General features: G+C 73.8%; 55 protein-coding genes, 1 tRNA gene and 1 pseudogene (1 of these 57 running past the window's edge). 39 read left to right on the top strand and 18 right to left on the bottom strand.

The window, feature by feature from the left end; genetic code table 11:
- From KPF47_RS26240 to KPF47_RS26225, 4 genes are all read right to left on the bottom strand, one after another.
- A protein-coding gene (locus KPF47_RS26240; protein WP_308015495.1) for an SCO1664 family protein crosses the window boundary here: on the bottom strand, positions 1-254 show its 5' end (the start). 631 nt of this gene lie to the left of the window's left edge; the window shows 254 of its 885 coding nt (coding positions 1-254); it begins with the start codon at positions 252-254; the stop codon falls past the left edge of the window.
- Complete coding sequence (locus KPF47_RS26235) at positions 251-835, bottom strand: DUF3090 domain-containing protein (protein ID WP_060710949.1); 585 nt, start codon at positions 833-835, stop codon at positions 251-253. Before KPF47_RS26235 ends, KPF47_RS26240 begins: the two co-directional genes overlap by 4 nt.
- A gap of 96 nt (positions 836-931) precedes the next feature.
- Positions 932-1,639: a histidine phosphatase family protein gene (locus tag KPF47_RS26230; RefSeq protein ID WP_224391487.1), complete on the bottom strand. Its 708-nt coding sequence runs from the start codon at positions 1,637-1,639 to the stop codon at positions 932-934.
- A 30-nt stretch (positions 1,640-1,669) separates the two neighbouring features.
- Positions 1,670-2,491: an undecaprenyl-diphosphate phosphatase gene (locus tag KPF47_RS26225; RefSeq protein ID WP_224391486.1), complete on the bottom strand. Its 822-nt coding sequence runs from the start codon at positions 2,489-2,491 to the stop codon at positions 1,670-1,672.
- Between the two features lie 168 nt (positions 2,492-2,659).
- Here KPF47_RS26225 and KPF47_RS26220 point away from each other — a divergent pair, with 168 nt between their 5' ends.
- Positions 2,660-3,604: an aldo/keto reductase gene (locus KPF47_RS26220; protein ID WP_224391485.1), complete on the top strand. Its 945-nt coding sequence runs from the start codon at positions 2,660-2,662 to the stop codon at positions 3,602-3,604.
- Between the two features lie 105 nt (positions 3,605-3,709).
- On the top strand, positions 3,710-3,994 hold the full coding sequence (locus KPF47_RS26215) for a DUF5703 family protein (protein WP_255660500.1): 285 nt from the start codon (positions 3,710-3,712) through the stop codon (positions 3,992-3,994).
- Between the two features lie 10 nt (positions 3,995-4,004).
- Here KPF47_RS26215 and KPF47_RS26210 read toward each other — a convergent pair whose 3' ends face one another.
- From KPF47_RS26210 to KPF47_RS26200, 3 genes are read right to left on the bottom strand one after another with little or no spacing between them, the layout of a single operon-like run.
- On the bottom strand, positions 4,005-4,382 hold the full coding sequence (locus KPF47_RS26210; RefSeq protein ID WP_224391484.1) for a VOC family protein: 378 nt from the start codon (positions 4,380-4,382) through the stop codon (positions 4,005-4,007).
- Positions 4,383-4,430: 48 nt separating this feature from the next.
- Entirely contained in the window at positions 4,431-5,201 is a 771-nt protein-coding gene (locus KPF47_RS26205) for an SDR family oxidoreductase (protein ID WP_224391483.1), read from the bottom strand.
- 51 nt (positions 5,202-5,252) lie between these two features.
- Positions 5,253-6,584, bottom strand: coding sequence for a M20/M25/M40 family metallo-hydrolase (locus KPF47_RS26200; protein ID WP_224391482.1), 1,332 nt, complete (start codon positions 6,582-6,584; stop codon positions 5,253-5,255).
- A gap of 99 nt (positions 6,585-6,683) precedes the next feature.
- Here KPF47_RS26200 and KPF47_RS26195 point away from each other — a divergent pair.
- From KPF47_RS26195 to KPF47_RS26180, 4 genes are all read left to right on the top strand, one after another.
- Positions 6,684-6,768: transfer RNA gene (locus KPF47_RS26195), tRNA-Leu, on the top strand.
- 308 nt (positions 6,769-7,076) lie between these two features.
- Positions 7,077-7,697, top strand: a complete 621-nt coding sequence (locus KPF47_RS26190) for a TetR/AcrR family transcriptional regulator (protein ID WP_224391480.1) — start codon at positions 7,077-7,079, stop codon at positions 7,695-7,697.
- Between the two features lie 61 nt (positions 7,698-7,758).
- Positions 7,759-8,550, top strand: a complete 792-nt coding sequence (locus tag KPF47_RS26185) for an alpha/beta fold hydrolase (protein WP_224391478.1) — start codon at positions 7,759-7,761, stop codon at positions 8,548-8,550.
- Positions 8,547-9,626, top strand: a complete 1,080-nt coding sequence (locus tag KPF47_RS26180; RefSeq protein ID WP_224391476.1) for a DUF2855 family protein — start codon at positions 8,547-8,549, stop codon at positions 9,624-9,626. The genes KPF47_RS26185 and KPF47_RS26180 overlap by 4 nt, the downstream gene beginning before the upstream one ends.
- A gap of 113 nt (positions 9,627-9,739) precedes the next feature.
- On the opposite strand, the gene KPF47_RS26175 is transcribed toward KPF47_RS26180, so the two are convergent.
- Entirely contained in the window at positions 9,740-10,000 is a 261-nt protein-coding gene (locus tag KPF47_RS26175; protein ID WP_224391475.1) for a hypothetical protein, read from the bottom strand.
- A gap of 163 nt (positions 10,001-10,163) precedes the next feature.
- Between KPF47_RS26175 and KPF47_RS26170 the strand changes: the two genes are divergently transcribed.
- Positions 10,164-10,826: a response regulator transcription factor gene (locus KPF47_RS26170; RefSeq protein ID WP_224391473.1), complete on the top strand. Its 663-nt coding sequence runs from the start codon at positions 10,164-10,166 to the stop codon at positions 10,824-10,826.
- Positions 10,823-12,133: a HAMP domain-containing sensor histidine kinase gene (locus KPF47_RS26165; protein WP_224391471.1), complete on the top strand. Its 1,311-nt coding sequence runs from the start codon at positions 10,823-10,825 to the stop codon at positions 12,131-12,133. Before KPF47_RS26170 ends, KPF47_RS26165 begins: the two co-directional genes overlap by 4 nt.
- Here the strand turns inward: KPF47_RS26165 and KPF47_RS26160 are convergent.
- Positions 12,081-13,325, bottom strand: a complete 1,245-nt coding sequence (locus KPF47_RS26160; RefSeq protein ID WP_224391469.1) for an MFS transporter — start codon at positions 13,323-13,325, stop codon at positions 12,081-12,083. The genes KPF47_RS26165 and KPF47_RS26160 overlap by 53 nt on opposite strands.
- Before the next feature lie 239 nt (positions 13,326-13,564).
- Between KPF47_RS26160 and KPF47_RS26155 the strand changes: the two genes are divergently transcribed.
- Genes KPF47_RS26155 through KPF47_RS26145 form a run of 3 tightly spaced genes read left to right on the top strand, consistent with a single transcriptional unit; the run spans position 13,565 to position 17,396 of the window.
- Complete coding sequence (locus KPF47_RS26155) at positions 13,565-15,019, top strand: aldehyde dehydrogenase family protein (protein WP_224391467.1); 1,455 nt, start codon at positions 13,565-13,567, stop codon at positions 15,017-15,019.
- The gene (locus tag KPF47_RS26150) at positions 15,016-16,269 is read left to right on the top strand and encodes an aminotransferase class V-fold PLP-dependent enzyme (protein ID WP_224391466.1); all 1,254 of its coding nucleotides are present in this window, start codon (positions 15,016-15,018) and stop codon (positions 16,267-16,269) included. Before KPF47_RS26155 ends, KPF47_RS26150 begins: the two co-directional genes overlap by 4 nt.
- Positions 16,266-17,396 (top strand): FAD-dependent oxidoreductase, encoded by a 1,131-nt coding sequence (locus KPF47_RS26145; protein WP_224391464.1) that lies wholly within the window; start codon positions 16,266-16,268, stop codon positions 17,394-17,396. Before KPF47_RS26150 ends, KPF47_RS26145 begins: the two co-directional genes overlap by 4 nt.
- A 23-nt stretch (positions 17,397-17,419) precedes the next feature.
- Here the strand turns inward: KPF47_RS26145 and KPF47_RS26140 are convergent, their stop codons facing one another.
- Entirely contained in the window at positions 17,420-18,154 is a 735-nt protein-coding gene (locus tag KPF47_RS26140; RefSeq protein ID WP_224391462.1) for a GntR family transcriptional regulator, read from the bottom strand.
- Positions 18,155-18,414: 260 nt separating this feature from the next.
- Here KPF47_RS26140 and KPF47_RS26135 point away from each other — a divergent pair, with 260 nt between their 5' ends.
- From KPF47_RS26135 to KPF47_RS26045, 20 genes and pseudogenes are all read left to right on the top strand, one after another.
- The gene (locus KPF47_RS26135) at positions 18,415-20,415 is read left to right on the top strand and encodes a primary-amine oxidase (RefSeq protein ID WP_224391460.1); all 2,001 of its coding nucleotides are present in this window, start codon (positions 18,415-18,417) and stop codon (positions 20,413-20,415) included.
- A 79-nt stretch (positions 20,416-20,494) separates the two neighbouring features.
- Positions 20,495-21,925, top strand: coding sequence for a Rieske 2Fe-2S domain-containing protein (locus tag KPF47_RS26130; protein ID WP_224391459.1), 1,431 nt, complete (start codon positions 20,495-20,497; stop codon positions 21,923-21,925).
- Entirely contained in the window at positions 21,918-23,441 is a 1,524-nt protein-coding gene (locus KPF47_RS26125; protein ID WP_224391458.1) for a glutamine synthetase family protein, read from the top strand. Before KPF47_RS26130 ends, KPF47_RS26125 begins: the two co-directional genes overlap by 8 nt.
- A gap of 20 nt (positions 23,442-23,461) precedes the next feature.
- Entirely contained in the window at positions 23,462-23,755 is a 294-nt protein-coding gene (locus tag KPF47_RS26120; protein WP_224391457.1) for a hypothetical protein, read from the top strand.
- Positions 23,730-25,325, top strand: coding sequence for an amidohydrolase (locus KPF47_RS26115; RefSeq protein ID WP_224391456.1), 1,596 nt, complete (start codon positions 23,730-23,732; stop codon positions 25,323-25,325). The genes KPF47_RS26120 and KPF47_RS26115 overlap by 26 nt, the downstream gene beginning before the upstream one ends.
- A gap of 168 nt (positions 25,326-25,493) precedes the next feature.
- Positions 25,494-27,140, top strand: a complete 1,647-nt coding sequence (locus tag KPF47_RS26110) for an ABC transporter substrate-binding protein (protein WP_224391455.1) — start codon at positions 25,494-25,496, stop codon at positions 27,138-27,140.
- Positions 27,137-28,003, top strand: coding sequence for an ABC transporter permease (locus KPF47_RS26105; protein ID WP_224391454.1), 867 nt, complete (start codon positions 27,137-27,139; stop codon positions 28,001-28,003). The genes KPF47_RS26110 and KPF47_RS26105 overlap by 4 nt, the downstream gene beginning before the upstream one ends.
- Positions 28,000-29,088, top strand: a complete 1,089-nt coding sequence (locus KPF47_RS26100) for an ABC transporter permease (protein ID WP_224391453.1) — start codon at positions 28,000-28,002, stop codon at positions 29,086-29,088. The genes KPF47_RS26105 and KPF47_RS26100 overlap by 4 nt, the downstream gene beginning before the upstream one ends.
- Before the next feature lie 7 nt (positions 29,089-29,095).
- The gene (locus KPF47_RS26095) at positions 29,096-29,794 is read left to right on the top strand and encodes an alpha/beta fold hydrolase (RefSeq protein ID WP_178373346.1); all 699 of its coding nucleotides are present in this window, start codon (positions 29,096-29,098) and stop codon (positions 29,792-29,794) included.
- The gene (locus KPF47_RS26090) at positions 29,791-30,798 is read left to right on the top strand and encodes an ABC transporter ATP-binding protein (protein WP_224391451.1); all 1,008 of its coding nucleotides are present in this window, start codon (positions 29,791-29,793) and stop codon (positions 30,796-30,798) included. The genes KPF47_RS26095 and KPF47_RS26090 overlap by 4 nt, the downstream gene beginning before the upstream one ends.
- An 11-nt stretch (positions 30,799-30,809) precedes the next feature.
- Positions 30,810-31,811, top strand: a complete 1,002-nt coding sequence (locus KPF47_RS26085; RefSeq protein ID WP_224391450.1) for an ABC transporter ATP-binding protein — start codon at positions 30,810-30,812, stop codon at positions 31,809-31,811.
- On the top strand, positions 31,808-32,572 hold the full coding sequence (locus tag KPF47_RS26080; protein ID WP_224391449.1) for an amidohydrolase family protein: 765 nt from the start codon (positions 31,808-31,810) through the stop codon (positions 32,570-32,572). The genes KPF47_RS26085 and KPF47_RS26080 overlap by 4 nt, the downstream gene beginning before the upstream one ends.
- The gene (locus KPF47_RS26075) at positions 32,569-33,030 is read left to right on the top strand and encodes a hypothetical protein (protein WP_224391448.1); all 462 of its coding nucleotides are present in this window, start codon (positions 32,569-32,571) and stop codon (positions 33,028-33,030) included. Before KPF47_RS26080 ends, KPF47_RS26075 begins: the two co-directional genes overlap by 4 nt.
- A gap of 26 nt (positions 33,031-33,056) precedes the next feature.
- Entirely contained in the window at positions 33,057-33,869 is an 813-nt protein-coding gene (locus KPF47_RS26070; protein ID WP_224391447.1) for a creatininase family protein, read from the top strand.
- Positions 33,870-33,891: 22 nt separating this feature from the next.
- Positions 33,892-34,530, top strand: coding sequence for a cyclase family protein (locus KPF47_RS26065; protein WP_224391446.1), 639 nt, complete (start codon positions 33,892-33,894; stop codon positions 34,528-34,530).
- Positions 34,527-36,023 (top strand): gamma-glutamyltransferase, encoded by a 1,497-nt coding sequence (locus KPF47_RS26060; protein ID WP_224391445.1) that lies wholly within the window; start codon positions 34,527-34,529, stop codon positions 36,021-36,023. Before KPF47_RS26065 ends, KPF47_RS26060 begins: the two co-directional genes overlap by 4 nt.
- Before the next feature lie 46 nt (positions 36,024-36,069).
- Positions 36,070-36,702 (top strand): annotated as a pseudogene (locus tag KPF47_RS41135) (aminotransferase class I/II-fold pyridoxal phosphate-dependent enzyme); the annotation flags it as partial.
- Between the two features lie 67 nt (positions 36,703-36,769).
- On the top strand, positions 36,770-37,426 hold the full coding sequence (locus KPF47_RS39180; RefSeq protein WP_308015493.1) for an aminotransferase class I/II-fold pyridoxal phosphate-dependent enzyme: 657 nt from the start codon (positions 36,770-36,772) through the stop codon (positions 37,424-37,426).
- Positions 37,427-37,475: 49 nt separating this feature from the next.
- Positions 37,476-38,912, top strand: coding sequence for an MFS transporter (locus tag KPF47_RS26050; RefSeq protein WP_224391444.1), 1,437 nt, complete (start codon positions 37,476-37,478; stop codon positions 38,910-38,912).
- A gap of 56 nt (positions 38,913-38,968) precedes the next feature.
- Positions 38,969-40,096 (top strand): GGDEF domain-containing protein, encoded by a 1,128-nt coding sequence (locus tag KPF47_RS26045; protein ID WP_224391443.1) that lies wholly within the window; start codon positions 38,969-38,971, stop codon positions 40,094-40,096.
- Between the two features lie 11 nt (positions 40,097-40,107).
- Here the strand turns inward: KPF47_RS26045 and KPF47_RS26040 are convergent, their stop codons facing one another.
- Positions 40,108-41,763, bottom strand: a complete 1,656-nt coding sequence (locus KPF47_RS26040) for an FAD-dependent oxidoreductase (protein WP_224391442.1) — start codon at positions 41,761-41,763, stop codon at positions 40,108-40,110.
- Between the two features lie 165 nt (positions 41,764-41,928).
- Here KPF47_RS26040 and KPF47_RS26035 point away from each other — a divergent pair, with 165 nt between their 5' ends.
- Positions 41,929-43,083: a DegT/DnrJ/EryC1/StrS aminotransferase family protein gene (locus KPF47_RS26035; RefSeq protein ID WP_224391441.1), complete on the top strand. Its 1,155-nt coding sequence runs from the start codon at positions 41,929-41,931 to the stop codon at positions 43,081-43,083.
- A gap of 258 nt (positions 43,084-43,341) precedes the next feature.
- Here KPF47_RS26035 and KPF47_RS26030 read toward each other — a convergent pair whose 3' ends face one another.
- Positions 43,342-44,001 carry an ATP-binding protein gene (locus tag KPF47_RS26030; RefSeq protein ID WP_224391936.1) on the bottom strand — a complete coding sequence of 220 codons (660 nt, stop codon included), beginning with the start codon at positions 43,999-44,001 and terminating at the stop codon, positions 43,342-43,344.
- A 123-nt stretch (positions 44,002-44,124) separates the two neighbouring features.
- Between KPF47_RS26030 and KPF47_RS26025 the strand changes: the two genes are divergently transcribed.
- The 4 genes from KPF47_RS26025 to KPF47_RS26010 all read left to right on the top strand — a co-directional run bounded on the left by KPF47_RS26025 (position 44,125) and on the right by KPF47_RS26010 (position 48,227).
- Entirely contained in the window at positions 44,125-44,724 is a 600-nt protein-coding gene (locus tag KPF47_RS26025) for a sigma-70 family RNA polymerase sigma factor (RefSeq protein WP_224391440.1), read from the top strand.
- A gap of 303 nt (positions 44,725-45,027) precedes the next feature.
- Positions 45,028-45,843: a DUF5134 domain-containing protein gene (locus KPF47_RS26020; RefSeq protein ID WP_224391439.1), complete on the top strand. Its 816-nt coding sequence runs from the start codon at positions 45,028-45,030 to the stop codon at positions 45,841-45,843.
- Complete coding sequence (locus tag KPF47_RS26015; protein WP_224391438.1) at positions 45,840-47,246, top strand: PepSY domain-containing protein; 1,407 nt, start codon at positions 45,840-45,842, stop codon at positions 47,244-47,246. The genes KPF47_RS26020 and KPF47_RS26015 overlap by 4 nt, the downstream gene beginning before the upstream one ends.
- A gap of 87 nt (positions 47,247-47,333) precedes the next feature.
- The gene (locus KPF47_RS26010) at positions 47,334-48,227 is read left to right on the top strand and encodes an oxidoreductase (protein WP_224391437.1); all 894 of its coding nucleotides are present in this window, start codon (positions 47,334-47,336) and stop codon (positions 48,225-48,227) included.
- Between the two features lie 54 nt (positions 48,228-48,281).
- On the opposite strand, the gene mftD is transcribed toward KPF47_RS26010, so the two are convergent.
- Complete coding sequence (mftD, locus tag KPF47_RS26005) at positions 48,282-49,499, bottom strand: pre-mycofactocin synthase MftD (protein WP_224391435.1); 1,218 nt, start codon at positions 49,497-49,499, stop codon at positions 48,282-48,284.
- A gap of 603 nt (positions 49,500-50,102) precedes the next feature.
- On the opposite strand from mftD, the gene KPF47_RS26000 reads away from it, so the two are divergent.
- Complete coding sequence (locus KPF47_RS26000; protein ID WP_224391432.1) at positions 50,103-50,984, top strand: LytTR family DNA-binding domain-containing protein; 882 nt, start codon at positions 50,103-50,105, stop codon at positions 50,982-50,984.
- 103 nt (positions 50,985-51,087) lie between these two features.
- Positions 51,088-51,540, top strand: a complete 453-nt coding sequence (locus tag KPF47_RS25995; protein WP_224391430.1) for an IS5 family transposase — start codon at positions 51,088-51,090, stop codon at positions 51,538-51,540.
- 187 nt (positions 51,541-51,727) lie between these two features.
- On the opposite strand, the gene istB is transcribed toward KPF47_RS25995, so the two are convergent.
- Together istB and istA are read right to left on the bottom strand one after the other, a co-directional pair.
- Positions 51,728-52,531, bottom strand: coding sequence for an IS21-like element helper ATPase IstB (gene istB / locus KPF47_RS25990; protein ID WP_224388405.1), 804 nt, complete (start codon positions 52,529-52,531; stop codon positions 51,728-51,730).
- A complete protein-coding gene (istA, locus tag KPF47_RS25985; protein ID WP_224391363.1) occupies positions 52,528-53,829 on the bottom strand; it encodes an IS21 family transposase in 1,302 nt (433 codons plus the stop codon). Before istA ends, istB begins: the two co-directional genes overlap by 4 nt.
- A gap of 165 nt (positions 53,830-53,994) precedes the next feature.
- On the opposite strand from istA, the gene KPF47_RS25980 reads away from it, so the two are divergent.
- Positions 53,995-54,840, top strand: coding sequence for an IS5 family transposase (locus KPF47_RS25980; RefSeq protein ID WP_224386179.1), 846 nt, complete (start codon positions 53,995-53,997; stop codon positions 54,838-54,840).
- Between the two features lie 31 nt (positions 54,841-54,871).
- On the opposite strand, the gene KPF47_RS25975 is transcribed toward KPF47_RS25980, so the two are convergent.
- The 3 genes from KPF47_RS25975 to KPF47_RS25965 form a co-directional block, all read right to left on the bottom strand.
- On the bottom strand, positions 54,872-55,465 hold the full coding sequence (locus tag KPF47_RS25975) for a plasmid pRiA4b ORF-3 family protein (RefSeq protein ID WP_224386178.1): 594 nt from the start codon (positions 55,463-55,465) through the stop codon (positions 54,872-54,874).
- Positions 55,466-55,556: 91 nt separating this feature from the next.
- A complete protein-coding gene (locus KPF47_RS25970) occupies positions 55,557-56,399 on the bottom strand; it encodes an IS5 family transposase (protein ID WP_224386276.1) in 843 nt (280 codons plus the stop codon).
- Between the two features lie 140 nt (positions 56,400-56,539).
- Positions 56,540-57,242, bottom strand: a 703-nt coding sequence (locus tag KPF47_RS25965) for an IS5 family transposase (protein ID WP_224391433.1), incomplete at its 5' end; no start/stop codon positions are given.

Here is a 57,242-nt window from a genome sequence, read left to right as displayed (position 1 = left end):
GGCACCACGTCCAGCCCCGAGACCTGCGAGACGAGGAAGGCGCCGACCTCGCGCCCGGCGAGGGTGCCGTCCGGGAAGTCCCACAACGGCCGCTCCCCGCGGACCGGCTTGTACACGCAGCGCAGGTCGACGCCGTCGAGCGAGACGGTGCCGAACAGGGTCGCGTTGGACGCGTCGACCATCCGGCCGGTGATGTCCATGCGACCGGTGCGCAGGACCTCGAACACGGCCGGGTCGCGCAGGTCGAGGGTCACTCCGTCCCGGCCACGGGGTTGCGGTCGTGGTAGCCGTTGAGGCGCACGCAGACGTGGCCCTCCGGGTCGAGCGGCTCGGCACACAGCGGGCACGGCGCGCGGCCGGCGTCGACGACCTTCTCGGCGCGCTCGGCGAAGGACTTCGCCGCCGTCGGGGACAGGAACACGCGCAGCGCGTCCGGTCCCTCCTCGGTGTCGTCGAGCACGACCGACTCGTCGATCTCCTCCTCGGTGACCGCGAGCAGCTCGACGACGATCGAGCTCGAGTCCGCGTCCCAGCCCAGGCCCATGGTCCCGACCCGGAACTCCTCCTCCAGCGGGACCGCGAGCGGGTCGTTGTCCGACGAGCCGGTGGCCACCGTGGTGCCCAGCAGGTTGTCCTCGCCGAAGCGTTTGGACACCTCGCCGAGCAGCGCCGTGATGCGTTCGGCCAGCACCGACACCTGCTGTTTCTCCAGCAGGACGCTGATGGTGCGGCTGCTCTCGATCGCCTGCAGGTAGAAGGCTCGATCGCCGGGCTCGCCGACGGTCCCGGCCACGAAGCGGTCGGGTCGGCGGAAGACGTGGATGACGCGAGCCATGACCTTTCCCAGGGTAGGCGTATCCGGCTCCGGGGGCATCCCCGCGGGCGCCCGTGGGTGCGGCCGTCGCGGCGATGCGAGGTGGATCACCCCGCGTCAGGCGTTGGTGGATCCCCCCACCACAGCGTCGGAGGCGTTCACCGGCGGCTCCGCGCCCTCGGCGGGCTTCGGCTTCGGGACCAGGCTCGCGACGTCGCCGGACTGCTCGTTCATCCGCGCGACGAACGGGCGCAGCTCGGTGTAGGTGACGACGCTCACCGAGCAGGTGTCGACCACGATCCGCTGGAAGTTGTCGAGGTGGCTGGCCAGCGCGTCGGCCAGGATCGCCTTGATCACGTCGCCGTGGCTGCAGGCCAGCAGGATCGCGTCGTCACCGTGCTCGGCCCGGACCCGGGTGACGTGGCGGCGGATCGCCGCGACCGAGCGGGCCTGCATCCCGGCCAGGGACTCACCGTCCGGGAAGGTCGCGGCCGACGGGTGCGCCTGGACGACCTTCCACAGGTCCTCCTTGAGCAGGTCGGTGATCTTCCGCCCGGTCCACGCGCCGTAGTCGACCTCGGCGAGGTCGTCCTCGACCACCGGCTCCAGGCCGCGGGCCGCCACGAGCGGCGCGACGGTCTGGCGGCACCGCTCCATCGGGGAGGTCACGACCGAGGCGATCGGCAGGGCGGCGAGGCGGTCGACGACGGCCGCCGCCTGCTCCCGGCCGCGGTCGTCGAGCTCCACACCGGGGGTGCGACCGGCCAGCACGCCCGCCGTGTTCGCGGTGGACCGGCCGTGCCGCAGGAGGATCAAGGTCGTCACGTCGCACGAGGCTACGCGGCGCGCCGCCGATCAGTACGCGCTGACCGCGCCGAGCGAGAGCGCGGCGAGCAGGGCGGCGCCCAGCGCGATCCGGTAGGCCACGAAGACGTAGACGGTGTTGTTCTCCACGAACCGCAGCAACCAGGCGATCACCGCGTAGCCGACGACGAACGCGATGACCACCGCGACCAGCATCTGCGGCCCGGACGGGCCGTCGCCGGCGAACACGTCGGGCAGGGTGAACAGGCCCGCCCCGAACACGGCCGGGATGGCCAGCAGGAAGGAGTACCGCGCGACCGCGGGCCGGGTCAGACCCAGGAACAGGCCCGCGGTGATCGTGCCGCCGGACCGGGAGACGCCCGGGATCAGTGCCATCGCCTGGGCGAAGCCGAGCAGGACACCGTCCTTCCAGGTGATCTTCTCCATGGGCTTGGTCTGCGTCCCGAACCGCTCGGCCAGCCCGAGCAGGACACCGAACACGATCAGCATCACGGCGACCAGCCACAGGTTCCGCGCGACGCCCTCGATCTGGTCCTTGAGCAGCACCCCGAGCACCGCGATCGGGACCGACCCGATGATGACCAGCCAGGCCAGCCGGTAGTCGTCGGTCGCGCGCACCCCGGCGTCGCGGAACCCGCGCACCCAGGTCGTGAACAGGTGCCAGATGTCCTTGGCGAAGTAGACGATCACCGCGGCCTCGGTGCCGATCTGGGTGACGGCGGTGAACGCGGCCCCCGGGTCGCCGCCGAACCCGACCGCCGAGACGATCCGCAGGTGCGCCGAGGACGACACCGGCAGGAACTCGGTCAGCCCCTGGACGATCCCGAGGACCACGACCTCCAGCCAGCTCACGAACGGCTCCCGTCACGGCCGCGGTCCCGGGTGCTCCGGTCCGGTGTCGCCCGGTCCTGACGGCTCGGCTCCTGGATGATCACGGGCCGTCACCGTACTCGCCGAGACGGGCGTCACTCTGCGCGCCCTCACCGGTCCCGGCGGCCCGCGCGCCTAGGCTCGGCGACCGTGCAACGCAGACCGGTGGGCGGCAGCGGCCTCGAGGTGTCGCGGGTCGGCCTGGGCACCATGACCTGGGGCGAGGACACCTCCCCGGCTGACGCGGCGGACCAGCTCAAGGCGTTCGCCGACGTCGGCGGGACCCTGGTCGAGACCGCCGAGGACTACGGCGCCGGCGCCGCCCAGCAGGTGCTCGGCGGGCTGCTGCGGGGCACCGTCCGTCGCGACGACCTCGTCCTCGCGGGGCGCGGCACGACCGTCGGCGCCGCCGAGCCCGCCTCGCGTTCGGCCCTTCTCCGGTCGCTCGACGACACCCTGCGGCGGCTCGGCACCGAACACCTGGACCTGTGGCAGTTCCCCGGCTGGGACCCCCGGGTGCCGCTGGACGAGACGCTGTCCGCGGTGCAGGTCGCCGTCTACTCCGGACGGGTGCGCTACGCCGGCCTGGTGGCCCCGGCCGGCTGGCAGCTGGCGACGGTCGCGGGCAGCGCCGCGGCCGGGCCCGACCCCGCGGTCTGCCGTCCGGTGTCGGCGCAGGTGGAGTACTCCCTGCTCGCCCGGGAGCCGGAGGCCGAGCTGCTCCCCGCCGCCCGGCACCACGGCCTCGGGCTGCTGGCCTGGGCCCCGCTGGGGCGAGGGGTGCTGACCGGCAAGTACACCGACGGGACCCCGGCCGACTCGCGGGGCGCGAGCGCGCTGCTGGCGTCCTACGTGGAGGCGCGCCGCACCGAGCACTCGGCACGGATCGTGCAGTCGGTGCTCACCGCCGCCGACGGTCTCGGCACCTCGCCGCTGTCGGTGGCGCTGACCTGGGTGCGGGACCGTCCGGGGGTGGCCTCGGCCGTCGTCGGGGCGCGGGACGCCGCCCAGCTGCGGGCCTCGCTCGCGGCCGAGGACCTCGTGCTGCCCGCCGAGATCCGCACCGCGCTCGATGATGTGAGCGACCCCGTCTGAGCCTCCCCCGCCGGCCGGGGCGCCCCTTACAGTGGGAATGCCCGACGCGACACCCACCGTTCATCCGGTGGGCACCGACGAGCACGGCACGACCGGGAGGCACGCATGACCGAGGGCACGGGGAACGGGTCGGAGGACTCCGCCGCCGGGAATCGGGTGGCCGGGACTCGGGACGGCGACGGCTGGACCGACGACCGGTACGAGTACCGCCCGGTCCGCATCGAGGGCGACGTCTCCCGGCTCACGGCGTCGGTGCGGCTGGCGATTCAGGCCGAGTTCTCCGGCTGGGAGCTGTCCCGGCTGCGGCTCTACCCCGGCGGCGTGCGCAAGATCGTGCTCCGGCGACGGCTGGACGACCGGCAGGGCCTGCTGCCGGAGCCCACCTTCTGACCGGCGGCGCTCAACCGCCGTAGGGCACCGTGATGATCTCCATCCGGTGCCCGGACGGGTCGTCGAAGTAGACACCCCGGCCGCCGTCATCGGTGTTGAGCTCGCCGGGACGGCTCTTGCCGGGGTCCGCCCAGTACTGCTGCCCGCGTCCGGTGATCCGGGCGAACGCGGCGTCGAACTCCTCATCGGAGACGAGGAACGCGTAGTGCTGCGGGACGATCGCGGCGGGGTCGGCGTCCATGAAGTCCAGGTCGACACCGTTCGCGACGCGCACGACCCGGAACGGCCCGAACGACGTCGGCTCGGGCAGCCCCAGGATCTCCGCCAGGTAGGCGGCCCCGGCGCGACTGTCGCGGGAGTGGACGATGGTGTGGTTCAGCTCGGCCATGCCCTCCAGGATGTGACCTGCACCGCGGTCCAGGTCAAGCCCGGTTCCTCAGGCGTCCTTCCACCCGACCTCCGGCGGCGCACCCGCCCCGCGCGGGCTGGGCACCCCGCGGACGCCGTAGGGGGCGGGCTCGCGGCCGGGCTGGACGTACCAGCACTCGCCGGGCTCGCCCCGCTGCAGGATCTGCTCGATCCCGGCGGCGACGTCGTCGGCCCCCAGCAGCGGGAAGTCGCCGAACTGGGCACGCACGTTGCCGATCAGCGGGGTGTCGGCGAACCCGGGGCAGACCGCCGTGACCCGGATGCCCTCCCCCGCCAGCGCCGGGCCCGCGGCCCGGACGTAGCCGACGACGGCGTGCTTGGTCGCGGTGTAGAGCGCGTCGCCGGGCAGACCGATCAGCCCGGCCAGCGAGGCGGTCGCCACCACGTGTCCGCCGCCGGCGCGGCGCAGCGCCGGCACGGCGGCGTTCAGCCCGAACACCACGTGGTCCAGGTTCACCCCGACGATGCGCCGGTACCCCTCCAGGTCGAGGTCCTCGACGCCGGACTGCCCGGCGGTCGTGCCGGCGTTGAGCAGCACGACGTCGAGCCGCCCGAAGCGCTCCTCCGCCGCGGCCACCGCGCCGGCCATCGCCGCCGGGTCGGTGACGTCGGCCGGGTGGGCGAGCCCACCCACCCGCTCCGCGACGGCCGCGGCGCCGTCGGCGTCCCGGTCGACGACCACGATCCGTGCACCCGCCGCCGCCAGCCGGTCCACCGCGGCCGCGCCGATGCCCGACGCGCCCCCGGTGACCAGGGCGACCTTGCCCGAGAGATCCATACCGTCACCCTGCCACCCGCGGGCCGGTCCGTCACGGCGCCGGAGCGGAGGTCAGACCGTGCGCAGGAAGCGGTCCAGCACCCGGGTGCCGAACCGCAGCGCGTCCACCGGGACCCGCTCGTCGATGCCGTGGAACAGCGACGCGAAGTCCAGCTCCGGGGGCAGCCGCAGCGGCGCGAAGCCGTAGCACTTCATGCCCAGGGTCGAGAACGCCTTCGCGTCGGTCCCCCCGGACAGCATGTAGGGGACGATCTCGGCGGTCGGGTCCTCGGTGCGCAGCGCGGCCTGCATCGCGTCGGTCAGCGCGCCCTCGAAGGGTGTCTCCACCGCGGGCAGGTCGGTGACCCACTCACGCTCGACGTCCGGGCCGAGCAGCTCGTCGACCTCGCGCAGGAACGCCTCCTCGCGGCCCGGCAGCACCCGGCAGTCGACGACCGCCTCCGCCGTCGACGGGATGACGTTGGCCCTGTACCCGGCCTGGAGCATCGTCGGGTTCGCGGTGTCCCGGACGGTGGCACCGATGATCCGCGAGATCGGTCCGAGCTTGGCCAGGGCGCCCTCGAGGTCGTCCTCCGGGTACTCGACACCGGTCAGCTCGGTCATCCGGTCCAGGAACGCCTGCACCGTGTCGGTGATCGTCAGCGGGAACGTGTGGTTCCCGAGCCGCGCGACGGCCTCGGCCAGGATGGTGACGGCGTTGTCGTCGTGCAGGAACGAACCGTGGCCGGGCTTGCCCTTGGCCCGCAGCCGCATCCAGGCGATGCCCTTCTCCGCGGCCTCAACCAGGTAGGCCCGCTGGTCCTCGCCGAGGGTCAGCGAGAACCCGCCGACCTCGCCGACGGCCTCGGTGCACCCCTCGAAGAGGTCCGGCCGGTGCTCGACGAGCCACTGCGCGCCCCACCTGCCGCCGGCCTCCTCGTCGGCGACGAAGGCCCACACGATGTCCCGCGGCGGGACGACGCCCTCACGCTTGAACCGGCGGGCTACCGCCAGCATCATCGCGTCCATGTCCTTCATGTCGACGGCGCCGCGGCCCCACACGTAGCCGTCCTGCACCGCCCCGGAGAACGGGTGCACCGACCACTCGCCCGCGTCCGCGGGGACGACGTCGAGGTGGCCGTGCATCAGCAGCGCGCCGCGGCTGCGGTCGGCGCCCTCCAGCCGGGCGATCACGTTCATCCGCTTCGGCATGCCGGACTCGACGAGCTCGACCTCGTAGCCGACCTCACGCAGCTTGTCCGCCACGTAGTCGGCGGCCTCGGCCTCCCCGGCGAGGGTCTCGGGGTCGGCGGTGTTGGTCGTGTCGATCCGGATCAGCTCCGAACACAGCTGCACGACCTCGGCCTCGGCGCTGCTCGGATCGTCGTTCGCTGGAGCGGTCATGGACGTCGTTCTACCACCGGCGACGCGTGCCGACCCCGCCGCAGCCCGGCCGCAGGGCTGGGCTACGCTTCCCCCACGACGCGATCGAGAGATCGCGACGTCCGAGTGGCGGAATGGCAGACGCGCTAGCTTGAGGTGCTAGTCCCCGTATAAGGGGGTGGGGGTTCAAGTCCCCCCTCGGACACCGACCGGTTCTCCCGGCACGTGATGGAGAACGAGTCCACGTCGGTACTCGGTGGAGGACGACCGGCGGGTGGCGCTCACCGTCACCGGTCGGTCGACATCCTCGTGCCCCTGCGGCCACGATCCGGTCCGACTGCGCGCGTCCGGTTCCCCGGCGTTGCCCGCAACGGTCCGGTCCGGTCCTGTCGGCCCGCGCCCGCCGGCCGTCGGGGTCACCGGCAGGGACTCCGCGGCGCGGAGTCCGGGGTGACACCGTAGCGACGTCCGCCGGGCCACCGGCGACGCGGCGACCTCGGACAGGGGGCAGGGTTGGGCACCTCCGGCGGCCGGCGGACGCAGGATCAACGACGCGCCGAGACCGAGCGACGGGTCGTCGACGCCGCGATCGACCTGATCGCCGGCGCGGGGTCCCGCCGGCTCACCCTGGCCCGGGTGGGAGAGGTCGCCGGCTACAGCCGCGGCATCGTCTACCACCACTTCGGCGGACGCGAACAGCTGGTCAGGGCGGTACTCGAACGGGTGCGGACCATGGACCTGCCCGGGTACGACGGCGACGGCCTCCGGCAGGTCACCCGCGTCGTCCACACCTATCTGACGACGGCCGCCGGGCACTCCCCCTCCAGCCGCGCCTTCCACCAGCTGTGGATGGAGGCGCTGGCAGCGGATCCGGTGGTGCAGCCGATGTTCGGTGAGCACGACGACGACTTCCAGCAGTTCCTGTCCGCGGCCATCGAGCGGGGGCGCTCCGACGGGTCGATACGTCCCGACCTCGACGTCGCCGCCGCCGGGGCCGTCGTGATGGCCCTCCTCCGGGGAACCTCCGTCCAGCTCGCCGCGCTTCCACCGGGCGTCGGACGGGACGCCGTCATCACCGAGGCCGTGCGGTTCGCGGGTGCGGCGTTCGAGCCCGTCGCGCCCGGGCGCCACTGACCCCGTCCGTCCGACCCCCACCCGGGATGACAGGGACCACATCGGTGTCTATGTTACTTGCATGCATGCACACAACTCATCGTCGCACAGCGGTCCGCCCGTCGTCCTCGTGCACGGCAACCCCGAGACCGCGGAGGTCTGGAACCCGCTCCTCGCCCAGCTCGGCCGGACGGACGTCCTCACCCTGTCCCCACCCGGATTCGGGCAACCCGCGCCGTCCGGGTTCGCCGCGACCGTCGACGGCTACCAGCAGTGGCTGATCGCGATGCTGGAGCGGTTCCGGGAGCCGGTCGACCTGGTGGGCCACTCACTCGGTGGCATGCACGTGGCCCAGGTGGCCATGAGCCGGCCGGACCTGATCCGCAGCTGGGCCTCCGCCGCACTGGGGCTCTTCGCGCCCGACTACCAGTGGCACGACCGGGCGAGGACGTGGCAGCAGGAGGGCGCGGGCGAGGAGTCCGTCCGGCAGATCTTCGGCGGGACGCTGGACCACCGCCTGGCCGTGGCCACCGGTATCGGCATGACGGGTCCCACCGCCGAACGCGTCGCCGCGGGCTTCGACGACGGCATGGGGCGCGCGGTCCTCACCCTCCTGCGGTCCGCGGCGCAGCCCGTCATGGCGGACGCCGGGCGACGCCTGGCCGCGGCGCGACGACGGCCCGGTCTCGCGCTGCTGGCCATGGCGGACACCGGCGCCTCGGCGGGGACGCTCGACCAGCACCGACGCATGGCAGAACTCAGCGGCGCGACGATCGCGGAGCTGGCGGGGGTCGGTCACTGGTGGCCCCTCGAGGATCCCCGCCCGGCCGCCGCGGCCCTGTCCGCGTTCTGGGACGAGCTGAACGGCCGATGACCACGACGTCCCGGCCCCCGGCGCGGGCCGGCCGTGGCCACTCGCGCGTCCTGGAGGTGTCGACCGCCGCCGGACCCGGGACGACCCGCGTCGTCGACGAGCCGCTCGCACCGACGGACCGGGGGACCTCCGTCCTGCGGATCCACCGGTTCGCCGTGACCTCGAACAACGTCTCCTACTTCCGTACCCGGGACCAGCTGGGTCACGGACGGGCCTTCCCCGCGGCGTCCGGCTGGATGCGCGTACCCGTGTGGGGGGACGCGACCGTGGTCGACGGGGCGAGCGGGGGTCCGCGGGAAGGTACCCGGGTCATCGGCTACCTGCCGATGGCGACCACCGTGGCCATGTCGCTGGAACCGCGTACGGACGGCACGCTCGTCGAGACCTCCGCCGGCCGCTCCCACCTGCCGCCGATCTACCAGCAGTACCGGGTCGTCGAGTCCCCCGCCGACGGTCTCGAGCTCGCGACGCTCCACATCGAGGCGCTCGCCAGCGCCCTCGTACCCGACCTCGTCGGCGCCGGGGTCGAGCACGTACTGATCTCCAGCGCCGGGAGCAAGACGGGGCAGGCACTCGCCTTCCTGCTCGCCGAGGCCGGAGTGGCCTGCACGGGTCTGACCGGGGACCGGTCCGCCCCGGGCGGGAACGCCGCGGCCCTGGTCGGCTACGACGACCTGTCCTCGCTGTCGGTGCCTCCCGGATCGGTGTTCCTCGACATCGCCGGCGACCCACGGCTGCGGGGCCGGATCGTGGCGCAGTGCGGAGGCGCCCTGGCCCGCACGCTGGGGATCGGCGGCACCCGTCTCGCCGGCCCGATCCCCGCGGAGTACGCGGGACCGGCGTCGCCGGTGGTGGAGCGCTACGGCGCCGGTCCACGGCTGGCCGAGATGGAGCGCGAGCAGGGCACCGATGCCGTACGGCTCCTGCGGGAGCGGACCCGGCTCCGGCTTCTCGCGTGGGCCCGCGAGACGGTCACCGTCCGTCGCCTCGACGGTCTCGGTGCGGCCGCCGCCGTCTGGCCGGGAATCGTGCGCGGAGGACACGGGGCCACGGAGATCCACCTCGTGGCGCCGTAGCCCGGTCCGCGGTCCGGACCCGGCAGGATCGATCGACGCCTCCGGGCACGGGGCCCCGGTCCGGTCGGCCCGGCACCCCGCGGGCCGGGCCGACCGTGGTCACGCCGGTGGGGTCACCCGCCGGCGGGCACGCCCGGGGTCGGCAGCGAGTCCGGGGTGCAGTCCGGGACCCCGGGGTACTCCGGCAGCACCGGCACCGTCGCGGCGCCGGGGGCGGCCGGGCCCGGCTCGACGGGCACACCCGGCGCACCGGCCGGGACGCAGGTCGGGGGCGGGACGCTGCTCCCGGCGTCGGCCAGTGCGGTCCCGCCGAGCGCGAGCAGGCCGAACGCCGCCATGACCACGGCGCCGCCGAGGGACTTCGAGATCGACATGGGTGGACTCCGTTCGTCGTCGGTGTCCGTGACGGGCGTCCCGGACACCCCGGAGTCGATCCCATCGAGCCTGTCGGCAGCGTCTGTCGATCTCGATACACTCGCCATAACCGATCACCGCGATGCTGGGCGCCCGGGCGGGACCGCAGACGGTAGGGGCGACGTGCGAGTACTGGTGGTGGAGGACGAGGCCCTTCTCGCGGAGTCCCTGGTCCTGGGCCTGCGCCGGGAGGGGATGGCGGTCGACCTCGCCACGGACGGGCACGGCGCGCTGGAGCTGGTGGACCTGCACGACTACGACGTCGTCGTGCTCGACCGCGACATACCCGGGGTGCACGGCGACGAGGTCTGCCGCACCGTCGTCACCGACCGGCCGGACTGCCGGGTGCTGATGGTGACCGCGGCGGGCCGGCTCGCGGACCGGGTCGAGGGCCTGCGCATCGGCTCCGACGACTACCTGGTCAAGCCGTTCGACTTCCCCGAGCTGGTGGCCCGGCTGCACGCCCTGTTCCGGCGCTCGGTGCGCGCCCATCCCCCGGTCCTCGCCCACGGCGACCTGCGGGTCGATCCCCGGTTCCGGGACGTGCGACGCGGTGAGATCCCGATCCGGCTGACCCGCAAGGAGTTCGCCGTGCTCGAGCTGCTCGTGCGGGCCGGTGGTGGTGTGGTCAGCGCCGAGGAGCTGCTGGAGAAGGCCTGGGACGCCCACGCCGACCCGTTCACCAACGCCGTGCGCATCACGGTGTCGACGCTGCGCCGCAAGCTCGGTGAGCCGACGGTCCTGGAGACCGTCACCGGCGTCGGCTACCGGCTGACGGGCTCGTGAGCGGCCGCGGGGTGCTCCCCGGGCAGCTGCTCGGCCGGTTCTCGGTACGACTGCGTCTCACCCTCCTCATCGCCGCCGGGGCCCTCGCCTGCGGCGTGGTCATGGTCGCCGCGCTCTACCTCCTGATGCGCTACGTCCCGACCTACGACCTCGCCGGCACACCGGGCGTTCCGGTGATCGAGGATCCGGTCGGTGGGGCCCCCGTGGCTCCGCCCGGTCCGGGGCCGGCGGGCCCGTCCGGCGGGGGCACGGATCCGGCCGGGACGGTGGTCCCGGGGATCGAGGTGCCTCCCGGTCTGCCCGAGATCGCCGTCGACCCCGCCCTCCTGCGGAGTCCCGACGGCGCCGTCCGGAGCACCGCCGACGTCCTGCACGCCCTGGTCCGCTACTCGGGTGTGGCGGTGCCGGCCCTGGTCCTGCTCGGCGCGCTGCTGGGCTGGGTGGTCGCGGGGCGGGTACTCGCCCCGGTGCACCGCATCACGGCGACCGCGCGCGACATCGCCGACGGGAACCCGCACGAGCGGATCCGGATGGGGCCGCGCGACGGGCGCGACGACGAGTTCACCCGGCTGTCGGCGTCCGTCGACGCGATGCTCGACCGACTCCAGGCGGGCCTCGACGCGCAGCGCCAGTTCACCGCGAACGCCTCGCACGAGCTGCGCACCCCGCTGGCGGCGACGCGCACCGCGCGGCAGGTCGCGCTGGCCCATCCCGGTGCCCACGACCCCACCGACCTGCTCCGGAAACTGCTGGCCGCCAACGAGCACAGCATCGCCACGGTGGAGGCCCTGCTCACCCTCGCAAGGGCCGAGCACGCGCTCGAGCCCGTCGAGCCGGTCGACCTCGCCGACACCGCGGCGCAGGCTCTCGCCGAGGTCGCGCCCGAGGCCGCCGGACGGTCGGTCACGATGCACCGGGATCTCGGGTCCGCCGTCGTCCTCGCCGACGCCGACCTCCTCCGCCTGCTGGTGGTGAACCTGCTGCACAACGCGATCCGCCACAACCACCGTGGCGGATCGGTGGCCCTGACGGTCCGTGGCCGGGACGGCGCCGCCGAGCTGGTCGTCGAGAACACCGGAGACGTGCCGGCCGTCGACGAGGTCGAGCGGCTGTTCGAGCGGTTCCGGCGGAACGGGACGCGCTCGGCTCCGCGCGGACACGGACTCGGACTGTCGATCGTGCGCGCGATCGCGGACGGGCACGGGGGTGCCGCACGCGCCGTCCCGCGCGAGCGGGGCGGGCTCGCCGTCACCGTCACCCTGCCCGCCGCCGGTCACGGGGACCTCGACCGCCCCGTGCCGGGCTGACCGCGACCCGGGTGCCCACCGCCAGCACCGCTCCGAGGGCCGCGGCCCCGGCCAGCACCGCGAACAGCTGCGGGTAGCCGCCGAGCGGCCCGGCCAGGGCCGCACCCGCCCACGGGGAGAGGGCGACCGCCACCGTCGCGGGCGCCGACAGGAGCCCGCCGAGCCGGCCGTAGAACCGCGACGGCCAGCGGTCCGACACCGCCGTCGCCTGCACCAGTGTCATGAGGCCACGGGCGGCGCCGGTCAGCACCGCCGCCCCGACCAGCAGCCACGCCGGGCCGGGCAGCAGCCCCAGCAGGGCGGTCGACACGGCCAGCGCGGCCAGGACGAGCACCGCCCGTCCCGGCGGGGCCAGCCTGCCCACGGCCCGGGTGTAGAGCGCCCGGCCGGCGACCTGCCCGACCCCGCCGAGCCCGAGCGCCCAGGCCGCGGTCTGCACGTCGAGTCCCCGCTCGATCAGCAGCGGCACCTGGTTCACCGCGACCGCGAACCCGCAGAACGCACCGAGGCAGACCGCGGCCACGGTCAGCCGGAACGCACCGCTGCGCGCGATCGCGCCCGGGTCCGCGGGCCCGGGTGGCGTGGGTGCCGCAGGCCACCGGCCGCGCAGGCCGAACAGGTGCGCCGGGACCGTCACCACCAGCAGGACGACGGCGAGCACCAGGTAGGTCCCGCGCCAGCCGAACCCGCCCAGCAGCGCCGCCGAGAGCGGCGCGAACACCGTGCTCGCCAGCCCCCCGACCAGGGTGAGCGCGGTCAGCGCGCGCACCCGGTCCTCGCCCCACCAGCGGGTCAGCGCCGCGAACGCGGGCGGGTACAGCGTCGCGGACTGCGCGAGGCCCGCGACCAGCCAGGCGGCGAGAAACCAGGGCCAGGTCGGGGCGACCGCGATCGCGGCGACGGCGGGCACGCCCAGCACCGACCCGGCGGTCATGACCCAGCGCGGGCCCCACCGGTCCAGCAGCCGCCCCACGACGATCCCGGCCAGCGCGGACACCCCGAGGCCCGCGGAGAACGCGCCGGTCACCGCGCTCACCGACCAGCCGGTGTCGGCCGAGATCGACGGCGCGAGCACCGGGAACGCGTAGTAGAGCACGCCCCAGCTGGTGATCTCGGTCAGGCACAGGACGAGCAGGACCCGGCGACGGAACCCCGAGGAGCCACCGCTCACGTCACCGGTTGGGTCGATCATCGTGCACACCCTGGCCCGGTCGGGTTCCGTGCCGCAACACGCCCGAACTGCACCGTGCCGCCGCCGCCCGATCGCGCGTTCCGTGCGGCACGTCGGAGTCGTCCGGCGCCGGATGCGGCTCGCGCTCGGCGGTTCGGTCTCGTTCGCGACTCGCACCTGCATGTGTGTGGAATCTCTTGTATATCGGATCCAACTAACCGTACTGTTGGATCCAATAATCGTCTGGCCAGGGAGAGTTCGTGCGTTCTTCGTTGCCCTCGCTCGCGCCGTCGACCGAGCTGTACATCGACGGGGTCCGGATACCGGCCGGCGACCGGGCGACCTTCCCCGTCGTCGACCCGGCCACCGAGGAGGTTCTGACCCACGCCGTGCAGGCCGGCGACACCGATGTCGACGCGGCCGTCGCCGCCGCGGGGACCGCGCTGCGGGACCACCGGTGGTCCGGGCTCGCCCCGCTGGAGCGGGCGGCCGTGCTGCACCGGGTCGCCGACCTGATCGAGCGGGACCTCGAGGACCTCGCGATCCTCGAGACCCGCGACAACGGCAAGCCGATCGAGCGCTCGCGGGCCGACACCGGCCAGGCGGCGCGCACGTTCCGGCATTTCGCCGGTGCCCCGAGCCGGTTGACCGGCAGTACGGTCCCGATCGACGGCGGGGGCCACCACGTCTACACGACGGTGCGGCCGGTCGGGGTGGCCGCGCTGATCCTGCCGTGGAACTTCCCGATCATGACCGCCGCGTTCAAGCTCGCCCCGGCCCTCGCGGCCGGCTGCCCGGTGGTGGTCAAGCCCGCCGAGCAGACACCGCTGACGATGCTGCGGCTGGCCGGGCTGCTGACCGAGGCGGGCGTCCCGCCGGGCGTGGTGAACGTGCTGACCGGCGACGGCCGGGTCGGCGCCGCGCTGACCGCCCATCCCGGTGTCGCGGCGGTGTCGTTCACCGGCAGCACCGCCGTCGGCCGGGAGGTCGGCGTCACCGCGGCCGGCCGGCTCGCGCACTCGACGCTGGAGCTGGGCGGCAAGAGCGCCAACATCGTCTTCGACGACGCCGACCTCGACGCCGTCGTCACCACCGCGATGCGCGCCTCGTTCGGGCACTCCGGCCAGATGTGCACCGCGGGCAGCAGGCTGCTCGTGCAGCGCTCGACCCTGCCCGAGCTCACCGAGCGGCTGCAGGTCGCCGTCGGCCGGGTCCCGATGGGCGACGGGCTGGCCGGTGGGATCTCGGTCGGCCCGCTGGTCTCCGAGGAGCAACGCAGCCAGGTGCTCGGCTACATCGACACCGGCCGGGTCGAGGGCGCCGAGCTCGTCGTCGGCGGTGGCTCGCCGGACGGACCGGGCTACTACGTCGAGCCCACCCTGTTCACCGGCGTCACGAACGACATGGTGATCGCCCGCGAGGAGATCTTCGGACCGGTCCTCGGCGTGCTCGCCTTCGACGACGAGGACGACGCCGTCGGTCTCGCGAACGACTCCGGCTACGGGCTCGCCGCCGGGATCTGGACCCGCGACCTCGGCCGCGCACACCGCACCGCCGCGCGTCTCGACGTCGGAACCGTGTGGGTCAACACCTACAACGTGTTCGATCCGGCCCTGTCGTTCGGCGGGGTCAAGGGCAGCGGTCTCGGCCGCGACCTCGGTGACGAGGCACTGCTGGGCTTCGTCGAGTCCCGGGCCGTCGTGGTGGCGCTGTGAGCCCCGAGTCGATCACCGGACCGCTCACCCGGCCGATCGTCGAGGCGGCGCCCGCACCGGCGATCGACGTCGCCGCCGAGCGGGCCCGCACCCCCGGCGTCACCGAGTCGCACCACCTCAACGCGGCCGGCGCGGCACTGCCGACCGCCGCCGTCGTCGACACCGTGGTCGAGCACCTCCGTCGCGAGGAGCGCGACGGCGGCTACGAGGCCGCCGCCGCGGTGAGCGACCGGACCGAGGCCGTCTACGACGACATCGCCGAGCTCGTCGGCGCCCGCTCGGCGGAGATCGCGTTGTTCGACACCGCCACCACCGGGCTGCGCGTGCTGGTCGACGCGCTCCTCGGCGCCGGGACACCACGGCTGCTGGTGAGCCGCTCGGCCTACGTGAGCCACGCGCTGCACCTCATGGCCCACGCCCGGCGCACCGGGGCCGGGCTCGAGATCCTGCCCCTCGATCCCGCGACCGGCGCCGTCGATCTCGGCGCGCTCGAGGCGACCCTGCGGGACGGCGGACCGGCGATCGTGTTCGTGGCGCACCTGCCGACGTCGTGCGGGCTCGTCGAGCCGGTCGCCGCGCTCGGCGCGCTGACCCGCCGGCACGGGGCCCGCCTCGTCGTCGACGCCACCCAGTCGGTCGGCCACCTACCCGTCGACGTCGGCGAGATCGGGTGCGACGTCCTGGTCACCACCGGGCGCAAGTTCCTGCGGGCCCCGCGGGGTACCGCCTTCGCCTGGGTGCACCCGGACGTCCTGCCGGCGCTCGAGCCGCGCGCACCGGACGTGCGAGGTGCCGCGTGGACCGCGGAGCGCGAGTGGACCCTGTCCGGGACCGCACGCCGTTTCGAGACCTGGGAGCACTCGGTCGCCTGCCGGCTCGGGCTGGGGGTCGCGGTCCGGGAGACGATCGAGCGGGGTCTCGGCGTCACCGCGGCACACCTGGTCGCGCTCGGCGCGAGCCTGCGCGAGCAGCTGCGTTCGCGGCCCGGCGTGACCGTGCGCGACCCGGCCGCGAGCAGCTCGGGGATGGTCACCTTCACCGTCGACGGCGTCGAGCCCGCCGAGGTCAAGAACCACCTCGCCGCGGCGCGGATCCGGGTCGTGACCGTCCCGGCGAGCCACGGCCAGTGGGATCTCGGCGCGCGCGAGGTGCCCGCGATCGTGCGCGCCTCGATGCACGTCTACAACGACGCCGACGACCTCGACGCCCTGCTGTCGGTCGTGGACACGATCACCGCGGGGCCCCGGTGACCCGCGGTGATCTCGACGCCGACGTCGTCGTCGCCGGGCTGGGCGTGCACGGCACCGCCACCGCGTACGAGCTGGCGGCACGCGGCCGGCGGGTGATCGGGTTCGACCGGTTCGGCGAGGGACACCTGCGCGGCTCCTCGCACGGGCGGACCCGCATGATCCGCCGCGCCTACCCGAACCCGGTGTGGAATCCGCTGGTCGAGCGGGCCTACGCCGGGTGGCGGCGCTGGGAGCGGCGCAGCGGCGTGCCGTTGCTGCACCGCACCGGCGGGCTCTACGCCCATCCCGAGCCCGGGCAGCTGCAGGGCCCGGGCTGCGAGACCGTCTCCGATCCCGGCCGGCTGCGCGAGCTCGCCCCGGGACTGTCGCTGCCGGATGGCTGGCACGCCGTCGCCGACCCGGCCGCCGGGGTACTGGAGGCCGGGACCGCGTTGCACACGGCCCGCGCGGCCGCCCGCGCGGACGGCGCCGAGCTGATGTTCGACGAGCCCGTGCTGCGCTGGACGACCACCGGCTCCGGGCCGGACACGGGCGTCGTGGTCCACACCGGACGACGCAGCGTGCGGGCCCGGCGCCTGGTCGTCGCCACCGCCGGCTGGGTACCCGAGCTGGCACCCGAGCTCGGCGGGCTGTTCACGACCTGGCGGATCCTCACCGTCACGCTGCGCCCGGGAGACCGGATCGCCGCTCCCCCGTCGCTCCCCGCGTTCTCGGTGCACCGGCCACAGGGACTCATGTTCGGACTGCCCGACGTGGCCGGCAGCGGGTTCAAGGCCGGCACCGACACCGAACGGCAGTGGGACCCCGAGCGCCCGGTCGACCCGGCCGGCGCGGACGAGATCGCCGAGCTGTGCGCGCTGATGACCCGGCACGTGCCGGGGGTGTCGGCCGACCCGCGCACCGACGTCGCCGAGGCGACCGCCTGCCTCTACACGATGACCGCGGACCGCCGCTTCGTGATCGGGGCGCTACCGGGCACCCCGCAGGTGGTGGTCGCCGCGGCATGCTCGGGCCACGGATTCAAGTTCGGGCCCGCTGTCGGGGAGGCGGCGGCCGACCTGTGCGACGGGATCGATCGCCCCGACCTGGACTTCGTCGACGTCACCCGACGCCTGTCCGCGCCATGACCCGGACGACCGGCGGGCCCGGTTCAGCCGAAGAAGACCGTGGACGAGCGCTGCTCGTACCAGCGGGCCAGCGCATCACCGGCCGCGATCACGTGCGCCCGCATCTCGGCGGCCGCGGTGTCGGCGTCACCCGAGCGCAGCGCGGCGACGATCCGCTCGTGCTCGGCGAAATTCTCGTCGCGGTGCCGGCTGTCGTTGACGATCAGCTGGGAGGACACGTTGCGCGGGAACGCGCCGTTGATCTCCTCGATGGAGCGGGTCAGCCGGGCGTTGCCCGCGACCCCGGCGATCAGGGTGTGGAACGCGTCGTTGGCCGCCCGGTGCACCGGTGTGCGGCCCTCTCCCTGGGCGGCGGACTGCTCGTACATCTCCCGGTTGTCGCTCGCCAGCTCGTCGAGCTGCTCGCGGGTGATCCGGGCGACCGCGCGGCGGGCGGCGAGCGCCTCGAGCTCGGCGCGCACCTCGTAGGCCTCCCGGACCTCCCACGGCGCGGGAACCCGCACGACGGCGCCGCGGTGCGGGTGCACCGCGATCAGCCCGCCGTTCTGCAGCTGGCGGATCGCCTCGCGGATCGGGGTGCGGCTGACCCCGAACAGGGTGGCGAGCTCGGCCTGGCGCAACTGGCCACCGATCGGGATGTCCCCACCCATGATCATGTCCCGGATGCGGGCGGCGAGATCGTCGACCAGCGTGGCCCCGGCCCCGGCAGGCACCGGCCCGCCCTCGGTCCTGTCGGTCTCCGGTGTGCGCCGGACCATGTCCGTTCCCCCGTCCTCAGCGCCGTCGTGTGTCGGCGATACCGCACCGGTGGACCCGAAACGATAGCCGACGGGTGCGCGCCGGGCCGGGATGGATCCCGATCCGTGAGTGGTGGATCAGGTCCTCGCGCGTCCAGCCGCAGTCGATCTCGGGCCACAGCCTTCACTTTCGGATCCATGTTAAGCCATTATGGATACCAAACGTCGACCCGTGGTCGCGCCGGCCTCGTCCGGGCACCCGGTGGAGGAGGACCCACCCGATGAGCGTGATCGAGGGCGCTGCCGCGTCCGGACCGGAGCGGACACCGGGAGCCGGCAGCGGCCCGCGGTTCGGCCGGCAGACCCCGCCGTCGCCCACCGAGCGGCACTGGACCGAACCCCTGGCCGAGTCGGAGATCACCGAGGTCGTCGCCCTGGTGAAGGCCGACCCGCGGATCGGCGAGCACCCCCGGTTCTGGGGGGTGTCGGTCGACGAGCACCGTGCCCGGGACCTACCGGCGGGCGTCGGTCGGCCGGTCCGGTCGATCGTCATGAACCCCGACGCGCACGCCGCGTGGGAGGTCACCGGCTGGACGTCGGGGACCGACCGATCGGCGTCGTTGCAGACCTGGACCCCGGTGGACGCCCGCCGGCCCGGGATCTCCAGCGAGGAGGCCCGGATGATGGCCCAGGCCTGCCGGGACGATCCCGGGATGCGCGCGGCACTGGCCCGCCGCGGGATCACCGACCCGTCGCTGGTCTGGGTCGACCCGGAGTCGATCACCGGCTTCGAGCCCCCGGAGTTCGCCGGGCGGCGGCTGTCCTGGGGGGCGGTCTGGCACCGCGAGCACCGCGAGGACAACGGCTACGCGCGCCCGGTCCCCGGACTGGTCCCGATCGTCGACATGGAGACCTTCGAGATCCTGCGGATCGAGGACCACGACTCCGGCCCGCCCACCGCCGAGGCCGGGAACTACCGATCCGGTGACTGGGGCCCGGACCGCGTCGTCGCCCCGCTGGAGATCGTCCAGCCCGACGGGCCGGGCTTCACCGTCGACGGGCACCTGGTGCGCTGGCAGAACTGGTCGTTCCGGGTGGGCTTCACCCACCGCGAGGGCATGGTGCTGCACGACGTGCGCTACCTCGACGGCGACCGCGAGCGCACGGTGCTGCGCCGGGCCGCGGTCAACGAGATGTACGTGCCCTACCTCGACCCGGACCCGACCGCGTACCGGAAGAACTTCTTCGACTGGGGCGAGTACGGCGCCGGCCCGCTGACCGCGTCACTGGCACTGGGCTGCGACTGCCTCGGCGAGATCCGCTACCTCGACGCCGCCGTACTGGGCGGGCACCGCGAGCCGCGCACCGTCCGGAACGCGGTGTGCCTGCACGAGGAGGACGCCTCGATCCTCTGGAAGCACGTCAACACCCGCACCGGCCACGCCGAGGTCCGCCGCAGCCGGAAGATGGTCGTCTCCTCCTTCGCCACCGTCGCCAACTACGACTACGGCTTCTACTGGTCGCTGCACCAGGACGGCACGATCGACCTGGAGATCAAGCTGACCGGCATCATGTCGGTCACCGGGCTCGGCCCGGACCGGACCGCGCGGCACGGCCGCCGGGTCGGGGCCGACGTGCAGGCGTCGAACCACCAGCACTACTTCGGGCTGCGCCTGGACACCGCCGTCGACGGGCCCCGCAACCGGCTCAGCGAGATCCACGCCGAGATCGAGCCCGATCCGGAGCTCGACCCGTACGGCAACGCCTGCCGGATGGTCCGCACCCCGATCATCAGCGAGGCCCACGGTGCCCGCAGCTCCGACGCGTCCCGGGCGGTGCACTGGCTGGTGGAGAACACCGAGCGGACCAACCGGTTCGGCGAGCCCACCGGTTACCGGCTCGTGCTGCCGAACACGACCCGGCTGTTCGCCCGGCCCGGCAGCGTCGTGGAACGCAAGGCGCCGTTCGTGTCCCGCCAGCTCTGGGCCAGCGCCTACGCCGCCGACGAGCGCTTCATCGCAGGCGAGTACCCGAACCAGGGCCCGCTCGGCGAGGACGGCGTGCACGTGTGGCAGCGGGCCGATCGCCCGCTCGACGACGCCGAGCTGGTGCTCTGGCCGGTCGTCGGCGTGCACCACGACCCGCGCCCCGAGGAGTGGCCGATCATGGCCGTGCACCGGATCGGGATGCGGATGGAGCCCGACGGGTTCTTCGACCGCAACCCCTCGCTCGACCTGCCGGCACCGGCCCCCGCACGCTCCGACGACGGGTGCTGCCACTGATGGCCACCCCTGCGCCGCAGGCCCGGTCCGCGGCCGGAGCGCGACCCGTGAACCGTTCCCGACGCAAGGGAGGCCCGTCGTGCTGAAGCGCGAGGACAACGAGAAGCTGACCCGCACCGGCCCGGACGCCCCGCTCGGCCGGCTGATGCGCGCCTACTGGCAGCCCGCCGCGCTGGTCTCGGAGATGCCCGAGGACCGCCCGGTCAAGGCCGTCCGGCTGATGAGCGAGGACCTGGTGCTGTTCCGGCGCGACGACGGCGGATGGGGCCTGGTCAGCCGGTTCTGCGCGCACCGGGGTGTCGATCTGTCCTACGGCCGGCTCGAGGACGGCGGCCTGCGCTGCCTCTACCACGGCTGGCTCTACGGCCCCGACGGCCGCTGCCTGGAGCAGCCGGCCGAGCCACCGTCGAGCACCTTCGCCGACAAGATCCGGATCCGCAGCTACCCCTGCGAGGAGCGCAACGGCATCGTCTTCGCCTACCTCGGCGCCGGCGATCCGCCACCGTTCCCGGCGTTCGACTGCTTCACCGCCCCGCAGGCCCACACCTTCGCCTTCAAGGGACTCTGGGAGCGCAACTGGCTCCAGGGCGTCGAGGGCGGGATCGACCCCAGCCACGTCTCGTTCCTGCACCGCTTCGTCGGTGAGGACCCGCGGGAGGCCTACGGACGGCAGTTCAGCGAGGAGGTCGAGGGAACCGGGCAGAAGCTGTCCAAGCTGGTCGGCGACCACTTCCGCCCCGACATCGAGGTCGAGCGGGCCGAGCACGGGCTGCGCGTGTTCGCGATCCGCGAGCTCGACGAGGAGCGCACGCACGTCCGGATCACGAACCTGATGTTCCCGAACGCGTTCGTGGTGCCGTTCGGCAACGACAAGGTCTTCGCGCAGTGGCACGTGCCGATCGACGACGAGAACCACTACTGGTACATGGTCCTCTACGACTTCGCCGAGGAGACCGATTCCGAGACCCTGCTCGCGCAGCGGCTGGCCGAGGTGACCCTGCCGGACTACCGGCCGATCCGGAACCGCGGCAACGACTGGGGATTCGACGCGACCGAGCAGCGGGAACTGACCTACACCGGGATGGGCCTGGACATCAACGTCCACGACCAGTGGGCGGTCGAGAGCATGGGCCGGGTCCAGGACCGGACCGTCGAGCGGCTCGGGGTCTCCGATCGCGCGGTGACCGCGAACCGGCGACTGCTGCTCACCTCGCTGGCGGCGTTCGAGGCGGGCTCCCCGCTGCCGGCCCAGCCGCTCGACGACGCAGGGGCCGCGCGACTGGTCGGGCCGGTCGCCGTCGACATGATCAGCCCGACCGCGGGGTGGCAGGAGCGCTGGGCCGCACACGACGCGCGTCGCCGTGCCGCCTCGCCGTGGGCGACACCGCTCGACTCCCCCGCCGCGCCCGGCGCCGCCCCGTCCGACGACTCCCCGTCCGACGACTCCGTGGCCGACGACTCCGTGGCCGACGACTCGGTGACCGGGGCGGGGGCGACCGCCGATGCGTAGCGTCGACGAGCGTCCGGTTGCCGAGGGCGGCGGTGGCCGCTCCGCCCGCCCGATGCTCGACACCGACCGGGGCGGCTTCATCGAACGGCACGGGCTGTGGTCCGAGCCGCAGTACGCCGCCGCGGCGCAGCTGCGCCGGGTGATCGACGAGCTCGGCATCGAGCTGGTCCGGGTCTGCTTCGTCGACCAGCACGGGGTGCTGCGCGGCAAGTCGATCACCAGCACCGCGCTGCCGGGCATCCTGCGCTCCGGGCTGACCGCGCCGTCGTCGCTGCTGCTGAAGGACCCGTCCGGGCGCTCGTCGTTCGCGGTGTTCGACGGCTTGCGGCTCGACGGCTACCGCGGCTTCTCCGGCGCCGGTGACGTGGTGCTCGTTCCGGACCCGGCCACGTTCCGGGTGCTGCCGTGGGAGAACCGGACCGGCTTGCTGCTCGCCGACCTGCACTACCCCGGCGGCGGGGCGGTCCCGTTCTGCACCCGGGGCCTGCTGCGCCGGCAGCTGGACGCGTTGGCCGACCGCGGCTTGAGCCTGACCGTCGGGCCGGAGCTGGAGTTCCACGTGTTCGCTCGCGCGGACCCGGCGATGGATCCCGCGCAGGTCGGCCGGCCCGGCGCACCGGGCACCGCCCCCGCGGTCCGGCCGCTCACCCCCGGCTCACAGCTGCTCGACATCGGCGGCCTGGACCGCTCCGACGCGCTGGTCACCGGGATCCACCGGGCGCTGACCCGGCTCGACCTGCCGCTGCGCTCGATCGAGCTCGAGTTCGGGCCCAGCCAGTTCGAGATCACCCTGGAGGCCGGCGAAGCCGCGGTGGTCGCCGACCAGGTCGTGCTGGCCCGCACGGCGATCAAGCAGCTGTGTGCGCGGATGGGGCTGCACGCCACGTTCATGTCCCGGCCGCAGGGAGCCGAGACCGCTTCCACCGGGTGGCACCTGCACCAGTCGCTGTGCGATCTCGACACCGGTTCCCCGGTGTTCCCCGGGGCGGGACCCGGCTCGGTCCTCTCGCCGGTCGGCACGTCGTACCTCGCCGGGCTGCTGGAGCACGCGGCCGCCGCCGCGGTCTTCGGCACACCCACCGTCAACGGCTACAAGCGTTACCAGCCGCACTCGCTGGCCCCGGACCGGGTGCTGTGGGGGATGGACAACAAGGGCGCGATGGTCCGGGTGGTCGGTTCGGCCGGGGACCCGGCCGCCCGCCTGGAGAACCGTTCGGGCGAGCCCGGGGCGAATCCCTACCTCTACATCCTGTCCCAGCTGGTGTGCGGTCTCGACGGGATCGACCGCGGGCTCTCGCCCGGCGAGCCGTCGGACTCGCCCTACCGGGACGAGGCACCGCGGCTGCCGCGCACCCTGGGCGCCGCGGTCGACGCGCTCGACGCCAGCACGCTGTTCCGGCGCGAGCTCGGCGACGTCGTCGTCGACTGGTACGTCCACCTCAAGCGGGCGGAGTTCGAGCGCTACCTGGCCGACGTGTCGTCCTGGGAGCAGCGCGAGTACTTCGACCTGCTGTGAGCAGCGCTGTGCCGAGCCCGGTGAACGGCCCGTCCACCGGGGTGCGGCGGGTGCTGCCGCTGCGGGTGTCGCTGCACGGCGCGCCGCCCGACGAGCGCATCGTCAAGCCGATCGGGGCGCACATCGGGATCACCCCCGAGCGGAGCATCGCCCCGATCCGACGGCTGGAGCGGACCGCCGCCGAGCGCGGGCCGGAACTCGTCCCGGGCCACGACCCGGTGGGCTGGCCCGACCTGATGCGCCGGCTGGGCAACCCACCCCCGGCAGCCCCGCAGCGAGAGGTGGATCGTGAGCGCTCTGCTGGTGGTCGGTGACGTGCACACCCTGGACCCGGCCCGCCCACGGGCCGGGGCGGTGGGGATCCGGGGCGACCGGATCGTCGCGCTCGGGCCGGTCGACGAGGTCCGGCGCGAGCTCGGCGGTGGCCGCGTCGTCGAGCACGACGCCGGCGGCCGGGTGCTGCCCGGGTTCGTCGACAGCCACGTGCACGTGCTGTGGGCCGGGCGGGCGCAGGAACGGGTCGGACTCGACGACGCGACGAGCATCGCCGAGATCGGGCGTCGCCTGGTCGCGCACGACGCCCGCCGTCCCGGTGCGGGCTGGATCGAGGCGGAGGCCGGTTTCGACCCCGGGGACCTGGCCGAGGGCCGGCTGCCCACCGCCGCCGATCTGGACGCCGTCGTACCGCACCGCCCGGTGTTCCTCGACCGCAAGGGGCACGACGCGATCGTCAACACCGCGGGACTGCGCGCCGCCGGGATCGGCGACGGCACCCCCGACCCATCGGGTGGGCACATCGAGCGCACCCCCGACGGCAGGCCGACCGGCCTGCTCGTCGAGCATCCCGCCGCCGAGCTCGCGCGCACCGCGATCGGGGAGCCGGACGAGGCGCGCCGCGCCGGCTGGATCGAGACCGGCACCCGGCTGCTGCGCGGGCACGGGTTCACCAGCGTGATGGACCCGGCCGTCGGCCCCGCCGAGCTCGCCGCCTATGCCGCCGCCGCCCGTTCCGGGCGCCTCGCCACCCGCATGGTGGTGATGCCGCTGGGCGACGAGCACCTCGACGACGCAGCGCTGCAGGCCGCCGTACGACGGTCCGGGGTCGCCGACGCCGATCCCGATCGGCTCCGGGTGGGCCCCACGAAGCTCTTCCTCGACGGGGGCGGATCGCTCGGCACGGCCTGGCGGTCGGCCCCGTGGCCGGGTACCGACGGCTACACCGGCAACTGCACGCTGAGCGTCGAGGCGCTGCGGGCGCACTGCCGGAGCGCGGCGGCGGCCGGGCGCGGGATCGGGATCCACGCGGTCGGCGACGCCGCCGTCGATCTCGTGCTGGACGTGCTGGAGGAGACCGACCGGGACACGCCGGTGGCCGGCCTGGGTTTCCACCTCATCCACGCCTACCTCGAGCCGAGCGCACCGGCGATGCGGCGCACCGCATCACTGGGCGTCGCCCTCTCGGCCCACCCGGCCCTCTGGTGGAGCGCCGGAGCATCCGTCGTGGACCGGCTCGGCGAGGCAGTGGCCGCCCGGTCGAACCCGCTTCGCTCGTGGATCGACGCCGGCGTGACGGTCGGCGGTGGCTCGGACGGCCCCGGCCCACCACTGTCGGCGCTGCACGGCATGTGGCAGGCGCGCACCCGGCGGATCCGCGGGTTCGCGCACCCGGTCGGCCCCGGCGAGGCGATCACCGCGCAGGAGGCGCTCGCCCTGTTCACCACCCGGGCCGCGGCGGTCGCCGGCCTCGACGGGCCCGGCCGGCTGTGTGTCGGCGGGCCGGCCGATCTCGCCGTGACCGACGTCGATCCACTCGGGCCCGCCGGCTCGCTGTCCGGCGGGCGGGTACTGGCGACGATCACGGCGGGTGCGCTGCACATCCCGTGACACCGCGGGCACCCGCTGCACCGGACGTGGTGCTCGCCATGCCCTCCACCCGCCCGTTCATGCCGACGTAAACGAACGGAAACAGGTCCCGACCTAGACTTCTCTCGGGATACCACCAAGAGTATTTTGGATCCACACCGCCGACACTTCCCCCCGGAGGAGATCGCGATGCCGCCCATCACCCCGACCGAACGGCAGCTCTCCCGCCGCAGCCTCTTCCGCGGTGCAGGCGCACTCGGTCTCGGCGTCGGCCTGACGAGCCTGCTGAACGCCTGCGGCGTGGCCTCTCCGGGAGGGGGCGGCGCGGGCGCGTCGGGCGGCACCCTGACCGTGGGCACCGACGCGACCAGCGGAGTCTTCGACCCGGCCTTCTACACCACCCTCGGAGACTGGATGGTCGTCGACTCGGTGTGCCGGGGGCTGACCTTCTGCGACTTCACCGATCCCGAGCCGCAGCCGGACCTCGCCGAGAGCTGGACCGTCTCCGACGACGGGCTGACCTACGAGTTCGCGCTGCGGCAGGGGGTGACCTTCCACGACGGGACGACCCTCACCTCCGCCGACGTGCTGGCCAGCCTGAACCGTCAGCTGAACGCGGACGACCCGACCCTGCCCGACGGCGCCTCGCGCCCGTTCCAGAGCCTGGGCCGCAATCTCGTCTCCCTCGACGCCCCGGACGAGCGGACCGTACGCATCGTCCTGCAGGGCCCGGACGGCACGCTGCTCGCCCGGCTGTCCGACATCGGGGCGCGCGTCGTCTCGAAGGCGGCCCTCGACCAGCACGGGGCCGAGATCGGCAAGCACCTCGTCGGCACCGGCCCCTTCCGCCTCACCGCCGCGACCGCCGGACAGTCGGTCACCCTCGAGGCCTTCGACGGTTTCGCCGGCGGACGACCGCCGGTCGACCGGGTGGTCATGCAGCAGGTCCAGGACTCCTCCACGATGATCGGCTCGCTGATCAGCGGAGCCGTCTCGGTCACCCAGTTCACCCCGTACTCCGCGGTCGGGCAGCTGCGGGCGAACGACGCGGTGACCGTGCACGACACGCCCTACTGCTACGACGCGATGCTGCTGATGGACGTCCGCCGACCGGCACTGGCCGAGCTCGGGGTGCGCCGGGCGATCAACCTTGCGATCGACCGGCAGGCCATCCTGGACCAGGCCTTCTTCGGAGTGGGCACCCTGCCGGCGGGGTATGCGGTACCGCCGTCGATGCCGGGGCACGACCCGTCGCTGGCGGACCTGAGCCGGACCGACGTCGCCGAGGCCCGCCGGTTGATCGAGGCGGCCGGTGCGGTCGGCCGCGAGGTGCGGCTGATGGCGGCCAGCGACACCTGGCACCCGCGGGCCGCCCAGGTGATCGCCCAGAACCTCACCGACATCGGCCTGAGGGTGGTCTCCGACTCCGTCGACCCGGCCGCGTTCTTCAGCCGCGTCATGGACACCGACGACCCGTACCACGAGATCATCGTGTGGGAGCGCAACTCCTACGTCCCCGACCCGGACAGCACGGTCGGGAACATGGCCGTCCCGCGGGGCGTGTACGGATCGAGCGCCACCGGTTTCGACACCCTGCCCGGCACCGCGCGCTTCACCGAGGACACCGTCGCCGCCCGGAACATGCCGATCGGGCCGGAGCGCACCGCCGCCTACTCCGCGATCCAGCGCCGCTGGGCCGAGGACTTCATGGTGCTCTCGATGCTGGTGCACTCCACGAACCTGGTGGTCACCGGCGCGAGCGTGAGCGGTGTCAACGTCAACGCCCTCAGCACCCACCGCTGCTTCCTCGAGGACGCGAGCGTGAGCGGCGCATGACCGCGTCAGCCATCGGCGGCACGGGCACCGCGCGGCGCGGGGCACGGCGCCGGTTCGCCCGCACACCGGTCGCGGTCGTGTCCTGGGCACTGGTCCTGGCCTACGTGCTGCTCGCGGTGGCCGGTCCGCTGCTGGTGACCGGTGACCCGCTGCGCCAGTCGCCGTCGGCGTTGCTGCCGATGGGGTCGCCGGGGCACCTGCTCGGGACCGACGACCTCGGCCGCGACCAGCTGGTACGGCTGGTGCACGGTGCGCAGCCGCTGCTCATGGTCGCCCTCGCCGCGACCGTGCTGGCGACCGTCGTCGGTGTCGCGATCGGGCTGGCCGCCGGCTACCTCGGGGGGCGGGCCGAGCAGCTGCTGATGCGGCTGACCGACGTCGCGCTGGCGTTCCCGTCCGTCCTTCTGATCATCCTGCTGGTCGCCGCGGCGGGGCCCGGCACGTCCAGCCTGGTGGTCGGTGTCGGCATCGCGCTGGCCCCCGGGATCGCCCGGCTGATGCGGGCGCTCGCGGCGCGCGAGTCTGCGCGCGACCACGTGCTCGCCTCCCGGATGGCCGGGACGGGCGGGCTGCGGATCGCACTCACCGAGGTGCTTCCCGGCACCGTCGGACCGCTGCTGGTCCAGGTGCTCACCACGCTGTCGGTGGCCGCCGGGTTCGCGGCCGGCATGTCCTACCTCGGACTCGGCATCCAGCCCCCCACCCCGGACTGGGGCTACATGGTCCAGTCCGGTCAGGAGTTCCTCTACACCGCGCCGTCGCTGGTCGTGCTGCCTGCGCTGGCCACCCTGGTGTTCGTGGTCGCCTGCAACTTCGTCGGCGACGACGTCCGCGACGCGCTCGACCGGAAGGGGACACCGTGAGCGTCCCGACCACCACGACGACCCGGCGGGCGCGCTCCACAGCCCGGCCGGGAGGGTCCGGGCTGACCCGGCTGGTCGTGCGCCGGCTGCTCGCCGTACCGGTGGTGCTGCTCGTCCTGGCCACCCTGGTCTTCCTGGCGATGCGGCTCATCCCCGGCTCGGCGGCCACCGCGCTCGGCGGCGCCGGAGACGGGCTGTCCTCGGAGCAGATCGCGCAGAACCAGCAACGGATCGCCGAGTCGCTCGGGCTGGACCGGCCGCTCCTGGCCCAGTACCTGACCTACCTCGGCGACCTGGCCCGGCTCGACCTGGGCAGCTCGTTCTTCGGCGGGAACGACGTGCTCGGCCTGCTCGGCGCCGCGCTCCCGGCCACGCTCGAACTCACCGTCGCGGCGATGGGCATCGCCGTGCTGATCGGCGGGGTCACCGGCCTTCTCGCCGCGGTGTACCGCGGGACCTGGATCGACACCCTGATCCGGGCGGTCGGCACGGTCAGCTTCTCGTTGCCCTGGTTCGCCCTCGGCGTGCTGTCCGTCGTGGTGTTCGGGGTGTGGCTGGGCTGGCTCCCGGTCCTGGGGCGGCTGCCGAACTCGCTGGGCTACGAGCCGACGACCAACATCGTGCTGCTCGACGCGATCCTCCAGAACCGCCCGGACCTCGTCCTGCCCTGGATCGCCCATCTGATCCTGCCGGCCACCACGCTCGCCCTCTCGATGGCCGGCTTCATCACCCGCATCGTCCGGGCGTCGGTCCTGGAGGTGCGCGGCGAGGACTTCGTGCGCACCGCCCGGATGAAGGGCATGACCGAGAACGCGATCCTGCTCCGGCACGTACTGCGCAACTCGGCGCTGCCCATCGTCACCGTGCTCGGGCTGCAGTTCGGCTCGCTGCTGGGCGGCGCGGTCATCACCGAGACGGTCTTCGCCTATCCCGGCGTCGGCGGCATGGTCATCTCCGGGGTGCTGCAGCGCGACTACCCCGTGGTGCAGGGCGCCGCGCTGGCGATCGCGCTGCTCTACACGCTGGTCAATCTCGCCGTCGACCTGTTCTACCTGGTTCTCGACCCGCGTCTGCGGAAGGGATGAGTCACCCGTGCGGATCCTTCTCGTGCACGGCGCCGGCGGCACGCCGGCGACCTGGGACGCGGTGCTGCCGGAGCTGCGGCGACGCGGCCACGCCGTCAGCACCGTCACCAACCCGATGACCTCGTTGACCGACGACGTCGCCCACACCACCGCAGCCCTCGACGCCCTGGAGGCACCCGTGCTGCTCGTCGGGCACTCTTACGGCGGGGCGGTGATCACGAACGTCGGCCGGGACCCGCGGGTGGCCGGGCTCGTCTACGTCGCCGCGTTCGCCCCGGACGCCGGCGAGACGGTGCAGCAGATCGTGGAGCGCTACGACCCCGCGCCGGTATCGGCGCACATGCAGCGCGGCCCGGACGGTGAGTGGCGCTCCGAACGCGGCGCGGCGTACTGGGCCGAGATCGGCTGGGACCTCAGCCCGGAGCTGCGCGCCGGCCGCATCGCGGAGAACCGGGTCGCCGACCGGAAGATCTTCGAAGAGCCGACCGGCGAGCCCGCCTGGCGCACGCTGCCGAGCTGGTACCAGGTCGCCGACGGTGACGCGACCCTGCTCCCGCAGATCCAGCGGGACATGGCCACCCGCGCCGGCGCCACCACCAGCTCGGTCCCGGGCAGCCACTTCTCCCCGCTGGTACACGCCGATGAGGTGTGTGCGCTGATCGACACGGCCGTCGCGGAGCTGACCGGTGTCCGGAGCGGACCGTGACCGGGCCGTCGGAGACCGTCATGCGGATCCGGGACCTGCGCGTCGGCTTCGACACCCCGGACGGCCGTCTGCAGGCCGTCGACGGCGTCGATCTCGATCTGCGCCGCGGCGAGATCCTCGCCCTGGTCGGCGAGTCCGGCTCCGGCAAGTCCGCGCTGACGATGAGCCTGGTCGGGTTGAACCGCGGCCCGCGCACCCACGTGAGCGGGCAGGTCGAGTTCGGCGGCCGCAACCTGGTCGACTCGAGCGAGGCCGAGTTGCGCGAGGTCCGCGGCCGCGCCGTCGCGGTCGTCTTCCAGGACTCACTCGCCGCGCTCAACCCGCTGCACCGGGCGGGCGCGCAGGTCTCGGAGATGCTGCGGCTGCACCAGCCGCTGCGCCGCGCCGCAGCCTGGGAGCGCGCCGAGGAGCTGCTCGACGACGTCGGCATCGCCAATCCGTCGCGGACCGCCCGCTCCTACCCGCACCAGCTCTCCGGCGGCATGCGGCAGCGCGTGATGATCGCGACCGGGCTCGCCAACGAACCCGCCGTGCTGATCGCCGACGAGCCGACCACCGCGCTCGACGTCACCATCCAGGCGCAGGTGCTGGAGCTGTTGCGGCGGCTGCGCGCCGAGCACGACTCGTCGATCGTGCTGATCACCCACGATCTCGGCGTGGTCGCGGAGGTCGCCGACCGGGTCGCGGTGATGTATGCGGGCCGGGTCGTCGAGCACGGCACCCGTGACGAGGTGCTGCGCCGGCCCCGTCATCCCTACACCGTCGGGCTGCTCCGGTCGGTCCCGCGGATCGACGGTCGGCCGGCCGAGTCGCTGTTCGCGATCCCCGGCGCCCCGCTGACCGGGACCGACCGGCCCGAGGGGTGTGCGTTCCGCCCACGCTGCGCCGACGCCGTGGAGGAGTGCGGGACGCGCCCGCAGCTGCGGGCCCGCGAGCCCGGATCGGGGCACCTCGACGCCTGTGTGCGCGAGCCGGCGACCGCCGGGAACGGGGGTGTCCGGTGAACGAGCCACTCGTGCGTACCGAGAACCTGCAGGTCTCCTACCGCGACGGCGGCGGCCGCCCGGTGCACGCCGTCGCCGGGGTGGATCTCGACGTCCTCGAGGGCGAGACGCTGGGCCTGGTCGGCGAGTCCGGCTGCGGCAAGTCCACCCTGGGCCGCGCGCTGCTGCGCGCGGTCGATCCCGCCGGCGGGCGCATCCACTACCGGGGCCGCGACATCACCGACCTGACCAGCACCCGGATGCGGCCGCTGCGCGGGGACATGCAGATGGTGTTCCAGGATCCGTTCGGCTCGCTGAACCCGCGGCGCACGGTCGCCGACATCGTCGCCGAACCGCTGTTGCGGGCCCGGGGCATGTCTCGGGCCGAGGCCGGCGAGCGCGTCGGCGACCTGCTGGAACGGGTCGGGCTGGGCCGCGCAGCCGGGAGCCGGCGCCCGCACGAGTTCTCGGGTGGTCAGCGGCAGCGGATCGGCATCGCCAGGGCACTCGCGCCGTCGCCGCGCTTCGTCGTGGCCGACGAGCCGGTCTCGGCGCTCGACGTCTCCATCCAGGCGCAGGTGATCAACCTGCTGACCGGGCTGATCCGGGACGAGGGCCTCACCCTGCTGTTCATCTCGCACGACCTGGGCGTGGTGCGCCACATCGCCGACCGGATCGCGCTCATGTACCTCGGCCAGATCATCGAGGTGGCCCCGCGGGACGCGTTCTTCTCCACGCCGGCGCATCCCTACGGGGAGGCGCTGCTCTCCGCCGTGCCGGTGCTGGAACGGACCCGGCAACGCATCGTGTTGTCCGGCGAGCTGCCCGATCCGGCCGATCCCCCGTCGGGCTGTCGCTTCCGGACCCGTTGCCGGTACGCCGTCGAGCGCTGCGCCGCCGAGGAGCCCGCCCTGCGGCCGGTCGGCGATGGCCGGTCGGTCCGCTGCCACCTGCCACTGATCGACATCACCCCGTCCGTCCCCGGCCCGGCCGCACCGGCCGGAGCCCTCCCCAGGAGGCCCGTCCACCCGTGATCATCGACGCCTACAACACCACCCAGGACGTCCGAGGACGCTCGGACTACCTGACCGGTGCCCGTCCCGGTCAGGCGCCGCCGCCCTACACCCCGTTCGACCCGCAGCGGATCCTGGACCGGATGGACGCCGCCGGGGTCGACATGGCGATGGTCTGCTCGCTGGCGCAGCGGATCGAGAACGACTTCCTGATCGAACTGGTCGGCAGGTATCCGGACCGGCTGATCGGGTTCGGCCAGGTCCGCCCGCAGGACGACGACGCACTCGACGAGATCGAGCGGTTCGCCGCCGCCGGGCTCCGCGGCCTCAAGCTGCACCCGAGCATGCACGGCTACCACGTCGCCGACCACGGCCTGCTCGATCCGGTCTTCGAGCTCTGCGCCCGGCTCGGCCTACCGATCCTGATCAACGCCCTGGACGACGCCTTCTGCGCGCCGCTGGCGATCGAGGAGATCGCCAAGGACCACCCCGGCGTCCCGACCATCATCGCCCACATGGGGGCGGTGTGGAACGTTCCCGAGGCGATCATCGTCGCGGAGCGGCGTGCGCACGTGTACCTGGAGACCTCGGCGACCCTGATCGCCGACGTCAAGCGGGCCTACGCCCGGCTGGGCCCGGAGAAGATCCTGCTGGGCAGCGAGTGGCCCGGCTCGGACTTCGACCTGGAGCGGATGAAGATCGCCAAGGCGATCCCCGACGAGGCCGACCGGGCGCTGGTCGAGGGCGGGAACTACGCCCGCCTGCTCGGACTCGCCGGATGAGCGTCGGCGCGACCGCCGAGCTCCTGCGGATCACGCCGCCGGCCGGCATGGGCGCCGCCGACGCCGCGCTGCTCGACGCGGCCCAGGACCTGCTCGGCCGGGTCGTGGTGCCCGGCCGGCACGAGGTCGCCTGCGCGCTGCGCGCCGGTGACGGCAGCGTCCACACCGGAGTGCACGTCGAAGGGTCCTGCCGTCGCAGCTCGATCTGCGCCGAGGGCGTGGCGCTGGGCACCGCCCGGGCCGCCGGGGTGCCGCTCGCCGGTGTCGAGGCCGTGCTGTCGGTGCAGGTCAAACCGGCCGACCGGTTCCGGATCATCGCCCCGTGCGGGGTGTGCCGGGAACTGCTCAGCGACTACGCGCCGGACGCGCGGGTCTGGCTGACCCGCCCGGGCGACGACGCCGTCGTCGTGCGCCGGGCACTGGACCTGTTGCCCGAGAAATCGGACCGGCGCTGGTGAGCGCCGGCGAGGAGAGGACTGCTTCCGTGACCGTTGCACCACCCCTGGGGCCCGAGGTCGCCGGCCTGGCCGCCGAGCTCGGCGGCACCGGATCACCGGTGCTCTGGGACCGTATGACCTGGCCGGAGGCCGAGCGGGCGGTCACCGGGGCCGACTCGGTGACCATCCCGGTGGGAGCCACCGAACAACACGGGCCGCACCTGCCGCTGGCCGTCGACTCGATGATCTGCGAGGCCGTCGCGCACGGGGTCTCGGCGCTGACCGGCGTCCCGGTGGTGCCGACCCTGACCTACGGGGTGTCCGGCTCGCACGGCGGGTTCGGCGGGACCGTCTCGGTGCGCCCCGAGACGATGATCGCCCTGGTCGAGGACCTGGTCGACTCGCTGCACCGGGCAGGGGTCCGCCAGTTCGTGCTGCTCAACGGCCACATCTGGAACAACGGCTCGCTCGACGTGTCCGCCGAGAAGCTGCGGGTCCGGCACGGTGACGCCCGGGTCCGGGCGCTGGGGTACGTGACGATGTACCCGGGCCCCGAGGTCGACGGGCACGTCACCCACGGGCGCGGCCTGATGCACGCCAACTTCTTCGAGACGTCGGTGATGCTGCACCTGTTCCCGGACCTGGTCCGGATGGAGCGCGCGGTGTCCCACCGCGACGTCGACTCGTTCTGGGACTACCGGATGGACCAGGTCAGCGACACCGGCGTCTGGGGCCGCGACGTGGCCGAGGCGAACGCCGCGCACGGCAGTGCCGAGTTCGACCGTTGCGTGCGCACCACCGCGCGCGCGGTGTCGGCCGCGGTGCGCGAGCCGTGGCCGGACCCGACGCACCGTCCCTGACCCTCCCGGAGGAGATTCCGTCATGAAGATCTACGACATCACCCTGCCCATCCACCCCGAGATGCTGCACTGGGGCCGCAAACCCGAGGTCGAGGTCGTCGAGTCGCTCGCGGCCGGCGACGCCTCGAACGTGACCCGCTGGCGGATCGGCGCCCACACCGGCACGCACGTCGACGCGCCGGCGCACTTCGTCGACGAGGCCACACCGATCGACCAGGTCTCGCTCGACTCGCTGGTCGGGCAGGCCGTGGTGGTCGACATGACCGGTCTGACCGCCGACGTCACCGCCGCGGACCTGGAGGCCGCCGGCGTGGCGGGCGAGAAGCGGATCCTGCTCAAGACGTCCAACTCGGCCGGCATCCTCAAGGAGACCGAACGGGCGCCCAGCTGGATCGGGCTGGCACCGGACGCCGCGACGTGGCTCGTCGCGCACGGCGTCGAGCTGATCGCGATCGACTACCTGACCATCGAGGGCCACTCGCGGACCGACAGCTGGGACGCCCACCACGAGCTGCTCGGCAACGGCGTGCTGATCCTCGAGAACGCCGATCTCGACGCGGTCGAGCCCGGCCGGTACGAGCTGGTCTGCCTCCCGGCGAAGCTCGCGGGCGCGGACGGCTCGTTCGCCCGCGCGATCCTGATCGAGCGGGACCGGGTGTGAGGTCCCGGGTCGCGCTCGCGGCACCGCACGTCGCCGGGGCCGACGCCGCGCGGGCGGTCGCCGAACGCGGCGGCGGTGCCCTCGACGCGGCGATCGCGGCCGCGGCCGCGCTGACCGTCGCCTATCCGCACCAGTGCTCGGTCGGAGGGGATCTGGTCGCGGTGGTACGGCCGGCGGGCGGCACGGCTCGTGCGGTGCTGTCGATCGGTGCGGCGCCCGCGGCCCTCGATGTCGACGCGCTGCGGGCCGCCGGTCCGCGGATGCCCGCCGGCGGCCCGCTGTCGGTGACCGTGCCCGGCTGTGTCGCCGGCTGGGCCGCGGTGCACCGGCTCGGTGCCCGCCTCGGGCTCGCCGAGCTGGTCGCACCGGCCGTCGAGCTCGCCCGTCGCGGTGTCGGGGTGAGCGCCGGGCTCGCCAGGGCGATCTCCCGGCGCAGCGCCGTCATCGAGACCGATCCCGGCCTGTCCGCACTGCTGCTCGACGGCGACGGCAGCCCGCACGGGATCGGCACGACGATCACGCAACCGGCACTCGCCACCACCCTCGCCGCCGTCGGCGCCGACTGGCGCACGTTCTACACCGGCGCGGTGGGTGCCCGCCTGGTCGCGGGCCTGCGTGGGCTCGGCTCCCCACTCTCGGCCGACGACATGGCCGCGCACGCCGCGGAGGACCCGCCGGCGCTGCACCGTGACGCGCTCGGCGCGACCTGGTCGGTGGCACCACCGCCCAGCCAGGGGGCGTCGTTGCTGGCGATGCTCCTCTCGGGTGCCGACCCGCTCGCCACCGCCCGCCGGGCGGAGCTGGCCCGCGACGCCCTGCTCGGCGACCCGCGCGGCGGACCGATCGACGTCGCCGGCCTGCTGCTGGAACGGGAGTCGGCCGGGACCCCGGCCGCCCTCGGTCCGAGACCGGCCGGGGACACCGTCGCCATCACCGCCGTGGACGACACGGGCACGGCGGTCTCGCTGATCCAGAGCGTCTACCAGAGCTTCGGCGCGGGCATCCTCGAACCCGGAACGGGGGTGGTCCTGCACAACCGCGGATCGGCGTTCGCCCTCGACCCGGCGCACCCCGGAACGGTCCGGCCGGGACACCGCCCCCCGCACACCCTGTGCCCGGTGCTCGCCGAGCGCGGCGGCGACGTCGTCGCCCTGGGCTGCCAGGGCGGACGGGCGCAGGCCTGGATACTGGCCCAGACCGCCGAGGACGTCCTCGACACCTCCGCCCCGGCCGGGTTGCTGGCCCGCCCGCGCTGGGTGATCGGGTCGCGGGACCTCGGGCGGGACCGGCCGACCCTCGTTCTGGAACCGGGCGTCCCCGGCAGCGATGCGCTGGGCGCCACGGCCCGCGAGCTGTCACTCGACGTCGACACGGTGCCCGGGCCGCACGACGACGCGGGACACGTACAGGTGGCACGCCTACGGACCGGAGTGCTCGACGCGGCGAGCGACACCCGGGCCGACGGCGCCGCTGTCGTCATCGGTGGTCGCTGAGAGCGATGCGGCGGGAACAGCCGCACCGTCGTGAGCCGGTGAGCCGGTGAGCCGGTGGTCGGGCGGTCGGGCACGCCGCCCCCGCAGGAGCCGACGGCCGCCGCCGGGGCGACCCTGCCCCGAGGGCCACTGGACCGTCCTGCCCGGCGTCGGCGACGATCGCACCCGCAGGACGAACCGACGACGACCCGGAAGGCGGCACCCGAGCGTGCGACTCGACCCCACGACGGCGGCCGGCAGCGACTCCCCCATCGGCGCGGCCCTGGCGCTGGCCGGCGAACGGGACCCGGCACGGGACGCCACGCACCCGTTGCTGGACCTGTCCCAGGCCGCGCCGCCCTATCCGCCGGCACCGGAGGTCGTCGAGCGGGTGGTGGAGGTCGCCCGGGACCCGGGACTGTCCGGCTACGCGCCGGTGCCCGGCATCGAGCCGCTGCGCCGCGCCGTCGCCGACGAGCTGGCCCACGACTACGGCGGGGACCTCACGGCGGACGACGTCGTCGTCACGGCGGGCTGCAACCAGGCCTTCGCCGTGGTCGCCGACGCACTCGCCGGACCGGGCGACGAGGTGATCTCGCCGCTGCCCTACTACTTCAACCACGACATGTGGTTGCGGATGCGTGGCGTCACGCCGGTGTACCTGGAGCCCGACACCGACCTGGTGCCCCGGGCCGCCGACGCCGAGGCCCTCATCACGCCCCGCACCCGGGCGATCGTGCTGGTCAGCCCCCGGCAACCCGAGCGGGGTGACGGTGCCACCGGAGGAGATCGTCGCGTTCGCCGAGCTGGCGCGCCGCCACGACGTCGCGCTGGTCCTCGACGAGACCTACCGCTCGTTCCGGCCCGACGCGCACGCCCCCGCACACCCGCTGTTCGCCGACCCGTCGTGGCGCTCCACCGTGGTCAGCCTGCACTCCTACTCCAAGGACCTGACCATCCCGGCCTACCGGGTCGGGTCGGTGATCGCGGGCCCCGAGCTGCGACGCCAGGTCCTCAAGCTGCTCGACTGCGTCGCCATCTGCGCGCCGCGGGCCGGACAGGAGGCCGCGGTGGCCGGGCTCACCCGGGCCGGGGCGTGGCGGGCCGACCGGGTCGCGGAGATCGCCCGGCGACGCGAGTGGGTCGGGTCCGCGCTCGCCGACCGGCCGGGCGGGTTCGAGATCGCCGCGCTCGGCGGGTTCTTCGCCTGGGTGCGCCACCCGTTCCCGGACCGCCCGACCCTCGACGTCGTGCGGACCCTGCTGCTCGACCACGACACCCTCACCATTCCGGGCACCGCGTTCCTGCCCGACGACCGGCGGATGCTGCGACTCTCGGTGGGCCGGGTCGACGAGGCGGCCGCCGCCCTGCTCGCCGAGCGGCTCACCGAGGCCGGGCGCCGGGCGGGGGTCGTGACCGGCTGAGCCGGCCCGGGCCACGGAAGAGACCGGGACACCCCGGCGTTCGCCGACCATGGACACCGGACTGCGTACCGGCACCGCGGCCGGCCGCTGGGTCGTGACGGCCTGCGTGCTCGGCTCGGGCATGGCGATGCTCGACAACACCGTCGTCACGATCGCGCTGCCCCGCATCGCCGAGGACCTCGGCGCCGGTTTCGCGGGGCTGCAGTGGACCGTCAACGGCTACACGCTGACCCTGGCCGGGCTGATCCTGCTCGGCGGGTCGCTGGGCGACCGGTTCGGGCGGCGACGGATCTTCGTGACCGGGGCGGTGTGGTTCGCGCTGGCCTCGCTGCTGTGCGGGCTGGCCCCGAACGTCGAGGTGCTCGCCGCGGCGCGGGCGTTGCAGGGGGTGGGCGGCGCCCTGCTGACCCCGGGCAGCCTGGCGCTGATCTCGGCGTCGTTCCACGGTGCCGACCGGGCCGCGGCGATCGGGGCGTGGTCCGGGCTCGGCGGGGTGGCGGGGGCGCTCGGGCCGTTCGTCGGCGGGACGCTGGTGGAGTGGTCGTGGCGGGCCGTGTTCCTGATCAACCTGCCGCTCGCGGCGGTCGTCGTCGCGGTGGCGCTGCGGCACGTGCCGGAGTCGCGTGACCCCGACGCCCCGCACCGGCTCGACGTCCCCGGCAGCCTGCTCGCCGTCGCCGGGCTGGCGCTGCTGACCTGGGCCGGTACGGCGGCAGGCGACGGCACCCCGCCCGGGCTGCAGGTGTGGGGCGCCGGCACCGCGGGGGTGCTGGCCCTGGTGGCGTTCGCGCTGCTCGAGCGCCGCAGCCGCTCCCCGCTGGTGCCCCCGGAGCTGTTCACCGGCACCGGTGACGCGGGGAACGGACGCCGGTTCACCGGCGCGAACGTGGTGACGGTGGCCGTCTACGCCGCACTGGGGCTGCTGTTCGTGCTGCTCGCCGTGCAGCTGCAGGTCGTCGCCGGGTTCTCCCCGCTGCTGGCGGGGACCGCGACGCTGCCGGTCACCGTGCTCATGCTGCTGCTCTCGGCGCGGTCCGGCCGGCTCGCGACGCGTACCGGCCCGGCACCGCTGGTCACCGGCGGGCTGCTGGTGGCCGCGGCCGGGATGTTCCTGGCGTCGCGGATCGGGCCGGGAGCGGGCTGGTTCACCGACGTGCTGCCGGCGACCGTGCTGGTCGGGCTGGGCCTGTCCGCGGCCGTCGCGCCACTGACCACCGCGGTGCTCGACGCGGCGGCGGACCGGCACGCGGGCGTCGCGTCGGGGGTGAACAACGCGATCGCGCGGGCGGCCGGACTACTCGCGGTGGCCGCCGTGCCCGCCATCGCCGGGATCCGCGGTGACGCCCCGACCGACCCGGCGTCGTTCGGGCCGGGGTTCGCCGTCGCGATGACGATCGGGTCGGGACTCCTCGTGATCGGCGCGGCACTCGCCACAGCTCTGTTACGGGGAAAGTCGGAGACATCGACCACAGGGGCAACCGCTTAACAGTTGCTGTGCGTATATCGTTGTGACAAGCGTTACTGCAACTGAGTGAGGCGTGGGTGATCAGTGCCGGGGACTCCGCAATCATGCCCGGCGCCGCGCACCGCCCCTCACGGACCGTCACGAAGCCTCTGCTCGACGCGCTCGCCCTGGCGATCGAGGAGTTCGCTCTCGCGCCGTCCCGGGACCGCCCGATGGCGGTCGTCGGGCTCGTCCAGCGGCCCGAGTACCTCGCCCCGGTGCTGGGCACCTGGGACCGGCTCGCGGCCGCGTGCGGGGACGGCGCCGGCGTCGCCACGGTCGGCGACGCCCCCGGCGGCCTGCCCGACGGTCTCGGCCACGTCCGGCTCGTCGACGGCGAGGAGGCCGCCCGGGAGTGGAGCGTCACGGTCCTGACCCCGCGGTCCGGCGCGACCGTCGTCGCCCACGACCTCGAGGCCGTCGACGGGGCGGCCCGTTCGCTGGAGCGGGGCAGGCTGTTCTCGGCCCGCTGGTCGTTCCGGCACGCCGACGCCCACTCCGAGCTGCTGCGGCTGCGCCACCAGCTCGGGGCGCGGCTGGGCGCACGGCACACCGGCGGCCTCGACGAGGTGCTCTCCCGGGTCGTCCCGATCCCCGGCACGGCCACCGACCACCGCTACGACGCCGCCGCCGACGCCCTCGCCCGGGAGCTGTCGCTGGAGCGCAGGCGGGCCGACGCCGCCCAGGCCCGGCTCGACGAGCTCGAGCCCGGCGCCGAGCGCGACCCGCGCAGCGGGCTGCCGACACGGGCGTTCCTGGACCGGTGGCTCGACGGCTCGGCACCGGGCACCCTGCCGCTGGGCCTGGTGCTGCTGCGGGTGCACGGGCTGGGGTCGATGACCCGACGGCACGGCTTCCGGGCCGAGACCGCCGCGCTGCGCGGGATCGCCCGGCTGCTCACCGGTCAGGTGGGATCCGCCGGGCGGCCGGTGCGCGTGGGGCGCGAGGAGTTCCTCCTCCTGCTGCCCGGCACCGACGTCCGGTCACTGGCCGCGGCGGCCCAGCGGCTGTGCGAGACCGTCGCCGGCCTGTCGGCGGTGTTCCCGTTCGTCCCGACGCCGTCGCACGCGGTGATCACCCGGACCCGGCACCGCCCGCTGCCGCTGGACCGGATGTGGGCGGCACTGGACGACGCCGGGAGCGGCGTCACACTGCTGCGCGGCTGACCGCCCCGGGATCAGCCCCGGACCTCGGTCGCGATCAGTTCCGCGGTCCGGCAGGCCAGCGCGACCAGCGCCAGCGTCGGTCCGACCGCCCCGGCCGACGGGAACACCGCGCTGGAGGCGACGTGCACGTTCGGGGTGCCGTGCACCCGGCACTGCGGGTCGACGACGCCGGTGCGCGGCGAGTCCGACATCCGCAGCAGCCCCATCTGGTGGGTGCCGTCGGTCATGTCCATGTCGTGCACGCGCTCCACGTCGGACAGGTCGACGTGGGCGAGACCGGTCCGCTCCAGCTCCTTGCCGATCAGCGAGAGCGACGTCGCGATCGCCTGCCGGTCACCGGCGCAGACCCGGTAGTCGACCCGCAGCCGGTGCTGGCCCAGCGCGTCGCGCTCGCGGTCGAGGGTGACCCGGTTCGCCGGGTCCGGGGTCTGCTCGGCGTCGAACCGCAGCCGGCAGTGTGCCGAGTCCAGCGGCATGAACGACGGCACCCGCCGCTCCCCGGTGATCCGCGGCCGTGCCCACACGCGGGCGAAGCGCGCCACCCGCAGCGGGTCGGCGGCGACGTTGCGCATGTGGTGGCCGATGTCGGTGGTCCGGCTGTACTGGGCGTGGGTCCCGGAGGCCTTGAACCCGGCGCGCAGCCTGCCCAGGCCCCAGTAGGTGAGGGCGAAGGTCGACAGCAGCGCGTCGCCGTGCTCGGCGTCCTTGGGGTCGGCGAACCAGAGCGCCGCCTTCAGGTTGCCCAGCCGGTGGTCGGCCTGGACCTGCGGGGACAGCGACAGCATCCGGCGGGCGTAGACGCCGTCGTCGGTGGGCAGGTAGCCCAGGCCCAGCGAGCGCCCGGCCGGGGTCAGCCGGAGCCGCCCGACCTCGCCCACCGGGTGGGTCATGTAGTGCCGCCCGACCTGGCCGTACTCGTCACCGATCCCGGCTCCCGTCCCGGTGCCGCCGTAGCCGTCGGAGGCGAGCAGGATCCGCACCGACTCCAGGCCCCCCGCAGCCACGACGAACTGCCGCGCACGGATCCGGATGTCGCACCCGGGCCGCGGGACGACGACGGCCTCGGTCGCGGTCCCCGACACCGGGTCGCGCTCGAGGCGGGCGACGGTGGCGTGCAGGAAGAGCCGGATGCGGCCGGCCTTGGCCATGTTCTCCACGGTCGGCGCGAACGACGTCGGCGGGCTCCACCGCCACAGGTCGTCCCAGCGCAGCGTGTCGCTGTGCAGCCCGGGCGGGTCCGCCGGGAAGCCCGACTCCGCGGCCGAGTACACGCACGCACCGGCGTCGAGGTGCCGCTGGGCGGTCGGGTACCAGGCGCGCAGCTCGTCGTGGGTGATCGGCCACGCGGCCCCGGGCATCCACTCGCGGTCGGAGAAGTCGATGTCGTCCAGCGGGGCGCAGCGCCCGCCCCAGACCAGCGAGGTGCCGCCGAGGCGCTTCTGCCGGACGGCGTCGACCGGGTCGTGCTTGCCCCGCCCGGTGATGCCCCGGTAGGTGTCACGGGCGGTGCGGCTCAGCCCCGGGCCGCCACCCTCCAGGACGACGACGCGCAGGCCGCGGTCGGCCAGCTCGGTCGCGGCCGCGGCTCCGGCCGGGCCGCTGCCGATCACGCAGACCTCGGCCTCGAAGATGGAGCCGGGGAGCGCGCGCCGGGTGTCGATGAGCATGGAGGGCGGTTCCTTCCGAACGTGGTGCGGATGCTGCCGAGGATGGTGCCCCGGATCGGCTGTGAGGACGCTGTGGCTGCTCCCACCCTCCCGTTCCCGGGGGCGTGGGCCCCGCCCGGTACCGTCGTGTCCGGTTCACACGGTTCACATCCGGAGGAGCACGGTATGGGACTCGCCGCCATGGCCACGACCGCACGGGGGATGGCCGCGACGGTCCGTGTCCTCGGCCGCGGGGAGCTGGGCCGCTTCACCGGCGGCGACCGCTCCGAGGTCGCCCGGTTCGAGACCGAGCTCGCCGGGTTCCTCGGGACCCCGCACGCGCTGGCCGTCAACAGCGGCACCAGCGCCCTGGTCGCGGCGCTGGTCGGCGCCGGCGTCGGCCCCGGCGACGAGGTGCTGGTCCCCGCCTACACCTGGGTCTCGACCGCCGCGGCGGCGCTGGCCGTCGGCGCCGTGCCGGGCCTGGTCGAGGTCGACTCCTCGCTCACGATGGACCCGGCCGACCTCAAGGACCGGATCACCCCGCGCAGCCGGGCCGTGCTCCCGGTGCACATGCTCAACCACGTCGCCGACATGGACGCGATCATGGACGTGGCCGCCGCCCACGACCTCGTCGTGATCGAGGACGCCTGCCAGGCCATCGGCGTCACGTACCGGGGCCGCCCCGCCGGGTCGATCGGCCACGCCGGCTGCTTCAGCTTCAACCAGCACAAGAACATCCGCTCCGGCGAGGGCGGTGCCCTGGTCACCCGCGACCCGCGGCTGTTCGAGCGGGCGTCGATGTACCACGACGTCGGCAGCTACGAGCGGGCCGGTTTCGCCGGTGCGGACGCGGACCTCATCGTCGGGGTCAACCTGCGGATGCCCGAGCTGTCCGCGGCGGTGCTGCGGCCGCAGCTGGCCGGGTTGCGTGCGCAGATCGCGCGGCGCCGGCGGCACCGCGACATCATGCTGGCGGCGCTCTCGGACCGGATCGGTCGCGACCTCGAGCCGGTTCCCCACCACGACCCCGCGAACGCCGCCGGGCTGGCGCTGGCCTTCCCGACCCCCGAGGCGGCCGCGGAGTTCGGTGCGCGGCGCGGCGTGCACCGGTTGATCGACACCGGGCGCCACGTCTACACCAACTGGCGCTCGCTGCGGGCCCGCAACCCGCTGCACCCCGGGTTCGACCCGTACGCGGCGAACGGCACCGAGATCGACCACGGACCCGACGCCTGCCCCCGCACCCTGGAGATCCTGGCCCGGACCTGCGTGGTCGACCTGGCCCCGGAGCTCCCGACACCGGCGTTCCGGCTGCTCGCCTCCCGCACGGCGGGCTGACCGGCTCCCGCACGGCGGGCTGACCGGCTCCCGCACGGCGGGCTGACCGGCTCCCGCACGGCGGGCTGACCGGCTCCCGCACGGCGGGCTGACCGGCTCCCGCACGGCGGGCCGACCGGCTCCCGCACGGCGGGCCGACCGGCTCCCGCACGGCGGGCCGACCGGCTCCCGCACGGCGGGCCGACCGGCTCCCGCACGGCGGGCCGACCGGCTCCCACACGGCACCGGGCCGGTGGCGGCACCGGCCGGCGCCCGGCCTCAGTCGGCCGGGGCCAGCACCGCCTGCACGTGTCCGTCGCGGCAGACGGTGCCGGTGACCGCGACCGGCACGTCGTGGGCGAACCAGGGCCCGCCGGTGACGAAGGTGTGGAACTCGCCGTTCTCCCCGCACGGGTCGACGCCCGGGGGCAGGGCGGCGAGGAACGCCGCGTCGAACGCGACCCCGGCGAGCCGCGCCGGGACCCGGTCCGGGTCGACGGCGACGACGACCGCGCGCAGCCCGGCGTCGAGCATCCCGGCGGCCAGCACGTCGGTCGCCGCGCCCCAGAGCGGGAACACCCCGCCGACCCCGGTGCCGTCGAGGACCTCCTCACGGAACGCGCGGACGTCGGCCAGCGCCAGGTCGCCGTGCACCAGCCCGCCGACCCCGGCCGCGGCCGCCGGTGCGAGCGCCGCCCGCAGCCGGGCGCGGTACTCCCCGTCCGGGCACGACGGCGGCAGCTCCACCCGGTGCAGCGGGATCCCCAGTGCGTCGGCCTGGGCGGCGACGAGGGCGGCCCCGACCCCGTGCACCGCGATCTCCGCTCCGCCGGGCCCCGGTGTGACGGTGCTGAGCAGCCCGGTGACCCGCATTCCGGACCGCCGCGCGGCGTCCAGCGCCGTCGCGACGTCCTTGCCCCCGGACCAGCTGACCCACATGTCGGACACCCCGCGACGGTAGCGTCCGGACAGCACCGGAGCCGTCACACACCGTGTTCCCATGGAGCGGACGGTGACCGGGCCGGCCTTCTTCCCCGTCGGACCGGCGGCTACCGTGACACCGTGCCCGAACGCCACGACGACGCCACCGTGACGGCGTGGGCGTTGGCCGCGGGAGCCGGTGACACCGCCGCGCTCGCGGAGTTCGTGCGGGCGACCCAGGTCGACGTCCACCGCTTCCTGGTCCACCTCGCCGGTCGCGACGACGCCGAGGACCTCGCGCAGGAGACGTTCCTGCGCGCGCTGCGGTCGCTGCCCTCGTTCGCGGGTCGCTCCACCGCCCGCACCTGGCTGCTGTCGGTCGCCCGCCGGGTCGCCGTCGACGCCGTGCGCACCGCGGTCCGCAGGCCCCGCGTCCGCGACCTCGGCGAGGACACCCAGGAGGTGTTGGAGCGCGCGGCGCCCCGCACCGGCGCGCAGGAGGCGGTCCTGCTCCGCGCGCTGGTCGACGCGCTGCCCGCCGACCGTCGCGAGGCGTTCGTCCTGACCCAGGTGATGGACCTGGGCTACGCCGAGGCCGCCCAGGTCTGCGGCTGCCCGGTCGGCACCATCCGGTCCCGGGTCGCCCGGGCCCGCGAGGACCTGCTGCGCGCGCTCGGTGCGGACGGCACCGGGACCGCGGGCGCCCCCGCGCCCGGTGTCCGGCGCGCCGCGCGTCCCTGACCCCGCTGCACGGCACCGCTGCACGGCACCGCTGCACGGCACCGCTGCACAGCACCGCTGCACGGCACCACGGCGCGGCACCACGCCGCGCGACCGCGACCACGACCGCGCCACCGCGCCACCGCGCCACCGACCGTGCCGCACACCCGCGGTGACGGCGGCGGCCACCGCCCCATCCGGGCGGCGCGGCGGCAGTGACCGGCGTCGCACCACGGAGCCGGGACCGCGGGAACCGGAGCGGGCCCGCCGACGACCACTCCCGGCGTGCGGTCCCCGCACCTCCCCCGCCCCCGAGGAGGATCCGTGATCTCGTCGCTCCCGCTCGCCTGGGCCCTGACGGCGGTCTTCGCCGCCACCGGGTTCTACGCCCTGGCCCGCTGGGCCGCCGCGGTCTCCGAGCGCCGCTCCGCCGCGCACCGCACCGCGGAGCTCGCCCACCTGCTGATGAGCGCGGCGATGGTCGTCATGACCTGGACCTGGTACGGCAGCGCCGGGCTGTGGACCCAGATCGTGCTGTTCGGCGTCCTGGGGGTCTTCTTCGTGCTCACCGCGGCACGCGGGGTGCCGTGCGGGACCTCGGGGCGGGTCGCGGGCGCGGCACACGCGCTGATGGCCGCCGCGATGGTGTGGATGCTGGCCGCGATGCCGCTGATCATGGCCTCGCCGGTGGCGGCGGCCGGTGGCGGCGGCGCGCACGCCCACCACGGCGGCGCGATGACGGACATGTCCGGGGCCGGGCACGCGGCGGCCCCGGTGGGGTGGGCGGTCGCGGTGACCGTCGCCCTCTGCGCGGTGCTGCTGGCCGCGGCCGGGTACTGGGGTGCCCGCGCCCTGAGCCACGACCGCGACGCCGGCGACCCGCTGACCCCGGACGACGTGCTGCCGGCCGGTGGGGGCGCCGCCGATCCGGCGGACTGTGACTGCGCCGACCCGGCCGCGCCGCAGGAGCGCCCGACCGCGACCGCGGCGACGACCGACGGGGCGACCGCGCTCGCCGAGCGGGTCGGAGCCCCGGTACGGCCGGTGAGCCGGCTGGGAGCCCGTTCCGACGCCGCCTGCCACGCCGCGATGAGCGTCGGCATGGTCGTCATGCTCGCGGCGATGGTGGCGGGCTGGTGAGCGCCGGCCTCGACACCCGGCCCGGGGCACCCGTCCCCCCGCCGGAGCGCCCCACGCCGTTCCGTGGCCTGAAGGGCCTCGTCACCCGCATCCACTTCTACGCGGGCCTGTTCGTCGGCCCGTTCCTGCTGGTCGCGGCGCTGACCGGATTGCTCTACACGCTCTCGCCACCGATCGAGCGCTGGCTGTACGCCGAGGCGCTCACCGCCCCGGTCAGCGGTCCGGAGCTCCCGCTGTCCCGGCAGGTCGAGGCGGCCGCGGCGACCCAGCCGGGCCTTCCCGTCACCGAGATCCGGCCGTCGCGCGAGCCCGGCGCGACGACCCGGGTGTCGTTCGACGCCGACCTGCCCGAGAGCTACAGCCGCACCGTGTTCGTCGACCCCTACACCGCGCAGGTGCGGGCCACCCTCGACACCTATGCCGAGTGGCTCCCCGCCCGCGGGGTGATCGACAACCTGCACCGCTCGCTGCTGCTGGGCCCGCCCGGCCAGGTCTACACCGAGCTGGCGGCGTCCTGGCTGGCCGTACTGACCCTGTCCGGCCTCGTGGTCCAGGTGACCCGGCGGGTACGCCGACGCCGCGAGCGGCTGCTGCCGCGGACGGACGGGTCGCCGCGGTCGCGGCTGCGGTCCTGGCACGGCGCGGTGGGCATCTGGGCCTCGGTCGGGTTCCTGTTCCTCGCCGCGACCGGCCTGACCTGGTCCCAGTTCGCGGGGGCCAACGTCGGCGCGCTGCGCACCGCCCTGGACTGGACGACCCCCTCGGTGAGCAGCACGCTGCCCGCGGCGGGGGGCGAGGCGGACGCGCCCGTGACGGGTGCGGCGACGACGCCGGTCCCCCCGCGGGCGGTGCCCGCGGTCGCCCAGCGGGTCCTGGACGCCGCCCGCGCCGACGGCCTCGGCGGGCCCGTGGAGCTCACCCCGGGCGACCCCGGACAGGCCTGGACCGTCCAGCAGACGGTACGCAGCTGGCCGTCGCAGCAGGACTCGGTGGCCGTGGACCCGACCACCGGGACCGTCACCGACCGGCTCGCGTTCGCGGACTGGCCGGTCGCGGCGAAGCTCGCCCGCTGGGGCATCGACGCGCACATGGGCCTGCTGTTCGGCACCGTCAACCTGGTCGCGCTCGCCGCCCTGGCCTCGGCCGTGGTCGTCCTGGTCGTGTGGGGCTACCGGATGTGGTGGCTGCGCAGGCCGACCCTGCCGGACGGCTCCCGCACGCTCGCGGGGCCGCCCGGATCCCGGGAGCGTCCCGCCCCCGCCGCGGTGGCGCTGGTCGGGCTGGCGGCCGTGGCCGCCGGGCTGGTCCTGCCGGTGCTGGGGGTGTCGCTGATCCTGTTCCTGCTGGTCGACGCCCTGGTCTCGGCCCGGCGCGACGAGCGGGCCGCCGAGGTGGCCGGCTGACCCGTCCGGGTCGCGGGCGCGCGGGCGCGCGGGAGAGCGGGCGAGCGGGTAGACCTGGGGGCCCGTTCCCCGCGAAGGAGTACCCCTGTGTTCCGGACCCCACCCGCCCCCTGGACCACGGCGGACATCCCGCCCCAGCAGGGCCGGACCGTGATCGTCACCGGCGCCACCAGCGGCCTCGGGCTGGAGACCACCCGGGCCCTGGTGCACGTCGGCGCACGCGTCGTGCTGGCCGTGCGGGACACCACGCGCGGCGAGCAGATCGCCGCGGAGCTCGGCGGCGCGGCGTCGGTGCGCAGGCTCGACCTGGCGGACCTGACCTCGGTCCGCGAGTTCGCGGCCGGGTTCGAGGGCACCGCGGACGTCCTGGTCAACAACGCGGGGCTGATGGCGGTGCCGTTCTCCCGCACCACGGACGGCTTCGAGACCCAGCTGGGGGTCAACTTCCTCGGCCACTTCGCGCTCACCGGGCTGCTGGCCGACCGGATCACCGACCGGGTCGTCACGCTGTCCAGCGTCATGCACCGGATCGGGCGCATCGACCTGGACGACCTGAACTTCGAGCGCCGCCGCTACGAGCGCTGGACCGCCTACGGCCAGTCCAAGCTGGCCTGCCTGATGTTCGCCTACGAGCTGGAGCACCGGTTCGTCGCGGCCGGGTCGCGGCTGCGGTCGACGGCCGCCCACCCCGGCTACGCCGCGACGAACCTGCAGTCGCGCACCGAGTCCTTCCAGGACGCGTTGATGGGCGTGCTCAACACACTGTTCGCGCAGTCCGGGGCGGCCGGTGCCCTGCCGGCGCTGTTCGCCGCGACCGTGCCGGACCTGCCCGGTGGGGCCTACATCGGGCCGGACGGCATCGGCGAGGCGCGCGGCAACCCGCGACCGGTCGGCTCCACCGCGGCCTCGCACGACCGCCGGGTGCAGCGGGCGCTGTGGGAGCGTGCCGAGGAGCTGACCCGGGTCACGTTCCCGCTCTGAGCCGGGGCCGGTGCGGGGGCCCGGTCGCGCCGGGCCCCCGCACCGCCGGTGGCCTCAGAGCTTCGAGACGCGGGTGAAGTTCTCCGGCACGATCAGGTCGTCCCGGTCCAGCTCGTGGATCGACTTCTTGCCCAGTCCCAGCAGTGCCTCGTCGATGCCCTTGTAGAGGATCGACAGCACGTTGGTGACGCCGCGCTCGCCCTGGGCCGCCATGCCCCACAGGTAGGCCCGGCCGATCATGACGGCCCTGGCGCCGAGCGCGAGCGCCTTGACCACGTCGGCACCGCGACGGATGCCGCCGTCCATCACCACCTCGACCTGGTCCCCCACGGCGTCGACGATCGCGGGCAGGGCCCGGATCGCGGCCGGGGTGCCGTCGAGGTTGTTGCCGCCGTGGTTGGACACCGAGATCGCGGTGGCGCCCGCGTCGACGGCCCGGCGGGCGTCGTCGGGGTGCATGATCCCCTTGACCATGAACGGGCCGCCCCACTGCTCGCGCAGCCAGGCGATGTCGTCCCAGGTGGGCAGCGGGGTGGTCCACCAGACGCCGTAGGCACCGAAGAAGGTGGGGGCCTCGCCGCCGCCGGGGGGCGCCATGTTCGGGGCCTTGAGGTCGGGGATCCGGCCCGACTTCGCCCAGTCCAGCAGGTAGCGCGGCTTGGTGATCATCTCCGGCGCGAACTGCAGCGCGGCCTTGACGTCGACCTTCTCCGGGATCGGCGGGCTGCCCCAGTCGCGGCGGGTGGCGAAGGTCCAGTCCAGAGTCACGATCAGGCCCTTGGCCCCCGCCCGTCGCGCGCGCAGCGCGCGCTCCAGGATGTCCTCCTTCGACCCGGCCCAGTAGACCTGGAAGAAGACCTTGTCGTGGACGGCGCAGACGTCCTCGACCGAGCGGGAGGCGAACGAGGACAGACCCATCGCCGTCGAGACGGTCTGCTCGGGGTTCAGCGGGTTCTGGATGTTGGAGCTGTGCGCGGCCCGCGCGACGGCGACCTCGCCCTCGGGGTCGACGGCCTGCACACCGGTCGGCGAGACGATCACCGGGAAGTCGATCTCCTGGCCCATCACGGTGGTCGTCTGGTCCCGCTGGGGCGGCAGCCCGGCGATGTGCGGGCGGAAGCCGATCTCGTCGAAGGCGGCGACGTTGTCCGCCAGGGTGATCCCCTGCTCCGCGCCGGCGACCAGCGCGTAGTAGACCGACTTCGGCAGCCGCCTGCGCGCCCGCCGCTGTGCCTCCGCGACCGTCTCGAACCAGTCCTTCGTGCTCGCCATGCCTGCCCCTTCGCAGTCGGAGGTTGCGCCCGGCCGTCGTCGGTCGCGGCCGGTCCGACACGCCGACCGGGTACGAGACGGTCCCACGTGGCGGTTCTCACGGCACGGTAGCGTTTCGGCACCGAGTGCCACAATCACGGCTCGCGGAATCCCGCCCGGAGCCCGTCCGATCGGCGGGGGCGTGACCCTCCGCCCGACCAGCCAGGACGCCGGTCGACCGACCGCGACGACGCCGGACCCGGGACCGGTCCACGACCGGCTGCCACGACCCGTCACGCTCCGCTGTCGGACCCACCCCGACGGCCCACCCCGGATCGGGTACGAGGCGGGGCCGGACCGGCCGTCGGTGACGCTCCGCTGTCTCGATACGGTGTGCCCGCAGTCACCGGTCAGCGGGCGGTGTGCCCGCGGCAAGGAGGAGCCGTGTACAGCCACGCGCGGGGCGGGCACGCTTCGGGCGCGTCGCCCGCCGGTCAGGTCGGCCACGTGCTGCAGCCCGGGTACGGCGCCGCGAGCAACCACCGGCCCATCGGGGTCCCGGGTCAGCTCCGCGCCCCCGAGCCGCCACCACCGGCAGCCGCACCGGCGGGGACGCGGCTCACCGTGCTCGCCGTCGACGACGAGGAGCCGGCCCTGCTGGAGCTGGCGCACCTGCTCGGCGAGGACCCACGGGTCACCACCGTGCTGACCGCGCCGGACGCCACGGAGGCGCTGCGCATCCTGCACGGCTCGCAGGCCGACGCGAGCACCCCGACCGTCGACGTCGTGTTCCTCGACATCCGGATGCCCGGTCTCGACGGCCTGGAGCTCGCCCGGGTGCTGAACGCGATGGCCGACCCGCCGCCGGTGGTGTTCGTGACCGCCCACGACGACCGCGCGGTCGACGCCTACGAGGTCGGTGCCGTCGACTACCTGCTCAAGCCGCTGCGCACGGAGCGGCTCTCCGGCTCGCTGGACCGCACCCTGGCGCTGCGCGCGGCCCGCCGGACCGAGAACGGCCCGCCGCCCCCGCCGCCGCGCCCGGGAGCCGACCCGGGCGGCAGGCCCGACCCCGCGGCCGCCCGCCGGGGCGCCCCCGCCGCGACCGTCGACGACGAGGTCGTGCCGGTGGAGCTGGCGGGCACCACCAAGCTGGTACCGCGCTCCTCGATCCGGTTCGTCGAGGCCCAGGGCGACTACGCCCGGCTGCACACCAACGAGGGCAGCCATCTGGTCCGCATCCCGGTCTCCGTCCTGGAGGACCGGTGGGGCGAGGCCGGGTTCGTGCGGATCCACCGGGCGTACCTGGTGTCGCTGCCGCTGATCACCGAGCTGCGCATGTCCGGCTCGGGGTACGTGGTGCGGCTCGGCAACGGGCCCGGCGCGGTGGAGCTGCCCGTCAGCCGGCGGCACACCGCCGGGCTCAAGCGGATCCTGCGCGGCCGGCCGCCGCGTCCGCAGCGCGGGCCCGAGGACGGCCCGGACGGCCCCGTCCTGCCGCGCTGACCCGGGCGACACACCCGGTCACTGTCCGCACTGCCGTGCACGAGCCTGTCGCCTAGGGCGCGTCTCCTAACCCGGCTGGTCGGGCCTGCGCGATGATCAGTAGGTGTCGCGCCGTGCCGTCCTGACCGATGCCCAGTGGGACCGACTCGAGCCGTTACTGCCCTCGTCGGACGGGATGCCAGGGCGCCCGTTCGCCGATCACCGCAGAGTGATCGAGGGGATCATCTACCGGTTCCGCTGCGGGCTGGCCTGGCGTGATGTCCCGGTCGAGTTCGGGCTGTGGCAGACCCTATGGAAACGCCACCGCCGCTACTGCGGTGACGGCACCTGGGACCAGGTTCTCGCAGCTCTGCTCGCCGATGCCGACTCCGCCGGTCTCGTGGACTGGGCCGTGTCGGTCGACTCGACGATCATCCGCGCTCACCAACACGCCGCGACCCTGCAGCGGGACACAGGGGGCCGGATCGAACTACAAGAATCTGCTGATCGAGCCGCCCGATCACGCCTTGGGCCGCTCCCGCGGAGGGCTCGGCACGAAGATCCACCAGCTCGTTGACGGACACGGCCGCCCGCTGGTCGTACTCGTCGGCCCCGGACAGGCCGGCGACGCCCCGATGTTCGCGCACCTGATGTCACATCTGAGCGTCGGACGGGTCGGTCCGGGCCGACCGCGGACCCGTGTCAACGGATCCTGAAGATTGACCCCCCTGGGGATCGGCAAGTTTGACCCCTCGGTTGGTCTGTCAGTCCCGGTCGGCGCGGTTCTGTTTGGCCAGCAGCTCGCGGCGCTGGCGGGTCCGGTAGGAGTCTCCGGTCAAGGTCAGAACCTCGGCGTGGTGAACCAGACGGTCGATCATGGCTGCGGCGACGACATCGTCGGAGAAGGTCTCGCCCCAGCGTCCGAAGGGCAGGTTCGAGGTGACCATCACAGAGCCCTGCTCGTAGCGGGAGGCAATGAGCTGGAAGAACAGGTTCGCCGCGTCCTGGTCGAAGGGGATGTAGCCGACCTCGTCGATGATGATCAGCTTGTAGCGGCGGATCTTCTTCAGCTCGGCCTCCAGCCGTCCGGCCTGGTGGGCGTCGGTGAGGCGGGTGATCCAGTTGTTCGCGGTGTCGAAGAGCACCGAGTAGCCGGCGTGGGCGGCTTTGACCCCGAGCCCGATCGCGAGATGGGTCTTCCCGAGCCCGGGTGGGCCGAGCAGGATCACGTTCTCAGCCTTGGCCACGAACGTCCCGGTCGCCAAGTGCGCCAGCACATCTCGACGCAGCGAGGGCAGGTGGTCGAGGTTGAAATCCTCGAGAGTCTTCACGGCTGGGAAATGCGCGGTCCGGATCCGCATCGTGGTGCCGGCGGACTCGCGTTCGGCGACCTGGCGTTGCAGGACCGCAGCCAGATACTCCTCGTGCGACCAGGTCTCGTCGCGGGCCTGCTCAGCGAGCTCAGCCCAGCAGCGCCCGATCGTCGGGGTCTTCAGCACCCGGGTCAGGTAGGCCAGCATCGAGGGCAACCCCTCGCTCGGCGCAGTCCCGGTCGTGGTGGCGGTCATGGGTTGCTCGCTTCCGCTGCGGGCGCGGCCGTGGGGTCGGCCGGGCTGGTGGGGGTGAAGTCGACGCCGAACAGGGCGTCGTAGTCGGGCAGGGCCCGGATCGCGACGGCGTGGCCATCGTTGTGGCGGCGCGTCCCGGACTGCTGGGACCGCTGCTGGGCGCGGCGTTGTTCAGCCAGTGCGTGGCGCATGTCGGCGGCGGTGGCGACGTGGGCCGGGTCGGTGATCACCAGGTGGCGGCCCCAGCTGCGGTCGTGGCTGGCGACTCGCTCGTTGCCGCAGAACACCTCGACCGCAGTGGGTGATGCGGCGACCTCGACGAAGCGGCCGATCATCCGCGGATCGACGGAGTAGTCGTTGGCGTCGACGCGCACGTAGTAGTCACGGGCCAGCCGGATCCGGTGGGTCAGACCGACCTGTGGAGCCACCGGCGGCAGGACGATCATCGCCTGGCGGTCGACCTCGAGCAGGTCCACCGGCCGGCCATGGATGGCGCGGACGGTGCGCGTGTTCGCCCTGGTCACCAGCCACTCGGCGAGCTGGTCGTTGAAGTCGGCTGGGGAGGCGAACTCGCGTCCGGGCAGGAACGAGGTCTCGAAGAACCCGTTGTTGCGCTCCACCATGCCCTTGAACTCGGGGTCCTTCGGCGGAGCCAACCGGATCCTCGTGGCCAGAGTTCCGGCGAACCCGGCGGCCGGGGCCGAGACCTTCCCGGTGCCGCCGATCGCCGATTCCCGGTCCCAGACCAGCGTCTTCGGGACACGGCCCAGGGCAGCGATCAGCTGCCACATCCCGGACAGGATGTCACCGCCCTGGCGCGACGGGATCATCGTCGCCGACAGAAACCGGGAGAACGCCAAGGTCAGCACCAGCACCGGCAGGATCCGCGCCTGCCTTGCCGCGACCGGGATCAGGGTCTCGGGGAACCACAGGTCGCACTGGGCGATCTCGCCCGGCTCGTAGACGGTCCGGTCCGACGGATCGATCCCGACGTACTCGGGCCGGATCCGGGCCAACAGCTTCTTCAGCGGCCCCTCGGAGTAAGGCCAGCCGATCTTCTGCGCGATCACCGGCCCCGGCATCCTCGGCCACTGCACCAGCAGCGCCCGTACCTGCGGCTCGTAGGCATCAGCGACCGAGCCCCGCGACACGCGCTCGTACTTCGGTGGCCCCTCCGAGCGCAGCGCCGCCCGCACCGTGTTCCGGGCTACCCCGAGCCGGCGGGCGATTTCCTTGATCGGGACACCCTCGGCCCGATGCAGACGACGGATCTCCGCCCAGTCCTCCACGTTCAGCACCTCCCCAGCGTTGGGAGGGGTCACGATTCCCGGAACGCCAGGGGGTCAGATTTCAGGATCCGTCGACAACCCGACCCGAGCGGGTCCGCGCAGATAAGAGGTCGTTTCAGAAGTCGGCGTGTCGGTCCTGTGTGGATCGGCGCTGGTAGCTGATCATGTCCGGTCGTGGCGCGGCGATCTTGTGTCGAGCGATTGGTGAGCGACGAGCTGTGGGCGCTGGTGGAGCCGCTGCTGCCCAAGCCGCGCAAGCACAAGCGGGGACGGACAGGCCGTCCGCGGGTGCCGGATCGGGCCGCTCTGGCCGGGATCGTGTTCGTGCTCAAGACCGGGATCAGCTGGAACGCGCTGCCCGCCGAGCTCGGCTGTGGGTCCGGAGTGACCTGCTGGCGGCGGCTACGGCAGTGGCAGCAGGCCGGGGTCTGGGCCCAGCTGCACCGGGTGATGCTCGACCGCCTCGCCCAGCAGGGCCTGCTGGACTGGTCGCGGGCGGCGGTGGACAGCGTGAGCGTGCGGGCCAAGCGCCGCGGCGAGGCCACCGGGCCCTCGCCGACCGATCGCGGGAAGGCGGGCAGCAAGTACCACGTGCTCTGCGACCGAGGCGGGCTCCCGCTGCATGCGCTGGTCACCGGGGCGAACACCCACGACAGTCGGATGCTCGCCCCGCTGCTGGACACCAACCCCGGCGTCCGCGAACGGGCGGGACAGCCGGGGCGTCCGCGACGTCGGCCGGACAAGGTGCACGCCGACAAGGGCTACGACTATCCCCGCTGCCGCCGCTACCTGAGTGGGCGTGGGATCGGGGTGCGGATCGCCCGGCGCGGGATCGAGGACTCCACCCGGCTCGGGCGGGTCCGCTGGGTCGTCGAGCGCACCATGTCCTGGCTGCTGGACTTCCGCCGCCTCGCGCTGCGCTACGACCGCGCCGAATCCACGATCACCGCGCTGTTATCGCTGGCCTGCGCCCTGATCTGCCACCGCCGCCTCACCAAGCCGAAGCCGAAGCCGAAGTGATGGTCGACCCAGCCCTCGCTGAGGCACTCGCCTACGAGGTCGGGGCCAGCGGCCGCCAGGCCAGCCACTCCAAGGCCCGGTCGGCCTCGTCAGGGTCGAAGCGGTGCGGGTCGAACGGCCCGCCCGCCCACTCCAGGCGCTCGGCGCGGTCGGGATGGTCAGGGTCGGCGAGCACGGCCTGGAAGTCCTCATACCCCCCGATCCCGCCGACGTCCTCGGGCGGGCACGCCCCCTGCCCGGCGACGCATCGCGGATAGCACACTCCCGGCTCGACGGCCGCGACCGCCTCGACGGTGATCTCGTGGGCCCAGTTGTCACCGAAGTCGTAGACGTAACCGAACCGGTCACCAGCCTTGACCAGCCGAAACAGCTTCTCTTTCGTCTCGTCGGCGACATCCTGTCCGGGCCAGTCCGGGTCTGGGATCCCGTAGCGGCGCCCGACGATCTCGAACTCGTGCAAATGAGAGTTCGTCCAGCCCATCACTGACTGCACCACCTCGTGTAACACCGCCAAGTCGACCTCGCCCGGCACCTGCACCCGACGCCGGACCGCCGGCACCACCTCGGTCAGGACGATCTCCAACTCGAAAATCTTCGTCTTCTCAGACACACGAGGCGCGACCATCAGCCGATGCTGCCAGCCCCGCCGTCACCGGCAGAACCGGGCCCACCACTTCTGAAACGACGTCTTAGAGGTCGCGCGGATTGGTTGGTGATCATGGACGTCGTGCAGGTCGGGCGTTCCAGCGGTGTGTGGTCCAGGCCTGCCGAATCAAGCTACGGAGTGTGACGATCGTGTCGGCGAGGTCGAAGAACGCGTCGACGACGATTTCTCGTCGTTCGTAGCAGCGCTGCAGCCGGTTGAAGCTGTTGTGCCAAGCGTTGGTCCGCTCGACGTGCCAGCGGCGGGTGGCCTGGATCGGCGCTTTCTCACCCTTGTGCGCGATCTCGCCGTGCAGGCCTCGTTCGGCCAGCGTGTCGCGGGTCTTGCCGGAGTCATAGCCGGCGTCGAGGTGCACGGTGATGTCGTCGGGCAGCGGGCCGAGAGCATCGAGGCGGTCGAGGGTGGGGCCCAGTAGCGGGGAGTCGTGCCGGTTGGCTCCGGCCAGGACTCGGCCCAGCGGGATGCCGTATCCCTCGACGAGCACCGAACGTTTCATACCCTGTTTGCGCCGGTCCACCGGCGACGGACCGGCGACCTCGCCGCCGCCGGGGGCCTTGGTGATGGCGCCATCGACGGCGATGTCGTGCAGCAGCAGACCGACGATGCGGTCGTAGGCGTCCAGGACGATCCGACGCAGCTGGGCGAAGACCCCGAGCCTGATCCACTCGTCACGACGATCGCGGATGGTGGTCGCCGAGCAGGTGCTGTCAGCGATGCCCTCATACGAGCAGCCGAACCGCAGTACCTGCAGGAGCTTGTCGAACACGATCCGATCCGCGATCCGGCGGCGATGGCAGCCCAGCGGATGGGTGGGATCGAACTCGTCTCGATGAGGCAGCAGCGCGGTGAACTGGTCCCACAACGGCTCGGTCAGCCATGATGGCAGGGTGGGCACGCGGCCTCCAGACGATCACGAAGCGTAGATAACTTCATGATCGGCAGGCCCGTACCCGCCCTCGCCCCCAGACACTCGACCGCGGCCAAGCTGTGACCAATCCGCGCGACCTCTTAGAGGTCGCGCGGATTGGTTGGTGATCATGGACGTCGTGCAGGTCGGGCGTTCCAGCGGTGTGTGGTCCAGGCCTGCCGAATCAAGCTACGGAGTGTGACGATCGTGTCGGCGAGGTCGAAGAACGCGTCGACGACGATTTCTCGTCGTTCGTAGCAGCGCTGCAGCCGGTTGAAGCTGTTGTGCCAAGCGTTGGTCCGCTCGACGTGCCAGCGGCGGGTGGCCTGGATCGGCGCTTTCTCACCCTTGTGCGCGATCTCGCCGTGCAGGCCTCGTTCGGCCAGCGTGTCGCGGGTCTTGCCGGAGTCATAGCCGGCGTCGAGGTGCACGGTGATGTCGTCGGGCAGCGGGCCGAGAGCATCGAGGCGGTCGAGGGTGGGGCCCAGTAGCGGGGAGTCGTGCCGGTTGGCTCCGGCCAGGACTCGGCCCAGCGGGATGCCGTATCCCTCGACGAGCACCGAACGTTTCATACCCTGTTTGCGCCGGTCCACCGGCGACGGACCGGCGACCTCGCCGCCGCCGGGGGCCTTGGTGATGGCGCCATCGACGGCGATGTCGTGCAGCAGCAGACCGACGATGCGGTCGTAGGCGTCCAGGACGATCCGACGCAGCTGGGCGAAGACCCCGAGCCTGATCCACTCGTCACGACGATCGCGGATGGTGGTCGCCGAGCAGGTGCTGTCAGCGATGCCCTCATACGAGCAGCCGAACCGCAGTACCTGCAGGAGC

This window comes from Pseudonocardia sp. ICBG1293, from assembly GCF_020131355.1.
Classification (GTDB): Bacteria; Actinomycetota; Actinomycetes; order Mycobacteriales; family Pseudonocardiaceae; genus Pseudonocardia.
Note: the sequence above shows the minus strand (reverse complement) of the source record. Positions and strands in the feature narration are given on the sequence as shown.

Excerpts from the sequence above, each read along its gene's own strand:
- KPF47_RS26235 (WP_060710949.1), bottom strand. The coding sequence starts at position 835 with ATGGCTCGCGTCATCCACGTCTTCCGCCGACCCGACCGCTTCGTGGCC.
- KPF47_RS26215 (WP_255660500.1), top strand. The coding sequence starts at position 3,710 with ATGACCGAGGGCACGGGGAACGGGTCGGAGGACTCCGCCGCCGGGAAT.
- KPF47_RS26210 (WP_224391484.1), bottom strand. The coding sequence starts at position 4,382 with ATGGCCGAGCTGAACCACACCATCGTCCACTCCCGCGACAGTCGCGCC.
- KPF47_RS26205 (WP_224391483.1), bottom strand. The coding sequence starts at position 5,201 with ATGGATCTCTCGGGCAAGGTCGCCCTGGTCACCGGGGGCGCGTCGGGC.
- KPF47_RS26200 (WP_224391482.1), bottom strand. The coding sequence starts at position 6,584 with ATGACCGCTCCAGCGAACGACGATCCGAGCAGCGCCGAGGCCGAGGTC.
- KPF47_RS26185 (WP_224391478.1), top strand. The coding sequence starts at position 7,759 with ATGCATGCACACAACTCATCGTCGCACAGCGGTCCGCCCGTCGTCCTC.
- KPF47_RS26180 (WP_224391476.1), top strand. The coding sequence starts at position 8,547 with ATGACCACGACGTCCCGGCCCCCGGCGCGGGCCGGCCGTGGCCACTCG.
- KPF47_RS26175 (WP_224391475.1), bottom strand. The coding sequence starts at position 10,000 with ATGTCGATCTCGAAGTCCCTCGGCGGCGCCGTGGTCATGGCGGCGTTC.
- KPF47_RS26160 (WP_224391469.1), bottom strand. The coding sequence starts at position 13,325 with ATGATCGACCCAACCGGTGACGTGAGCGGTGGCTCCTCGGGGTTCCGT.
- KPF47_RS26140 (WP_224391462.1), bottom strand. The coding sequence starts at position 18,154 with ATGGTCCGGCGCACACCGGAGACCGACAGGACCGAGGGCGGGCCGGTG.
- KPF47_RS26135 (WP_224391460.1), top strand. The coding sequence starts at position 18,415 with ATGAGCGTGATCGAGGGCGCTGCCGCGTCCGGACCGGAGCGGACACCG.
- KPF47_RS26125 (WP_224391458.1), top strand. The coding sequence starts at position 21,918 with ATGCGTAGCGTCGACGAGCGTCCGGTTGCCGAGGGCGGCGGTGGCCGC.
- KPF47_RS26110 (WP_224391455.1), top strand. The coding sequence starts at position 25,494 with ATGCCGCCCATCACCCCGACCGAACGGCAGCTCTCCCGCCGCAGCCTC.
- KPF47_RS26105 (WP_224391454.1), top strand. The coding sequence starts at position 27,137 with ATGACCGCGTCAGCCATCGGCGGCACGGGCACCGCGCGGCGCGGGGCA.
- KPF47_RS26075 (WP_224391448.1), top strand. The coding sequence starts at position 32,569 with ATGAGCGTCGGCGCGACCGCCGAGCTCCTGCGGATCACGCCGCCGGCC.
- KPF47_RS26065 (WP_224391446.1), top strand. The coding sequence starts at position 33,892 with ATGAAGATCTACGACATCACCCTGCCCATCCACCCCGAGATGCTGCAC.
- KPF47_RS26050 (WP_224391444.1), top strand. The coding sequence starts at position 37,476 with ATGGACACCGGACTGCGTACCGGCACCGCGGCCGGCCGCTGGGTCGTG.
- KPF47_RS26040 (WP_224391442.1), bottom strand. The coding sequence starts at position 41,763 with ATGCTCATCGACACCCGGCGCGCGCTCCCCGGCTCCATCTTCGAGGCC.
- KPF47_RS26035 (WP_224391441.1), top strand. The coding sequence starts at position 41,929 with ATGGGACTCGCCGCCATGGCCACGACCGCACGGGGGATGGCCGCGACG.
- KPF47_RS26030 (WP_224391936.1), bottom strand. The coding sequence starts at position 44,001 with ATGTGGGTCAGCTGGTCCGGGGGCAAGGACGTCGCGACGGCGCTGGAC.
- mftD (WP_224391435.1), bottom strand. The coding sequence starts at position 49,499 with ATGGCGAGCACGAAGGACTGGTTCGAGACGGTCGCGGAGGCACAGCGG.
- istB (WP_224388405.1), bottom strand. The coding sequence starts at position 52,531 with ATGACCGCCACCACGACCGGGACTGCGCCGAGCGAGGGGTTGCCCTCG.
- KPF47_RS25975 (WP_224386178.1), bottom strand. The coding sequence starts at position 55,465 with ATGGTCGCGCCTCGTGTGTCTGAGAAGACGAAGATTTTCGAGTTGGAG.